At 31.2% G+C, this 57,671-nt stretch carries 49 protein-coding genes and 1 pseudogene (2 of these 50 cut by a window edge); 30 read left to right on the top strand and 20 right to left on the bottom strand.

What is annotated here, in order from left to right; all coding sequences use genetic code 11:
- The 3 genes from KCTC32516_RS07660 to KCTC32516_RS07670 all read right to left on the bottom strand — a co-directional run.
- A protein-coding gene (locus tag KCTC32516_RS07660; RefSeq protein WP_301399833.1) for an acetyl-CoA C-acyltransferase crosses the window boundary here: on the bottom strand, positions 1–1,104 show its 5' portion. It extends 87 nt beyond the left edge of the window; 1,104 of the gene's 1,191 nt are visible here — the first part of the coding sequence; it begins with the start codon at positions 1,102–1,104; its stop codon lies beyond the left edge, outside the window.
- 76 nt (positions 1,105–1,180) lie between these two features.
- A complete protein-coding gene (locus KCTC32516_RS07665) occupies positions 1,181–3,586 on the bottom strand; it encodes a 3-hydroxyacyl-CoA dehydrogenase/enoyl-CoA hydratase family protein (RefSeq protein ID WP_301399834.1) in 2,406 nt (801 codons plus the stop codon).
- A 17-nt stretch (positions 3,587–3,603) separates the two neighbouring features.
- A complete protein-coding gene (locus KCTC32516_RS07670; RefSeq protein ID WP_301399835.1) occupies positions 3,604–4,062 on the bottom strand; it encodes a MarR family winged helix-turn-helix transcriptional regulator in 459 nt (152 codons plus the stop codon).
- Between the two features lie 198 nt (positions 4,063–4,260).
- Here KCTC32516_RS07670 and KCTC32516_RS07675 point away from each other — a divergent pair, with 198 nt between their 5' ends.
- Genes KCTC32516_RS07675 through KCTC32516_RS07690 form a run of 4 tightly spaced genes read left to right on the top strand, consistent with a single transcriptional unit; the run spans position 4,261 to position 8,531 of the window.
- A complete protein-coding gene (locus tag KCTC32516_RS07675; protein WP_301399836.1) occupies positions 4,261–5,190 on the top strand; it encodes an ABC transporter ATP-binding protein in 930 nt (309 codons plus the stop codon).
- 3 nt (positions 5,191–5,193) lie between these two features.
- Positions 5,194–6,519: an ABC transporter permease gene (locus KCTC32516_RS07680; protein ID WP_301399837.1), complete on the top strand. Its 1,326-nt coding sequence runs from the start codon at positions 5,194–5,196 to the stop codon at positions 6,517–6,519.
- 16 nt (positions 6,520–6,535) lie between these two features.
- Positions 6,536–7,360 carry a mechanosensitive ion channel family protein gene (locus KCTC32516_RS07685; RefSeq protein WP_301399838.1) on the top strand — a complete coding sequence of 275 codons (825 nt, stop codon included), beginning with the start codon at positions 6,536–6,538 and terminating at the stop codon, positions 7,358–7,360.
- Positions 7,361–7,367: 7 nt separating this feature from the next.
- Entirely contained in the window at positions 7,368–8,531 is a 1,164-nt protein-coding gene (locus KCTC32516_RS07690; RefSeq protein WP_301399839.1) for a sigma-54-dependent transcriptional regulator, read from the top strand.
- A gap of 72 nt (positions 8,532–8,603) precedes the next feature.
- On the opposite strand, the gene katG is transcribed toward KCTC32516_RS07690, so the two are convergent.
- Complete coding sequence (gene katG / locus KCTC32516_RS07695; RefSeq protein ID WP_301399840.1) at positions 8,604–10,775, bottom strand: catalase/peroxidase HPI; 2,172 nt, start codon at positions 10,773–10,775, stop codon at positions 8,604–8,606.
- 302 nt (positions 10,776–11,077) lie between these two features.
- On the opposite strand from katG, the gene KCTC32516_RS07700 reads away from it, so the two are divergent.
- The 3 genes from KCTC32516_RS07700 to KCTC32516_RS07710 all read left to right on the top strand — a co-directional run bounded on the left by KCTC32516_RS07700 (position 11,078) and on the right by KCTC32516_RS07710 (position 12,450).
- Positions 11,078–11,719: a peroxiredoxin gene (locus KCTC32516_RS07700; protein ID WP_301399841.1), complete on the top strand. Its 642-nt coding sequence runs from the start codon at positions 11,078–11,080 to the stop codon at positions 11,717–11,719.
- A 70-nt stretch (positions 11,720–11,789) separates the two neighbouring features.
- Entirely contained in the window at positions 11,790–12,098 is a 309-nt protein-coding gene (locus tag KCTC32516_RS07705) for a thioredoxin family protein (protein WP_301399842.1), read from the top strand.
- A 94-nt stretch (positions 12,099–12,192) separates the two neighbouring features.
- Positions 12,193–12,450, top strand: a complete 258-nt coding sequence (locus KCTC32516_RS07710; RefSeq protein WP_301399843.1) for a DUF6952 family protein — start codon at positions 12,193–12,195, stop codon at positions 12,448–12,450.
- Positions 12,451–12,478: 28 nt separating this feature from the next.
- On the opposite strand, the gene KCTC32516_RS07715 is transcribed toward KCTC32516_RS07710, so the two are convergent.
- From KCTC32516_RS07715 to KCTC32516_RS07725, 3 genes are all read right to left on the bottom strand, one after another.
- Positions 12,479–12,889, bottom strand: coding sequence for a response regulator (locus KCTC32516_RS07715; RefSeq protein WP_301399844.1), 411 nt, complete (start codon positions 12,887–12,889; stop codon positions 12,479–12,481).
- A complete protein-coding gene (locus KCTC32516_RS07720; RefSeq protein WP_301399845.1) occupies positions 12,886–14,571 on the bottom strand; it encodes a sensor histidine kinase in 1,686 nt (561 codons plus the stop codon). Before KCTC32516_RS07720 ends, KCTC32516_RS07715 begins: the two co-directional genes overlap by 4 nt.
- Before the next feature lie 282 nt (positions 14,572–14,853).
- On the bottom strand, positions 14,854–15,186 hold the full coding sequence (locus tag KCTC32516_RS07725) for an Hpt domain-containing protein (protein ID WP_301399846.1): 333 nt from the start codon (positions 15,184–15,186) through the stop codon (positions 14,854–14,856).
- 143 nt (positions 15,187–15,329) lie between these two features.
- On the opposite strand from KCTC32516_RS07725, the gene KCTC32516_RS07730 reads away from it, so the two are divergent.
- Genes KCTC32516_RS07730 through KCTC32516_RS07750 form a run of 5 tightly spaced genes read left to right on the top strand, consistent with a single transcriptional unit; the run spans position 15,330 to position 21,973 of the window.
- The gene (locus KCTC32516_RS07730) at positions 15,330–15,698 is read left to right on the top strand and encodes a response regulator (RefSeq protein WP_301399847.1); all 369 of its coding nucleotides are present in this window, start codon (positions 15,330–15,332) and stop codon (positions 15,696–15,698) included.
- Between the two features lie 24 nt (positions 15,699–15,722).
- A complete protein-coding gene (locus KCTC32516_RS07735; protein WP_301399848.1) occupies positions 15,723–16,826 on the top strand; it encodes a hypothetical protein in 1,104 nt (367 codons plus the stop codon).
- A 2-nt stretch (positions 16,827–16,828) separates the two neighbouring features.
- Entirely contained in the window at positions 16,829–18,262 is a 1,434-nt protein-coding gene (locus KCTC32516_RS07740) for a glycosyltransferase family 2 protein (protein WP_301399849.1), read from the top strand.
- A 13-nt stretch (positions 18,263–18,275) separates the two neighbouring features.
- The gene (locus KCTC32516_RS07745; RefSeq protein ID WP_301399850.1) at positions 18,276–20,705 is read left to right on the top strand and encodes a sulfatase-like hydrolase/transferase; all 2,430 of its coding nucleotides are present in this window, start codon (positions 18,276–18,278) and stop codon (positions 20,703–20,705) included.
- Positions 20,702–21,973: a YaiO family outer membrane beta-barrel protein gene (locus KCTC32516_RS07750; RefSeq protein ID WP_301399851.1), complete on the top strand. Its 1,272-nt coding sequence runs from the start codon at positions 20,702–20,704 to the stop codon at positions 21,971–21,973. Before KCTC32516_RS07745 ends, KCTC32516_RS07750 begins: the two co-directional genes overlap by 4 nt.
- A gap of 46 nt (positions 21,974–22,019) precedes the next feature.
- On the opposite strand, the gene KCTC32516_RS07755 is transcribed toward KCTC32516_RS07750, so the two are convergent.
- Both KCTC32516_RS07755 and KCTC32516_RS07760 read right to left on the bottom strand, forming a co-directional pair.
- Positions 22,020–22,178, bottom strand: coding sequence for a hypothetical protein (locus KCTC32516_RS07755; RefSeq protein ID WP_301399852.1), 159 nt, complete (start codon positions 22,176–22,178; stop codon positions 22,020–22,022).
- A gap of 59 nt (positions 22,179–22,237) precedes the next feature.
- Positions 22,238–23,107 carry a cation diffusion facilitator family transporter gene (locus KCTC32516_RS07760; RefSeq protein ID WP_301399853.1) on the bottom strand — a complete coding sequence of 290 codons (870 nt, stop codon included), beginning with the start codon at positions 23,105–23,107 and terminating at the stop codon, positions 22,238–22,240.
- A 244-nt stretch (positions 23,108–23,351) separates the two neighbouring features.
- Here KCTC32516_RS07760 and KCTC32516_RS07765 point away from each other — a divergent pair, with 244 nt between their 5' ends.
- From KCTC32516_RS07765 to KCTC32516_RS07775, 3 genes are all read left to right on the top strand, one after another.
- Positions 23,352–24,179, top strand: coding sequence for a 3'-5' exonuclease (locus KCTC32516_RS07765; protein WP_301399854.1), 828 nt, complete (start codon positions 23,352–23,354; stop codon positions 24,177–24,179).
- A gap of 239 nt (positions 24,180–24,418) precedes the next feature.
- The gene (locus KCTC32516_RS07770; protein ID WP_301399855.1) at positions 24,419–24,904 is read left to right on the top strand and encodes an ABC transporter ATPase; all 486 of its coding nucleotides are present in this window, start codon (positions 24,419–24,421) and stop codon (positions 24,902–24,904) included.
- A 3-nt stretch (positions 24,905–24,907) separates the two neighbouring features.
- Positions 24,908–27,823 carry a serine hydrolase domain-containing protein gene (locus KCTC32516_RS07775; RefSeq protein WP_301399856.1) on the top strand — a complete coding sequence of 972 codons (2,916 nt, stop codon included), beginning with the start codon at positions 24,908–24,910 and terminating at the stop codon, positions 27,821–27,823.
- Here the strand turns inward: KCTC32516_RS07775 and KCTC32516_RS07780 are convergent.
- Together KCTC32516_RS07780 and KCTC32516_RS07785 are read right to left on the bottom strand one after the other, a co-directional pair.
- Positions 27,810–28,850: a lysophospholipid acyltransferase family protein gene (locus KCTC32516_RS07780; RefSeq protein WP_301399857.1), complete on the bottom strand. Its 1,041-nt coding sequence runs from the start codon at positions 28,848–28,850 to the stop codon at positions 27,810–27,812. The genes KCTC32516_RS07775 and KCTC32516_RS07780 overlap by 14 nt on opposite strands.
- Before the next feature lie 12 nt (positions 28,851–28,862).
- Complete coding sequence (locus KCTC32516_RS07785) at positions 28,863–29,549, bottom strand: Crp/Fnr family transcriptional regulator (RefSeq protein ID WP_301399858.1); 687 nt, start codon at positions 29,547–29,549, stop codon at positions 28,863–28,865.
- Positions 29,550–29,655: 106 nt separating this feature from the next.
- On the opposite strand from KCTC32516_RS07785, the gene KCTC32516_RS07790 reads away from it, so the two are divergent.
- The 10 genes from KCTC32516_RS07790 to KCTC32516_RS07835 all read left to right on the top strand — a co-directional run bounded on the left by KCTC32516_RS07790 (position 29,656) and on the right by KCTC32516_RS07835 (position 40,344).
- Complete coding sequence (locus tag KCTC32516_RS07790) at positions 29,656–32,034, top strand: heavy metal translocating P-type ATPase (RefSeq protein ID WP_301399859.1); 2,379 nt, start codon at positions 29,656–29,658, stop codon at positions 32,032–32,034.
- A gap of 3 nt (positions 32,035–32,037) precedes the next feature.
- Complete coding sequence (gene deoD / locus KCTC32516_RS07795; RefSeq protein ID WP_301399860.1) at positions 32,038–32,736, top strand: purine-nucleoside phosphorylase; 699 nt, start codon at positions 32,038–32,040, stop codon at positions 32,734–32,736.
- Between the two features lie 77 nt (positions 32,737–32,813).
- Positions 32,814–34,175, top strand: a complete 1,362-nt coding sequence (hemN, locus tag KCTC32516_RS07800) for an oxygen-independent coproporphyrinogen III oxidase (RefSeq protein ID WP_301399861.1) — start codon at positions 32,814–32,816, stop codon at positions 34,173–34,175.
- 86 nt (positions 34,176–34,261) lie between these two features.
- Positions 34,262–34,441 carry a cbb3-type cytochrome oxidase assembly protein CcoS gene (gene ccoS, locus KCTC32516_RS07805; protein ID WP_301399862.1) on the top strand — a complete coding sequence of 60 codons (180 nt, stop codon included), beginning with the start codon at positions 34,262–34,264 and terminating at the stop codon, positions 34,439–34,441.
- A gap of 20 nt (positions 34,442–34,461) precedes the next feature.
- Complete coding sequence (gene ccoN / locus KCTC32516_RS07810; protein WP_301399863.1) at positions 34,462–36,663, top strand: cytochrome-c oxidase, cbb3-type subunit I; 2,202 nt, start codon at positions 34,462–34,464, stop codon at positions 36,661–36,663.
- Between the two features lie 6 nt (positions 36,664–36,669).
- The gene (locus KCTC32516_RS07815; protein ID WP_301399864.1) at positions 36,670–36,837 is read left to right on the top strand and encodes a CcoQ/FixQ family Cbb3-type cytochrome c oxidase assembly chaperone; all 168 of its coding nucleotides are present in this window, start codon (positions 36,670–36,672) and stop codon (positions 36,835–36,837) included.
- A gap of 12 nt (positions 36,838–36,849) precedes the next feature.
- Complete coding sequence (locus KCTC32516_RS07820) at positions 36,850–37,716, top strand: cbb3-type cytochrome c oxidase N-terminal domain-containing protein (protein WP_301399865.1); 867 nt, start codon at positions 36,850–36,852, stop codon at positions 37,714–37,716.
- A gap of 31 nt (positions 37,717–37,747) precedes the next feature.
- Positions 37,748–39,169 (top strand): cytochrome c oxidase accessory protein CcoG, encoded by a 1,422-nt coding sequence (gene ccoG, locus KCTC32516_RS07825; protein ID WP_301399866.1) that lies wholly within the window; start codon positions 37,748–37,750, stop codon positions 39,167–39,169.
- 17 nt (positions 39,170–39,186) lie between these two features.
- Positions 39,187–39,642, top strand: coding sequence for a FixH family protein (locus tag KCTC32516_RS07830; RefSeq protein ID WP_366911120.1), 456 nt, complete (start codon positions 39,187–39,189; stop codon positions 39,640–39,642).
- A complete protein-coding gene (locus KCTC32516_RS07835; protein ID WP_301399867.1) occupies positions 39,643–40,344 on the top strand; it encodes a sulfite exporter TauE/SafE family protein in 702 nt (233 codons plus the stop codon). It begins immediately after the preceding gene.
- Between the two features lie 208 nt (positions 40,345–40,552).
- On the opposite strand, the gene KCTC32516_RS07840 is transcribed toward KCTC32516_RS07835, so the two are convergent.
- The 9 genes and pseudogenes from KCTC32516_RS07840 to KCTC32516_RS07880 form a co-directional block, all read right to left on the bottom strand.
- Positions 40,553–41,467 carry a bile acid:sodium symporter family protein gene (locus KCTC32516_RS07840; RefSeq protein WP_301399868.1) on the bottom strand — a complete coding sequence of 305 codons (915 nt, stop codon included), beginning with the start codon at positions 41,465–41,467 and terminating at the stop codon, positions 40,553–40,555.
- Between the two features lie 80 nt (positions 41,468–41,547).
- Positions 41,548–42,189: a DUF4159 domain-containing protein gene (locus KCTC32516_RS07845; RefSeq protein ID WP_301399869.1), complete on the bottom strand. Its 642-nt coding sequence runs from the start codon at positions 42,187–42,189 to the stop codon at positions 41,548–41,550.
- Between the two features lie 142 nt (positions 42,190–42,331).
- Positions 42,332–45,241 (bottom strand): alpha/beta hydrolase, encoded by a 2,910-nt coding sequence (locus KCTC32516_RS07850; RefSeq protein WP_301399870.1) that lies wholly within the window; start codon positions 45,239–45,241, stop codon positions 42,332–42,334.
- An 83-nt stretch (positions 45,242–45,324) separates the two neighbouring features.
- Positions 45,325–45,951 carry a Riean_0653 family protein gene (locus tag KCTC32516_RS07855; protein ID WP_301399871.1) on the bottom strand — a complete coding sequence of 209 codons (627 nt, stop codon included), beginning with the start codon at positions 45,949–45,951 and terminating at the stop codon, positions 45,325–45,327.
- Positions 45,952–46,331: 380 nt separating this feature from the next.
- A pseudogene (locus tag KCTC32516_RS12175) lies at positions 46,332–46,927 on the bottom strand (Riean_0653 family protein).
- A 279-nt stretch (positions 46,928–47,206) separates the two neighbouring features.
- Positions 47,207–48,352 carry a helix-turn-helix domain-containing protein gene (locus KCTC32516_RS07865; protein ID WP_301399873.1) on the bottom strand — a complete coding sequence of 382 codons (1,146 nt, stop codon included), beginning with the start codon at positions 48,350–48,352 and terminating at the stop codon, positions 47,207–47,209.
- A 38-nt stretch (positions 48,353–48,390) separates the two neighbouring features.
- A complete protein-coding gene (locus KCTC32516_RS07870; protein WP_301399874.1) occupies positions 48,391–49,107 on the bottom strand; it encodes a 16S rRNA (uracil(1498)-N(3))-methyltransferase in 717 nt (238 codons plus the stop codon).
- A 190-nt stretch (positions 49,108–49,297) separates the two neighbouring features.
- Entirely contained in the window at positions 49,298–50,422 is a 1,125-nt protein-coding gene (locus tag KCTC32516_RS07875; protein WP_301399875.1) for a GTP cyclohydrolase, read from the bottom strand.
- Between the two features lie 27 nt (positions 50,423–50,449).
- A complete protein-coding gene (locus KCTC32516_RS07880; protein WP_301399876.1) occupies positions 50,450–51,568 on the bottom strand; it encodes a transporter in 1,119 nt (372 codons plus the stop codon).
- Between the two features lie 253 nt (positions 51,569–51,821).
- On the opposite strand from KCTC32516_RS07880, the gene KCTC32516_RS07885 reads away from it, so the two are divergent.
- The 5 genes in view from KCTC32516_RS07885 to wecB are tightly spaced (at most 9 nt apart) and all read left to right on the top strand, a layout consistent with a single transcriptional unit that may run on beyond the window.
- Entirely contained in the window at positions 51,822–52,019 is a 198-nt protein-coding gene (locus tag KCTC32516_RS07885; RefSeq protein ID WP_301399877.1) for a DUF4834 domain-containing protein, read from the top strand.
- A 1-nt stretch (position 52,020) separates the two neighbouring features.
- Positions 52,021–54,426 carry a YfhO family protein gene (locus tag KCTC32516_RS07890; protein ID WP_301399878.1) on the top strand — a complete coding sequence of 802 codons (2,406 nt, stop codon included), beginning with the start codon at positions 52,021–52,023 and terminating at the stop codon, positions 54,424–54,426.
- Positions 54,427–54,435: 9 nt separating this feature from the next.
- On the top strand, positions 54,436–55,659 hold the full coding sequence (locus KCTC32516_RS07895; protein ID WP_301399879.1) for a glycosyltransferase: 1,224 nt from the start codon (positions 54,436–54,438) through the stop codon (positions 55,657–55,659).
- The gene (locus KCTC32516_RS07900) at positions 55,656–56,930 is read left to right on the top strand and encodes a glycosyltransferase family 4 protein (RefSeq protein WP_301399880.1); all 1,275 of its coding nucleotides are present in this window, start codon (positions 55,656–55,658) and stop codon (positions 56,928–56,930) included. Before KCTC32516_RS07895 ends, KCTC32516_RS07900 begins: the two co-directional genes overlap by 4 nt.
- 5 nt (positions 56,931–56,935) lie before the next feature.
- Positions 56,936–57,671: the 5' portion of a non-hydrolyzing UDP-N-acetylglucosamine 2-epimerase gene (gene wecB, locus KCTC32516_RS07905; protein WP_301399881.1), read on the top strand. The gene runs 350 nt beyond the window's last position; only the first 736 of its 1,086 coding nucleotides appear in the window; its start codon is at positions 56,936–56,938; its stop codon lies off the right edge, out of view.

Below are 57,671 nucleotides of genomic sequence, written 5' to 3' on the forward strand. Positions count from 1 at the left end.
TTTGCGCATTTCATCAAATAATTGCACAGATAATTTTCCTCCTGTACACCCTAAAGGATGCCCTAAAGCAATCGCTCCACCATTTACATTTACGATCTCTTGATTTAGCCCTAATTCTCTCATTACAGCTAAAGATTGAGAGGCAAAAGCTTCATTCAATTCGATTAATTCAATGTCACTTTGTTTTAAACCTGCTTGTTTTAATGCTTTCGGAATTGCAGCAACTGGGCCCATTCCCATGATTCTTGGCTCAACGCCGGCAGCAGCATAATTTACCATACGCGCAATCGGTTCAATGTTTAATTCTTTCACCATTTTTTCACTCATAATTAACACAAACGCGGCGCCATCACTCATTTGAGAAGAATTACCAGCAGTTACACTTCCGCCTTGAGCAAATACAGCTCTTAGCTTTGCTAACGCTTCTTTGCTTGTTCCTGCTCTTGGTCCTTCATCTTTTGTAACGGTATATGATCTTGTTGCTTTTTTACCATTCTCATCAACATAAGTTTGTGCTACATTGATAGGGACAATTTGATCTTGAAAACGATTTTCTGCTTGTGCTTTTAACGCTTTTAAATGAGAATTGTAAGCAAATTCATCTTGATCTTCTCTAGAAACTTTAAATTGATTTGCTACTGCTTCTGCAGTATTTCCCATTCCCCAATAATATTCTTCATAACCAGATTTTACTAATTCGTAATTCAATTCTGGTTTAAACCCGGTCATCGGTACTGCGCTCATGCTTTCTGCTCCACCAGCAATGATACAATCTGCCATTCCGGCTTGAATCTTAGCTGTTGCCATTGCAATAGTTTCTACACCAGAAGAACAAAAACGATTTACGGTAACTCCAGGAACATCAACTATGTTTAATCCCATTAAAGAAATTAAACGAGCCATATTTAACCCTTGAGAACCTTCTGGCATTGCATTACCAACAATCACATCGTCAATACGTTTCTTGTCAAAGTTTGGTAATTCATCCATCATGTATTTGATGGTTTCTGCAGCCAATTCATCTGTTCTTTTAAAACGGAATACACCTTTTGGAGCTTTTCCAACTGCTGTTCTGTATGCTTTTACTATATATGCTGTTTTCATAATTTTCGATTTTTAGATAATTAGATTTTTCGATTTTTGGAAGTCTAATAATCTAGAATTCCAATAGTCTAATTATCTAATTACGTAATGGTTTTCCTGTTTTTAACATGTGTTGTATACGTTCTAATGTTTTCTTTTCTGTACAAAGACTTAAGAAAGCTTCACGTTCTAGATCTAATAAATATTGTTCTGTTACTCTTGTTGGTTCAGATAAATCTCCACCAGCCATTACATAGGCTAATTTATTGGCAATTTTCTGATCGTGTTCTGAAATGTATTTACTTGCTTCCATAGAATCTGTTCCTACTAAGAACATTCCCAATGCTTGTTTACCAAGAACCAATACATCTTTTCGTTTCATTGGTTGAGTATATCCGGCTTCTGCTAATAAAATTGCGTGTTTTTTAGCTTCGGCAATTTGACGCTCTTTATTTACAACAACAACGTCTTTTCCTTTTTGTAAAATTCCTAAATCGAAAGCTTCATAAGCAGAAGTTGCAACTTTTGCCATTCCGATTGTTAAGAAATATTCTTGCAATACATTTAATTGTACATCACCTTTGTGGAATAAATCTTGGGCTCTTAAAGCCATTTCTTTTGATCCACCACCACCAGGAATTACACCAACTCCAAATTCTACCAATCCAATATAGGTTTCTGCAGCTGCAACTACTTTATCTGCGTGCATTGAAATTTCACACCCACCACCTAAAGCCATTCCGTGAGGAGCAGAGATGGTTGGAATTGAAGAATAACGCATGCGCATCATGGTATCTTGAAAATATTTGATAGCCATGTTTAGCTCATCATATTCTTGCTCAACAGCCATCATAAAAATCATTCCAATATTTGCTCCGACAGAGAAATTTGGTGCTTGATTTCCGACAACTAATCCTTGAAAATCTTTTTCTGCTAAATCAATCGCTTTGTTGATTCCTGCTAACACATCACCACCAATGGTGTTCATTTTAGATTGGAATTCACAGTTTAAAATTCCATTTCCTAAATCTTCAATCACAACGCCAGAATTTTTAAACACTTCGTTCGATTTTCTGATATTATCTAAAATGATAAATGAATCTTGCCCAGGTTTTTTAGTTTGTGCTTTTTCAGGGATACCATAATAAAAAGTAGCACCTTCTTTTACAGTATAAAATGAAGTTGAACCATTTGCGAACATTTCTGTAACCCAAGCAGCAGGAGTTTTACCTTCTGCTTTCATAATTTCAATTCCTTTTTCTACACCAATTGCATCCCAAATTTCGAATGGTCCATTTTCCCATCCAAATCCGGCTTTCATTGCATCATCAATTCTGTAAACTTCGTCAGAAATTTCTGGAATACGGTTAGAAACATATTCAAACATTGCCGAGAAATTTTTTCTATAAAATTCCCCAGCTTTGTCTTTACCACTAACCAATACTTTAAATCTATCAATCGGTTTATCGATTGTTTTTGTCAACTCTAAAGTTGCAAACTTTGCTCTTTTACTTGCTCTGTATTCTAAGGTATCTAAATCTAACGTTAAGATTTCTTTATTCCCATTTGCATCCACAGATTTTTTGTAAAAACCTTGACCTGTTTTACTTCCTAACCATTTATTTTCCATCATAGTGTTGATGAAACCAGGCAGTTTAAACAAATTATGCGCTTCATCATCAGGACAGTTTTCATAAATTCCGTTTGCCACATGAACCAAGGTGTCTAATCCAACAACATCAACGGTTCTGAAGGTTGCAGATTTTGGTCTACCAATTACAGGACCCGTTAATTTGTCAACTTCTTCAACAGTTAACCCCAATTCTTTTACTTGATGAAATAAAGACTGAATTCCGAAAATTCCAATTCTATTTCCAATAAAAGCGGGCGTATCTTTTGCTAAAACCGAAGTTTTTCCTAAGAACTTAGAACCGTAATCTAGTAAGAAATCAGTTACTTCTGGTTTACAATTTGGACCAGGAACAACTTCAAACAATTTTAAATATCTAGGTGGATTAAAAAAGTGTGTTACCGCAAAATGTTGCTGAAAATCATCACTTCTTCCTTTGTTCATAAAATGAATTGGAATTCCAGATGTATTTGAAGAGATAATGGTTCCAGGGGTTCTAAATTCTTCAATTTTTTCAAAAACTTGTTGTTTGATATCTAAACGTTCAACAACAACTTCCATTACCCAATCTACATCTTTTATCAAATGTAAATCGTCATCTATATTTCCTGTGGTAATTCTATCAGCAAATGCTTGAGAATAAATCGGAGAAGGTTTCGATTTTAACGAAGTTGTTAATGCATCATTTACCAAGCGATTTCGAACAACTTTGTCTTCTAAAGTAAGTCCTTTTGCTTTTTCTTTATCATTGAGTTCTCTAGGAACAATGTCTAATAAAAGCACTTCAACACCAATATTGGCAAAATGACAAGCAATTCCGCTTCCCATTATTCCAGAGCCAATAACTGCTACTTTTTTAATTCTTCTAGTCATTTGTTTGTAGTTTATTTTTATACAGCTTTTTTATTGATTTCTTTATAAATCTGTTTGTCTGCAATTAATTTATTAATAGTAGAAGTTACTTTAAAAAAGGTGTCAATTTCTTTTTCTGTAAGTTGTTCTCTAACAACTTCATTAAATTGGATGACAGAATCTTTAGATATTTTTCGCATCTCTTTTCCATATTCTGTTAATTTAATAAGTACACTTCTTCCGTCATCAGGATTTCTTTCTCTAGAAACAGCACCTTTGTCTTCCATTGTCTTTAAAATTCTTGACAAACTTGTTGGTTCCATTCCCATTAAAGGGCCTAAAGCGGTTGATGGCGTTCCGTTTTCGTAATCAATAGTTAACAACACAAAAGCGGTTGCCATTGTGCTATCGTGCTTTGCAGCTTGCTCGTTATACAGTTTTGCAACTGCTTGCCAAGTTGCTCTTAATTGATGATCTATTGAAAACGTTTTATCCATGTTTACAAATGTATAAAAAAAATGTTATGCATGCATAGTAAATAATAAAAAGATTATGCGTGCATAGTAAATTTTTATTGTAATACTTCATTTTATCAACAAACAATTAAAAACTAATGCGATGGAGTAAGAGAATATTACTTAATTTTGTTCCTTATCAAAAATTACTAGTATTCGTTTAACAATCAAACCAAATCAATGAGTAACTTATTAGAAATAAATAATGTAACGAAGAAATACGGAGAGTTTACGGCTTTAAATAACATTTCTTTAAGCATTCCAAAAGGAAGTGTTTTTGGGTTGTTAGGTCCAAATGGAGCTGGAAAAACATCATTAATTAGAATTATCAATCAAATTACATTGCCAGATAGCGGAACTATTTTGTTAGATGGGCAACCTTTGCAGCCAAGTCATATTGAACAAATTGGTTATTTACCAGAAGAACGCGGTTTGTACAAAAGCATGAAAGTTGGTGAGCAAGCGTTGTATTTAGCACAATTAAAAGGTTTGTCTAAAACGGAAGCTAAAAAACGATTGAAATATTGGTTTGATAAATTTGATATTGCTGCTTGGTGGGATAAAAAAATTGAAGAACTATCAAAAGGAATGGCGCAAAAAGTACAATTTATTGTAACAGTTTTGCATCAACCAAAATTATTAATTTTTGATGAACCTTTTTCTGGATTTGACCCGATTAACGCACAATTAATTGCCAAAGAAATTTTACAATTGCGTGATGAAGGAGCAACCATTATTTTTTCTACACACAGAATGGAATCGGTTGAAGAAATGTGTGATGAAATTGCTTTGATTGATAAATCGAACAAAATTGTTGACGGAAAACTAGACGATATCAAACGTCAATACAGAAGCAATACTTTTCAGATTGGATTAAAAACGGCTAATCCTTCAGAAATTGAAACAATTTTAAAACAACAATTTGAAGTTACTCCAACAGATTTTAGAATGTTAAGTGAAGGGTTTACAGCAAATGTTAAAATTCCTAAAAACGAATCTCCAAATCAATTAGTATCTTTATTAACAAAGTATGGAGAAGTGCAACATTTTCTAGAATTGGTGCCAAGTGCAAACGATATTTTTATTCAAGCAGTAAACAAAAATAGCTAAGTTATGAAGAAGTTAAAATTAATTATTAGAAGAGAATTCTTAGCAAAAGTGAGAAACAAATCATTTATAATGATGACTTTTTTAAGTCCGTTATTAATGGTCGGAATCGGATTTTTAGTATTTTATTTAAGTAAAAAGAACGACGAAAAAGTAAAGGAGATTGTTTATGTAGATGAATATAAATTATTTGCTAAAGAAGATTTTAAAGATTCTAAAACAGTACACTATTTAGATTATACAGCGTTAGGAATTGACGAAGCGAAAGCGAAAGTTGAAGCAGGAAATTACTACGGCGTTTTATACCTTCCTAAAAAAGACAGTTTAGAAACCTTGGCAAATGCTATCGAGTTTTATTCAAAAGATTCGCCAAGCATGTCGATGATTGGAGATTTAGAAAACAAAGTAGAAGCCAAGTTAAGACATCTTAAATTAGATCAATTAGGAATCGATTCAGAAAAAATAAAAGCATCACGAATAGCAACAGATATTAAAATGTATAATTTTTCTGGAGAAGAATCATCCAAATTAATTAATGGGTTAAAAATTGCCGTTGGTGTAATTGCAGGCTATCTATTAATGATGTTTGTAATGATTTATGGAACGTCTGTAATGCGAAGTGTGATCGAAGAAAAAACAAGTAGAATTATAGAAATAATTGTGTCGTCTGTAAAGCCTTTTCAGTTAATGTTGGGTAAAATTATCGGAAATGCTTCAGCAGGATTGCTACAATTCTTTATTTGGGGAATTATTTTGTTGATAATAAGTTTTGTTTCATCATCTGTTTTTGGAGTTGGTATGACAGAAGTGCAAGCTTCAAAATTATCACCAGAACAACTAGCAGCAATGAAAGACGTTGCAGGAAACGGAGAAATGCAATTAGCAATTCAAGAGTTTTTTAGATTGCCATTAGTAACCATTTTTATATTGTTTATTTTTTACTTTTTGGGCGGGTTCTTTTTATACAGTTCTTTATTTGCAGCTGTTGGTGCAGCGGTTGATAACGAAACGGATACACAGCAATTTATGTTGCCAATAATGTTGCCGTTAATGTTAGGCGTTTATATTGGTTTTGCAACCGTAATTAATGATCCTCATGGACCTATTTCTACCATCTTTTCTATGATTCCATTTACATCGCCAATTGTAATGTTAATGCGAGTTCCGTTTGGGGTTCCTTGGTACGAAATTGCAATTTCAATGACACTATTAGTGCTTACTTTTGCATTTATGGTTTGGATGGCAGCTAAGATTTATAGAGTTGGAATTTTAATGTATGGTAAAAAAGCAACCTATAAAGATTTGTATAAATGGATAAAATATAAAGGATAAAATGTATCTTTAAAACATGGAAAAAATAAAAGAGTTTTTAAATTATTCGTTTTCTTTTGGTGAAAAAATACAGATAAACGTTTTGGCGATTATTATATTAATTCTGGCTTTAATATTTACAGGATTTCTGTTAAAAGTATTGCGAAAATTTATCACGAGAAAACTGCCAGATAACGATAAAGTAAAATTTATATCCGTCTTTAATTACTTAAAATGGTTGATCTATATTATTATTTTTTTAATAACAATGCATACCTCTGGAGTTAATGTAACTGCAATATTTGCAGCATCAGCAGCCTTGTTAATTGGAGTTGGTTTGGCTTTGCAAACCTTGTTTCAAGACATCATTTCGGGTATTTTTATTTTAATAGATCAATCAGTACACGCTGGCGATATTATTGAGTTAGAAGGAAAAGTTGGTCGTGTTACAGAAATTAATTTGCGAACGACAAGAGCTGTAACTGTTGATAATAAAGTGATGGTGATTCCAAATCATATGTATTTAACAAATACCTTATATAATTGGACGGCAAATGGAGAAGAAACGAGAGAAGGAGTAGAAATTGGTGTTGCTTACGGAAGTGATGTTGCACTCGTAAAAAAGATATTATTGCAAGTGGCATCAGAACACAAATCAGTATTAAGTTATCCAGAGCCAACAGTGCTTTTTACCAATTTTGCAGACAGCTCTCTCAATTTTCGTGTTGCGTTTACCATCAATAATAGCTTCGAAGTGCGTCATGTACAAAGTGAAATTCGTTTTGAAATTGATAGATTGTTTAGAGAAAACAAGGTTGCAATTCCTTTTCCACAAAGAGATATTCACATTATAAATAAATAAAAAAAGTATGCCGAAAATTTTAATCATTGAAGATGAAGCAGCAATTAGAAGAGTATTAAAAAAGATTATTTCAGAAGAAAATGATACTTATAATGTAGAAGAAGCAGAAGATGGTTTGCAAGGGATTGAAATGATTATGAATACGGATTATGATTTGGTTTTTTGTGATATAAAAATGCCTAAAATGGATGGTGTTGAGGTGTTAGAAAAGGCAAAAAAAATTAAACCAGAAATTCCTATTGTTATGATTTCTGGTCACGGAGATTTAGAAACTGCCGTAAATACAATGCGTTTAGGAGCTTTTGATTATATTTCTAAACCACCAGATTTAAATCGTTTGTTAAACACCGTTCGTAATGCATTAGACAGAAAAGAATTGGTAGTAGAAAACAAACGCTTAAAGAAAAAAGTGAGCAAGAATTACGAAATGGTTGGAGAAAGCGATGCCATTTCTCATATTAAAGAGATTATAGAAAAAGTTGCACCAACAGATGCACGAGTTTTAATTACTGGGCCAAACGGAACAGGAAAAGAATTGGTTGCACATTGGTTGCACGAAAAATCGGATCGTTCTAAAGCAACAATGGTAGAAGTTAATTGTGCTGCAATTCCTTCTGAATTGATAGAAAGTGAATTGTTTGGTCACGTAAAAGGAAGTTTTACAGGAGCAAATAAAGACCGAGCAGGAAAGTTTGAAACCGCAAATAGCGGAACTATTTTCTTAGATGAAATTGGCGATATGAGTTTGTCTGCACAAGCAAAAGTATTGCGAGCTTTGCAAGAAAATAAAATCTCCAGAGTAGGCTCTGATAAAGATATTAAAGTAAATGTACGTGTTGTTGCAGCAACCAATAAAGATTTAAAAAAGGAGATTTCTGAAGGTCGATTTAGAGAAGATTTATATCACAGATTGGCAGTAATTTTAATTCAGGTTCCAGCATTAAACGATCGTAGAGAAGACATTCCGTTATTGGTAGATTTCTTTTCTCAGAAAATTGCAGAAGAACAAGGCGGTGCAAAAAAGGCATTTTCTAAAGAAGCAATTCAATTACTGCAAGAATATGATTGGACAGGGAATATTCGTGAATTAAGAAACGTAGTAGAACGTTTAATCATCCTTGGAGAAAAAGAAGTCACAAAAAGTGATGTAAATTTATTTGCTAGTAAATAATCATTAATTGAGTTAAAAATAAAAAAAGGGAATCAAAATATTTTGATTCCCTTTTTTTATTTTTATAAAAGATTATAAATCATAGCGATCAAGATTCATCACTTTGGTCCAAACAGCAATAAAGTCTTTAACAAATTTTTCTTTGTTATCATCTTGTGCATAAACTTCAGCATACCCTCTAAGAATTGAGTTTGAACCAAAAATTAAATCTACTCTTGTAGCAGTCCATTTAGGCTCTCCTGTTTTACGATTACAAATTTCGTAAATACCGTTACTTGTTGGTTTCCAATTATATGACATGTCAGTTAAATTCACAAAGAAATCATTGGTTAAAGCCCCTTCATTTTCAGTTAAGACACCATGTTTAGTGTCTCCATAATTAGTTCCCAGTACTCTCATTCCACCAATTAAAACAGTCATTTCAGGTGCTGTTAATCCCATTAATTGAGTGCGATCTAACATGATTTCTTCTGGACTTACTACAAAATCTTTTTTCAACCAATTTCTATAACCATCAGCCAACGGCTCTAAATAATCGAATGATTCTGCATCTGTAATTTCATCAGTTGCATCTCCACGCCCTGGTAAAAAAGGCACACTTATATTCATGCCTGCATTTTTAATAGCTTTTTCAATACCAACATTCCCCGCTAAAACGATGGTGTCAGCAACACTAATTCCAAATTCAGCAGCAATTGATTCTAAAACAGTCAACACTTTTGACAACTTTTCTGGTTCATTTCCTTGCCAATCTTTTTGTGGAGCTAAACGAATACGCCCACCATTAGCTCCTCCTCTGAAATCGGAACCTCTATATGTTCTTGCGCTATCCCAAGCAGTTGAAACCATTTCTGATATAGAAAGACCTGAATTAGCTATTTTAGTTTTAACAGCATTTACATCATAATTCTTTTTTCCTTTCGGAATTGGATCTTGCCAAATTAAATCTTCTTTTGGGGAGTCAGGTCCAAAATAACGTTCTTTTGGTCCTAAATCACGATGTGTTAACTTAAACCAAGCACGTGCAAAAGCATCTGAAAAACCATCAAAATCATTCTTAAATTTTAAAGAAATCTCTCTGTAAATTGGATCAACTTTCATTGCCATATCTGCATCTGTCATCATTGGGTTATGACGAGTAGTCATGTCTTCAACATCAACAGGCATATCTTCTTTTTTTATAGTTACAGGTTCCCATTGTGTAGCTCCTGCAGGGCTCTTACGTAATTCCCATTCGTGGTTAAATAGCATTTCAAAAAAGCCATTGTCCCATTTTGTTGGGTGTGTTGTCCACGCTCCTTCAAGTCCGCTTGACACAGTATCACGCCCTACACCAGTTCCCGTTGGGTTAGACCAGCCTAAACCTTGTTCTTCTGGAGAAGCAGCTTCTGGTACTGGACCTAAAATACTAGCATCTCCATTACCATGAGTTTTTCCTACTGTATGTCCTCCTGCAGTTAAAGCAACTGTTTCTTCATCATTCATTGCCATGCGTTTAAAAGTTTCACGCACTTGAGAAGCTGTTTTTAATGGGTCAGACTTTCCATTAACACCTTCTGGATTCACGTAAATTAAACCCATTTGTACTGCTGCTAAAGGATTTTCCATTGTTGAAGGGTCATCAACATTTTCATAACGCTCATCACTTGGCATTAACCATTCTTTTTCTGCTCCCCAATAGGTGTCTTTTTCGGGTCCCCAAATATCTTCTCTACCAAAAGCAAAACCAAAGGTTTTTAAACCCATACTTTCATAAGCAATAGTTCCTGCTAAGATTATTAAATCTGCCCAACTTACTTTGTTTCCATATTTTTTCTTGATTGGCCATAGCAAGCGTCTTGCTTTATCTAAACTAACGTTATCTGGCCATGAATTAAGTGGTGCAAAACGTTGATTTCCAGTTCCGGCACCTCCACGACCATCAGAAATTCTATAAGAGCCTGCTGCATGCCATGCCATACGAATCATTAGCCCTCCATAATGTCCCCAATCTGCTGGCCACCAATCTTGACTATCTGTCATTAAATTATGCAGGTCTTTTTTAAGCGCTTCAACATTTAGTTTTTTTAATTCTTCTTTATAGTTAAAATCTTCCCCTAATGGGTTTGTTTTTGTGTCGTGTTGATGTAAGATGTCTAAATTTAATGCATTAGGCCACCAATCTATAACAGATTCCTTTGCAGTAGTATTTCCTCCATGCATAAAAGGACACTTGTTTATGTCTCCACTATGATTATTTTCCATGCTTTTATTATTTTAAAGTTGATATACTTCAAATTTACAAAAATGTTTTTGATAATTTTTATCTATATTTTTTATATAGTAATAGGTATGTTCTATAGTTCATTTATCTAAAATATATATTTTTATGTTTAATAAACTAAGTGGTGGTTGATGAAAAAGCAACTGTTAGTGAAGTAAAACAGGGTATCAATAAATCTTATTGTATGATAAAGAATAAAATTTGACAAGGTTTTTTCAAACTGTATTGTAAGTGTATATTTGCCAATTAAAAAATAAAGATTAATTAAAATAAAAATTACAATATGGCAACAGTAGTTGGTAAAAAATTTCCAGATTTAAGTGTAGATGCAATGAACGAAATGGGAGATACATTTAAAGTTAATGTATTAGAAGAAGCAGTTAACAACAAAAAGAAAGTTGTATTGTTTTGGTATCCAAAAGATTTCACATTTGTTTGTCCAACAGAATTACACGCTTTTCAAGCAGCAATTGGTGAGTTCGAAAAGAGAAATACCATTGTAATTGGAGCTTCTTGTGATACTCCAGAAGTACATTTTGCTTGGCTAAGTACAGCAAAAGATAATGGTGGAATTGAAGGAGTTACGTATCCGATTTTAGCAGACAGCAATCGTAATTTATCGTCGATTTTAGGGATCTTAGACATCACTAACGAAATTTTTGATGAAGCGACACAAACAATTCAAGTTGAAGGAGATAACGTAACGTACAGAGCTACTTATTTAATTGACGAAGAAGGAACTGTTTTTCATGAAGGAATTAATCACATGCCAGTTGGTAGAAATGTAAATGAATATTTGCGATTAATTGATGCGTATGCACACGTTCAATCTCACGGAGAAGTTTGTCCAGCAAACTGGGAAGAAGGAAAAGATGCAATGCAAGCAAATGCAAAAGGAACAGCAGTATATTTAGCTTCTCACTAAAAATCAATTACGAATTATGAATTACGAGTTTTAAAATTCGTAATTCATAATTTTAAAATTCATAATTAACATGGTACAAGAATTAGATCAAGATAATTTAGAACAAATAGTTGCAGACAATAAAACAGTTGTTGTTCAGTATGCGGCTACTTGGTGTGGAAACTGTAGAATTATGAAACCAAAATTTAAGAAGTTGGCTTCAGAAAATGAAAATATGGTTTTTGTAATTGCTGATGCAGAAAAGTTTCCTGAAAGCAGAAAGTTAGCAGATGTAAGTAATTTACCAACATTTGCCACTTTTGTTGATGGTAAATTTATCAATCAAACGCAAACAAACAAGTTTGATGTTTTAAAAGAATTAGTAAACGAAGTTGTGTAAAAACACATTAAAAGATTCAAGGATTAAAAGATTAAAAAAGAAGACCAAAAATTAGCTTTTAATGATTTAATCTTTTAATTTTTAAACAGAAAAAATGAAATTACCTGTAATAAAACATTTAACTAATTTTATCGAAGAGAACGATCAAGATTATGTTATCGAAACGATAGAAACCCTAGAAACATTAACAGAAGTTCCGTCTTTAAAAGATGAAGAACTAGATGTAATTGGAGAGTTGATTTCTAATATGTACGGAGCTATAGAAGTAGATAAAATGATAAAAGAAGGCATACCAAAAAAAGAGGCATTAAATGTTTTTATGAAACGTGTTTTAGGCTCTATTGATACTTAATTAAGCTAAATTTATTATAAAATAAATTTTAATTTTCTAAAAAATTTTCTTTTATAATCGTTTTAATAGCTTCAGCAGTTAATGGTTTTGATATAAATTTATTTATTTGGTCAATGGCTTTTGCTTTTTCTTTATCAAGGGGGTCAGATGATGTTGTAAGCATCACCACTATTTTTTTACCTTTTTGTTTTGTATCTATTTTTTTATATTTCTCTATAAACTCCCACCCATTCATTCCAGGCATATTGATGTCTAAAAAAATAATATCAGGTTGTGGATAATTATCATTTATTTTAGAGGTTAAGTAATCCAATGCTTCTTGACCACTTTGCATACAAATAATATTTTCAGCACATTGTACTTTTTCTATAACAAATTTGTGAATAAAATTGGTAGCTTGATCATCATCAATTAGTAAAATGGTATGTAATTTTTTCATATTTTTTCGTTTGATATTGTAAAATAAAAGGTGCTGCCTTCGTTCGGTTTCGATTTTACCCATATCTCTCCACCGTGGAGATGTACAACCTTTCGGCAATGTGCAAGTCCAATTCCGACTCCTTCATATTCTTCTCTAACATGAAGTCGCTGAAAAATAGTAAATATTTTTTTTTTAAATTCTTTGGCGATACCAATTCCGTTATCTTTAACAGAAAATTCCCAACCGTGCTTTTTATTTGTGGCTTTTATTTGAATAATTGGGGGAGTTCCTTTTTTGGAGAATTTAATAGCATTGCTAATTAGATTTTGAAAAAGCAATCGAAATTCGGTTGGATACGCTTCAACGATAGGAAGGTTTTTAAATTTTAGAGTAGTATTTGTTTTTGTGATTAAAGTAGTTAAATCGGTTGAAATATCTTCTAACAACAAATTGCAATTAACTTCTGTAAACTTTTCTTTATGTCCAATTCTCGAATAGTCTAACAAATTTTTAATCAAAGAACTCATTCTGTCTGTCGCTTGTTTGATAAAGGTAAAAATTTGTTTGGCTTGGTCGTCTAGTTTGTCGTTGTACTCTGAATAGAGAATATTAGAAAAACTGGTAATGGTTCTTAAAGGTTCTTGTAAATCGTGTGAAGCAATATAGCTAAATTGTTCTAGCTCTTTATTTTTGTCTTCTAATTTTTTTACATATTTAGAAGATAATAGCTCTTCGGCCTCCTTTTTTTTGGTGATGTCTAATTTAATAGCCATATATTTATAAACTTCTCCAAATTTGTTCATAAAAGGAACAATAGCTGTATCGGTCCAATAAAAAGAACCATCTTTAGCTTTGTTTTTAACCTCCCCAAACCAAGGAGATCCAGAAGATACAACTGCTAATATATTTTTATGAAAAGAGATAGGGTGGTGGTTTGATCGTACAATTTTGTCTGTATTTCCGATAATTTCCTCTCTAGAAAATTGTGAAATAGTGCAAAAACTATCATTCACATATTTAATAATAGCATTTTTATCAGTGATAGCTATAATAGCAATTTTTTCTAGAGCGTCTTTAAATTGAGATAATTCTTGGTTTTTAGCGACTAAACTATTTTCTAAAATTTTTCGCTGAATATCTGATTTGTTTAAGCCTACTGAGATAATATACGTGTAGAAGAAGCTCAAAAAAATCAGAACCATTGTATATAGTATAATTCCAAATTTAGCATCAAGTTGCTCATTACTTATAAAATGAAGTAATAAAAAACTCAAAATAAATGGGATAAAAACAATAAAAGGAGTTAGTTTTCTTAACGACTCACTTCCATAATAATTACCTAAAAGCATTTTAGTAAATCCAATATCGGGAAATTTGTAACCAAGTAAAAAAGTAATCAGAGTAAACGAAATAGAAGTTTGAATAGACATCGTTTTAAAAAAAAAGGACTTGCTCTCTGTTGGAATTTGTAGGACAAAAGTTACAATAGAAATAAATGCAATTATTGTTGTAGAAAGGACAGCATATTGAGCAAATTTTCGATAATTTGAGTTTTTAGCCATTAAACCAGTTAAACCAATACCGAAAAAGGTAAACCCCGAAGCGGTTGCTAAAGACATTCTTCCGGGGTGAGAAGCCGTTATGGTGTCTGTAATAAAAATATTATCAACCAAACTAAGATCAAAAATATACTCCAACATAGTTAATAAACCAATGGCCAAAATAATTACAGTAAATAAGCGAAAAAAGAATTGGTTATTTTTATCTGTTTTTTTACAAAAATATAGACTAAGAGCAGATAAAAAAAATAAAAAGGCAGTGTTAAATTTTGTTGTTGCTCCGTTCTTTGAGTTGAAATTAAATAATATATTGGCATGAAAAACCCATTCAATCATAATTAAACAGCTAAAAAGCAGAATTATACTAATGATAGATAGTTTAAGTATATTGTATTTTTTTGAATCCATAAATGAGATGACGAGTTACAGGCTAGACATTATTTTTTTATATTCTGCAGCACTCTCATCAAAATTATTTAATACTTTTTCGGTAAGTATTGTAATTGTATCGTAATCTTCTTGCTGTGTACTTAACTGTTCAATTTTGCTGAGTTCTTTTTTAGATTCTAAACCCATTATACTAAAACTTGACTTTAAGAAATGAGAAGTTTCTCTAATAGCATTAAAATCTTTTTTGATAACATTCTTTTTAAGAAGGGCAATCTTTTTAGGGCTTTGATCTAGAAAAAGTTGAATCATTTGTCTTAACATCTCCGAATCTCCTGAAAGGCTTTCATTTAAGTAACTTAAATCCACTACCTTACTGGTAAAGAGGTTTTTTTTTAATTTGTTTTTATTATGAGAGATCAAATTTTACTATATTTGGTTATCATGCAGTTGTATATTTGCATAAAAGTAATTAAAAAAAATTAACATAGAGATCTTTCTAAAATAAAAAAATGAATGAAGTCAAAAAAATAGTTATTGCCGAAGATAATTCTGTGTTTTTATTACTGATAAAATTCCGGTTAGAAAAAGAAGGTTATAAGCTGTATCTTGCTGAAGACGGAAAGAAAGCTATTGAGCTAATAGAAGCTCATAAACCTGATTTAATTTTAACGGATATTATGATGGCTTATGTTACTGGATTAGAAGTAATCAGTCATGTTAGAAATGTGTTAAAATTTAAAACCCCAATTATTGTTTTTTCTGCATCTGGACAAGAAGAAATAGTTATCAAAGCTTTTGATTTAGGTGCTAATGATTTTATGGCAAAACCATTAAGTCCAAATGAATTAATAATTCGGGTAAAAAGAGCATTGATGTGATTTTTTACTCGTGCTTAGTTACCTATGAATAGTATACAAGATTTTATAAATTTTTTTAAAGAGCTTCCGCCAATTATCAAATTAATGTGGACATTGGCTGTTTTTTCCTTTTTAATATTAGTAGAGCTTACCATACATTTAAAATTGTTGAGAAAACGTCTTCGGAAACACGAAACATCATTACTTAAATATCAAAAAGAGTATGAAGAGTTGTTAGTTAATTACTTATATGCTTCGGAAGATAAAGAACAATTTAGTGATGTTCAAAAAAAAATAAATAGTAGTATACAGTTAGGTCTTTCTAGTAATTACAAAAGAAAAATTTTCATCAAAGTAATGATTAAACTGATGAATGAAATTTCTGGAGAAATGATTGACGAACTCAAGGGATTGTATCGAGAATTGGGTTTGATAAAATACGCCAAATTAAAATTGCGCCATAAAAAATGGCATGTAATAGCTATTGGGATAAGGGATTTAAGGCGTTTTAAAATTGAGGAAGTTGCCGACGAAGTAGGTGAGCTTATTAATCACTCTAAAGAAGAAGTTCGTAGAGAAGCTCATTTGTATTTTTTAAATGTTTTTAATTTTAAAGGTTTAGAATTTTTGAGTAAATTAAAGGCATCATTGTCAGAATGGGATCAAATAGGCTTTTTTAGTGTTTTGCAGAAATTTGATGAACAAGAAATTCCTGACCTTACAAGGTGGTTATTATCAGAAAACGATTATGTGGTTTTGTTTACGTTAAATCTCGTAAAAATTTATAACAGAATGGAAACCAAAGAAACACTGCTAGAATTGTTGAATCACGAAAACTGCGAAATTCGATGTAAAGTAATAGAATTATTAGACTATTTTTATGTGGTAGAAGCAAAACCAATTTTATTAAAAATTTATCTCGAATTAACAGAAAAAGAAAAATTTAGAGTGTTTGAGTTTTTAGAAAACATGGGTGAGGTTGAAGATGAATATTTTATTTTTAACCATATAGAAACAGCTAGTTTTAATGCTAAAGTAATTGGTTTACGGATTCTAAAAAAAATGAATACGTCAAAATTTATATCCCTAAAAGAGCGTACAGACGATGAGGAAATTCATACAATTATTAATTTTATAGAGAATAACTAAAGGTGGATATAAATCACATAATCTATATTGTTTCAGAAGTATTTCAGTACCTGTTTTTACTGTATGCTTTTTTGGTGATTTCTTCATACATTTTATTGGCAATTTTTTCTACCAAAGAAATGATTATGTACCTTAAAAAAAACAGCTTTGTAAACTATTCAGATATCTTATCTTCAAAAATAGCTCCTTCTATCTCTATCATCGCGCCAGCTTATAACGAAAGTTTAAATATTGTAGCAAATGTACGATCACTACTTTCTGCCCATTATGTCAATTATGATGTTATTATTGTTAACGATGGTAGTAAAGATGATAGTTTAGAGAAATTAATAGAAACCTATCAACTAGTAGAAGTAGATTATTTGATAAACGAGCGGATTAAAACTCAGAAGCTTAGAGCAGGTGTTTTTAAATCGACCAACCCAGCTTTTGAAAAATTAATTGTTGTTGATAAAGAAAATGGAGGAAAAGCAGATGCGTTAAACTTGGGACTTAATATTAGTAATAATGACTATGTTGCTTGTATTGATGTAGATTGTTTATTGCTAGAAGATTCTTTGCAAAAAATGATTAAACCTTTTTTAGAATATACTGATCGAAAAGTAATTGCATCTGGTGGAGTTATCCGAATTGCCAATTCTTGTGTTATTGAAAACGGAAAGTTAATGGAGGTAAATTTTCCTAATAAAATGATAGAACGAATGCAGATTCTAGAATATTTTAGAGCCTTTTTACTAGGGAGAATGGCTTGGAGTCGTTTAAACGGATTGTTGGTGATTTCTGGAGCTTTTGGGATGTTTGATAAAGAAATTGCAATAAAAGTTGGTGGTTATGATGTCAATACTGTTGGTGAGGATATGGAAATTGTGGTTCGAATGAGAAGGCATATGGAAGAAAATAAAGAAAAGTACAAAGTTGCATACATTCCAGATCCTTTGTGTTGGACAGAAGCACCAGATAATTATAAAATATTTATTTCTCAACGCAATCGCTGGACTCGTGGTACTATTGAAACTCTTAAAGAACATAAAGTAATTGGATTCAATAGAAAATACGGTGTATTAGGCATGCTAAGTTTTCCATATTGGTTCTTCTTTGAACGAATGGCTCCTATTATTGAGGTGTTAGGAATTATTTATTTTATCTTGTTGTTAATTTTTAGAGACATTCGATGGGATTTTGCGTTAAGTTTTTTCTTGGCAGCTTATTTATCGTCTATTATTTTTACAGTATTTGCTATTTTTTCTGAAGAATTAACATATCATCAATACAAGAAGAAGGGTACTGGAAAAAAACTTATTATTACAGCATTTTTAGAACCACTATTGTTACATCCATTTTCATTGTATGCAGCAATAAAAGGAAATTTTGATTACTATTTTAATAAAAATATAAAATGGGGGGCAATGACTAGAAAAGGACTGAGTAAAAAATAATAAAAAGAGGATTATGAAAAAAATATTAATAAATAAAAATACAGTACGTTTTTTACGTTTAAGCTTTGCTCTTATTGTAAGTTTTTACTTGATTAGTTTATTCGAGATTATTTCAAACTTAAAAGACGGAGAAACTACTGTTGATCTATTAAAACTTTTTGGATATCCTTTTTTTAATGATTTTATTATAGGATCTTTATTAAGCATCCTTTTTTTTCCGATTTTTTTAGTATTAAATATTGGTAAAAAAAAATACGGAGTACTTGGTTTTAAAATAATCGGTGTTCTTTTGGTTCTCAGTCAGTATTCTTTGGTAAAATATAGCTTAACAACCAAGCTAAATTTAGGAGCCGATTTATTGGGATATTCATTCAACGATATGTACATTACAGTATCTTCTTCTGAAGAGTTTTCATTGTTCTATTTTGTGCCCTTTATTCTTTTTCCTGTTCTTTTTTTAGCGATCAATACAGGTTTGATAAAAATAAAAGCATACGTTTTTCTCAATAAACTTACACTACTTTTATTACTGTTAAGTATTGTAATTAAAATTTTTGTTCCTGAAATTAGCCAGGCTACCTATCAAAATAAAATTTACTTTTTAGGAGCTGATATCATTCAGTTTGAAATAGGAAAACAACAAAATAAATCATTTAACGAAATTGATGCAGACGCTTATCCTTTTTTAAAATCATTTTCTAAAACCAATGATGTGTTGAGTCCGTTTTTTACAACATCAAAGAAGCGTCCTAATATAGTTATAATAATGGTTGAAGGTTTGGGGGGGGAGTTTGTAGGAGGGAATTCGTATAGTGGATTTACACCGTTTATAGACTCACTGATACCAAAATCTTTGTATTGGGAAAACTTTGTAAGCAATGCAGGCAGAACTTTTGGAGTGTTACCATCGCTAACAGCATCTTTACCATTTGGCGATACAGGTTTTTTAGCTTTGTCAAAAACACCAGCGCATCTTTCGTTATTTAGTATATTGGGAGAAAACGGATATACGACCTCATTTTATACAGGAGACCAAGCCAGTTTTGACAATCGAATAAATTTTTTAGAATATAATAATGTTGGTTTTATTACCGATGAAAATCAGTTTGGTACAGACTATGTAAAGACAGCTGGCAATTCGGGTGGTTTTTCTTGGGGATACCCAGATGCTGAAATTTACAGAAAAATGCTTAGTACTTTGGCAGATAAAAAACAACCAAGATTGGATGTTATAATGACGCTGAGTAATCATGAACCTTTTAATTTTCCTGATAAAAATTTATATATTAAAAAAGTTGATAGCCTGTTAAATTCTACTCAAAAATTTGACATACCAAAAGCTGATATCACTGCAAATAAAAATATTTACGCAACACTACTTTATACAGATCACTCGCTTAAAAAGTTTATGCAAGTCTATGCTAAAAGAGCAGATTATAACAATACGATTTTTGTTATTACTGGAGATCATCGTTTGATTCCCATTGAACAAAAAGATAAACTATGTAGGTTTCATGTTCCGTTACTCATTTACAGCCCGTTGTTAAAAAGAACTGCCCGTTTTAAATCGGTTTCTTCACATTGGGATGTAACGCCTAGTTTAGTGTCTTTTTTAAGTCGTCAGTTCAATTTCAAACCAATTACTCAAACAGCTTGGATGGGAACAGGTTTAGATACGGTTAAAGATTTTAGGAATATACATCAAATTGCTTTGATGCGTTATAAAGGCGGATTAAAAGATTTTATCTATAAAGACTATATGTTATCGAGCGGAGATTTGTATAAAATTAAATCTAATTTTGGAATTTATCAAATTAAAAATGACTCCTTATTAAATGTTGTTTCAGGTGCTTTTCAAAAGTTTAAGCAATTAAATGCTTATGTAACAAGTCAAAACAAAATTTATCCTCAGGTTTCTAATGAATCTAAAATTATTAGTAAAGTTAAGTTTTCAACAGAAGAATTAAAATTGATTAAAAACCTAACCAAAGGGTTGAATTCAGATCAAATATTTTTAGTTGCAAAAAACAAAGCTTTTAATAGTGATCGTAAAACGGCTCGCTTACTGTGTAATTATCTTTTAAATTCTTTTCCAAATCATGTGGATGCTATGGTTTTAAAAGGAAGAACACTAGCGTGGGATGGCAACTATAAAGAAGCAGAGGTAGAATTTCTAGAAGCTATAAATAAATTTCCGTTTTACGATGACCCTTATTCTGCATTATTAGATTTATATTGGTGGTCCGATCAAGATTACAAAGGCATTACAATTGCAAAAAAAGCGTTGATTAATAAGGTTAGAAATCCTGATATTTCTTTTAAATTGGCAAAAGCCTACCAGCGACTGGAAGATAGAAAAAAAGCTATTAAAGTGGTAGATAGTTTGTTAAAAATATACCCTAAAAAGCAAGAGTATTTAACCCTTAAAAAAACATTACAATGATAAAATTGAATCTTTTTGGTAAATTTTTGTTACTAGGGTTTTTCCTAGTGACATTTCAATGTTTTGCTCAGGAAAAAGTATTTACAGGCGATCCTGATACCGCTTTTGAAAAAGCGCGAAATATGGCATTTAACAACCAGCGTAAAGAAGCGCAAGAATTATTAAAACTCATCATAGCAAAGTATCCTAGTTATCTAGATTTACGATCTTTTTTAGCAAATACGTATTCTTGGGATGGTAATTATAAAGCAGCAAGAGAAGGTTTTGCTTTTGTTTTGAAAAAAGATTCAAAAAGAAAGGCAGATTGGATTGCGGCAATTAAAAACGAGTTTTATGCAGAAGTGCCATATTCTGCAAATGTTTTAATAAAAAAAGCAATGGTTTACTATCCAAAAGATCCAGAAATATTATATCAAAAAGCACGTTCTGAAGAAAAATTAAATAAACCAGAAGATGCTTTATATACCTTAAATGAAATTCTTAAAATTGATCCAACAAACGAAGATGCTTTAGCGTATAAAGTAAGTTTAAACGATTCATTTAGATTGAATTCTATTGGGGTAAGTTATTCAACATTAATTTATAATAAAAACGAAAGAGAAACATCGCATTATGGTACTTTAAAATATTCTAGACAAACTAAATACGGTAGTATAACAGGAAAAATAAATTACTCAAAACGATTTGGAACTAATAGTTACCAATACGAAGTAGATATGTATCCAAGAATTACAGAAGGCTTGTATGCTTATGTTAGTGGAGGTTTTTCTAATTCAGATTTGTTTCCAAGTGTACGATATGGTTTTGAATTATTCAAATCATTACCTAAAAGTTTTGAAGCATCGCTTGGGTTTAGAGGGTTAAAATTTTCTACAACAACAATTATTTACACTGGTTCTGTTGGATGGTATACAGGAAATTCTTATTGGTCTTTTAGAACCTATGTTACTCCTGGCGATCCAGGAGCAAGCAAATCAGGGACGTTATCGTATCGAAAATATTTTAGTGATGCTGATAATTATTTTAGTTTGGCAATTGGGTTTGGATTTTCTCCAGAAGTAGATCGATTTCCCGTAAATGTAAATGATATTGTTGTTTTTGATTTAAAATCACAAAAATTTAATGCAGGTTATACATTTACATCGGCAAATAAAAAAAATATTTGGGGAACTTCATTTAATCTTCTCAGAGAAGAAAAGAGTTTTTCTAGAGGTGATTATTATTTAATTTATTCCTTAGGAGTTTCTTATAGTTTTAGATTTAGATAGTTATTGTTTAAATCTACAATAGAATAAATAAAAACCCCGAGTAATTTTACTCGGGATTTTTATTTTCATTTGCCTTTCTAATAATCGCTTTTAACTTTTCTTGATTAGCAATTTTATCTTGCTTTACCTTATTAATTTTTCGATTCATTAATTTGGTATGCTTGGCTTTGTTTACTGTGTTTTTTGCTTTTCCTTTTTTGGGCATTTTTATTTTTGCAAGTTTTTAGATACGTCTTAAGTTTACTTTTGCGGATACTTCATAATTTATTCATTCGGTTCAATATGAATAAGCACTTGTTCTAAATTTGATATTTCTTTCCGCAAATAGTCTTTTAGTGCATGTGCAATATCATGTCCTACTTTTACAGAAATTTTACTATTAACAATTACGTGTAAATCAACATGAAATTTCATTCCAGCTTTTCTAACAAAACACTTTTCTGTTCCTAAAACTCCTTCTACTTCAATAGATTTTTTTCTAATTTCAAGTATTAGATTGTCATAAAGTTGTTCGTCCATAACTTCGCCTAAAGCTGGTCTTAAAATTAAGTAGCTGTTATATAAAATAAAAGCAGAAGCAAATAAAGCAGCCCAATCATCTGCTGTTTCATAGCCTTTTCCATAGATGATTGCTATTGAAACTCCAATAAAAGCCATTACCGAGGTTATTGCATCGCTTCTGTGATGCCAAGCGTCTGCTTTAAGTGAGGAGCTATTGGTTTGTTTGCTTTTTTTGATAACAATTTGAAATGATATTTCTTTCCAAATAATTATTAACCCTAAGACAATCAAAGTCCAAGATTTTGGAACTTTATGAGGAGTCTGAATGTTTTGAATACTTTCATATGCTATTAATGTAGCAGAAACAACAAGAAAGGCAACGACTCCAAATGTAATTAGAGGTTCAATCTTTCCATGTCCATATGGATGATTTTTATCCGCAGGTCGTTCGGCATATTTAAAACCTATTAAAACTAAAAATGAAGCAAAAATATCTGTTGTTGATTCAATTGCATCTGCAATTAAAGCATAAGAATTACCAAAAAAACCAGCAAGTCCTTTTATCAATGCTAAAGCAACATTTCCAATAATACTAAAATACGTCGTTTGTATTGCTGTTTTTTCGTTGTTCATTTCTCTTTTCAAGTTGCAAGCAACTTTTTATATCTGCCGTTTTAATATTAAAACAAGTTCAGTATACGGCGAAGTTATCAATAAACAAGTTTACAAACAAGTTAAATTATTTTCCTGTTTGTAAAAAGACAGGAGTTTTAGAATATATGTTTTGGCAATATTTTATGCTGAAAAAGCCAAATAACAAAAGAGTTTTCTATATCTTTAACGTACTTTTTATTATGAAAAAATAGCGACAAAAAACATGAAATTAAAACTAGAAAAACCAATCGTATTTTTCGATTTAGAAACCACAGGAATTAATATAGGAACGGATAAAATTGTAGAAATATCCATTTTAAAAGTGTTTCCGAACGGAAATAAAGAGAGTAAAACGTGGTTGGTAAATCCAGAAGTTGAGATTCCAAAAGAAGCATCAGATATTCATGGGATTACAAACGAACAAGTAGTTACAGAACCAACGTTTAAAGAATTAGCACCACAAGTAAGCGAGTTAATTGCAGATTGTGATTTGGCCGGGTTTAATTCCAATCGTTTTGACATTCCGTTGTTGGCAGAAGAATTAATGCGCGTTGGCATCGATTTTAATATGAACAATAGAAAAGCAATTGATGTACAAGTAATTTTTCATAAAAAAGAGCAAAGAACCTTAAGCGCCGGGTATCAATTTTACTGCGGAAAAGAATTAGAAGGAGCGCATGGAGCGGAAGCAGACACAAACGCAACCTACGAAATTTTATTAGCACAATTAGAAAAATACGATGATATCGGAACCTCTGTAGCAGATTTAAGTGCGTTTTCATCACACGGAAAAAGAGCAGATTTTGCTGGGTTTATTTTGTTTAATGATGATGATCAAGAAATGTTTTCTTTCGGAAAGTACAAAGGAAGAACGGTGGAAGAAGTTTTTAAAGAAAACCCAGGGTATAATAATTGGATGCAAAATGCAGATTTTCCGTTGTTTACAAAGAAAGTATTAGCGGAAATTAAAGAACGCATGTCTGTTTCTAAAAACACGATGACTGACGAAGAAAAACTAACTGCTTTACAGCAAAAATTTAATTTGAAATAGGTGTTAGATCTAGCCAAATTGAGCGCTGATAATGATGAAAAAGTTTTCCTTTTTGTAGTTACACAAGTTTTTGATGTACCAGTGATGGTTTTAAAAAGTGCAATCACAAAAAACCAAAGGAGAGAACATATTTGTATGTTAAGGAAATTTGGGATGAATCAGCATTAAATAAAATTCGTAGATTTAGAAAATTTGTACCAGCAATTTCTTTAACTTTATCAAATTAAAAAAACACAATAATGTTTACAGAATATAGCAATTTACCAAATAATTCTAGAGTTTGGATGTACCAATCCGATCGAGTTTTTACAGCCCAAGAAATCGATTTTATTTCTACAAAAGCCAAAGATTTTATAGAACAATGGACGCGACATGGCGATAATTTAAAAGGCTCGTTTACCATCAAATACAATCAGTTTTTAGTGTTGGCGGTTGATGAAGGTTTTAACAATGTTTCTGGTTGTTCTATAGATGCTTCTGTTCGTTTTGTAAAAGAGTTAGAAAACGAGTTGCAAATCGATTTAATGAACAAAATGAATGTTTCTTTTAAAGATGGCGACACTATTAATATTGTAAAATTATCCGATTTTCAACAGTTTGCAAAAGAGCAAAAAATAACCAAAGAAACCATCGTTTTTAACAATATGGTGCAAACCAAAGAAGAAGTAGAAAATAATTGGGAAGTTCCGGCAAGCAAGAGCTGGCATAATCGTTTTATGATATAATTTATGAAAAATAGTTTAATGCTACTTTTTGTGTTTTGTTTTCTTGGATTGCAAGCACAATCTAAAGATCCACTACAAACGAAAGACAAAGAAGCTCAAGAAAAATGGGTTGATAACATTTTAAATAACATGACCAATGAAGAAAAAATTGGCCAATTATTTATGGTGCAAGCGTATTCTACAAACGATACTCTGAATGAGAAATTAGTGGAAGAATTGATCCAAAAATATCATGCTGGAAACTTAATTTTTATGCAAGGAACTCCAGAGAAACAAGCGGAATTAACCAATAAATACCAAACATTGTCTAAATATCCATTATTGATAGCAATTGATGCAGAATGGGGATTAGACATGCGTTTGCAAAACTCGTTTCGCTATCCATGGAATATGGCTTTGGGAGCGATCCAAGACAATTCTTTAATAGAACAATTTGGAGAACAATTAGGAAAACATTGTAAACGATTAGGAATTCACATTAATTTTGCGCCCGTTGTTGATATCAATATCAATCCAAAAAACCCAATTATAGGAAACCGTTCTTTCGGAGAAAATAAATACAATGTAACAGATAAAGCAATTGCTTTTACGCGCGGAATGCAACGTTTTGGAGTGTTGGCAAACGCAAAACATTTTCCAGGTCATGGAGATACAGCTTCAGATTCTCATCACACTTTACCTGTTATAAATTTTGATGCAACGCGTTTAGATACCTTAGAATTGTATCCGTATTATAAATTGTTTGATGAAAATTTAGCAAGCGTTATGACGGCGCATTTGAGCATTCCTAAATTAGAACCGAACAAAAAATTACCATCTTCTTTATCTCATAAAATAACAACAGGATTGTTAAAAGAAAAAATGGGTTTTAAAGGATTAATTATAACTGATGGATTGAATATGAAAGCTGCTGCAGATTTTGCAACGTCAAAAGAAATTAATTTAGCGGCAATTTTAGCAGGAAATGATGTGTTGTTAATTCCGCACGAAGTTCCAGAAACAATGGACTATTTTCTAAAAGCAATTCAAGATAAAAAGTTAACCATTGAAAGATTAAACGAATCTGTTCGCAAAATTTTAAAAGCAAAATATTGGGCTGGATTGCAAAATTACAAACCAATAGATTTAAACAATTTAAATGAAGATTTAAATACCAAAACGGATGAATTGCTGCGTAGAAAATTGATCGAAAATTCGGTTACTGTTATAAAAAATGAAGATGATATAATTCCGATTCAAGATTTAGAGAAACAGCAAATTGCGTACGTAAAATTAGGTGATGATGACCATACGCCATTTGTTACCATGTTAAATAAGTATGCGAAAGTAGCTGTTGTTTCTGCTGATAATACTGCCGATTTACTATCAAAATTAAAACCATATAATTTAGTAATTATTGGATATCATATTTCAAACGATCATCCTTGGAAAAATTTTAAATTTAAAAAAGAAGACATTGCTAAAATTCAACAAATAGCAAAAGCCAAAAAAGTAATTTTAGATGTTTTTGCAAGTCCGTACAGTTTGTTAGATTTTACGTCTTTTAAAAATATAGAAGGTTTGGTGGTGTCGTATCAGAACAGTAATGTTGCGCAAGAAATTTCTGCACAACAATTATTTGGCGCGATTAAAACTAATGGGAAATTACCAGTTTCTATACATAAAAAATTTAAAGAAGGCTTTGGTTTATACACCACAACATTAAGTAGATTAAAATACGGATTGCCAGAAGAAGTAAAAATGTCTTCTATAAAATTGGCAGAAATTGATGTACTAGCAAACGAAGTAATTAAAAAAAAAATGACTCCGGGAATGCAAATCCTAGTCGCAAGAGACGGAAGAGTAATTTATCAGAAAAGCTTTGGGTATCACACCAATGATTCGCTTTTAAAAGTTCAAAATTTTGACATTTATGATGTTGCTTCTTTAACAAAAATTCTTGCAACTTTACCAATGGTAATAAAAGCTGTAGGCGAAGGAGAATTTAGAATTGCTACAAAATTAAGATACTTATTGCCAGAAACAAAAGGTACAAATAAAGGTACTTTAACTTTAAAGGAAATCTTATCTCATAACGCTAGATTAAAAGCGTGGATTCCGTTTTATAAATTAACTCAAGATAGCATTACTCATTTAAAGTTGCCAGGTTTTTACAGTGATAAGAAATCAAAAAAATACTCTATAGAAGTTGCTAAAAATTTGTTTTTAATATCTTCTTATAAAGATTCTATTTATAAAAAGATAGAAGAGGCAGATCAAAGAGAAAAGGAAGGATATAAATACAGCGATTTGGGTTTTTATATGTTAAAAAGAACTCTTGAAGAACGATATAAAAAGCCTTTAAATATATTAGCTGATGAAAATTTTTATGCTCCTTTAGGCGCGAGTAGAACCAGTTATTTACCGTTGAAAAAGTTTCCATTAAATGAAATTATTCCAACAGAAAAAGACGCGTATTTTAGAGATCAATTATTACAAGGATATGTGCACGATATGGGTGCGGCAATGTTAGGCGGAGTTGGCGGTCATGCGGGTTTATTTGCAAACGCAAATGATGTAGCAAAAATAATGCAAATGTATTTACAAAACGGATATTACGGCGGTAAAAGATATTTAAAAAGTGCTACCGTAAAAATGTTTAATAAACGCTATTACGAAGATAAAAAAATACGAAGAGGTTTGGGTTTTGACAAGCCACAATTAGACCCAGATATTGAAGCAACTTGTGGTTGTGTTTCTGATGAAAGTTTTGGGCACAGTGGTTTTACTGGAACCTATACTTGGGCAGATCCAAAAAGTAGAATTGTCTATGTTTTTTTATCGAATAGAGTGTACCCAACAATGGAAAATAATGGTTTGATTACAGAAAATATAAGAACAAAAATTCAGCAAATTATACAAGACGCTATTTTACCGTAGTTGTAGCAAATTTACTGTATAATAATTGTACTAATAAAGTTGCAATACCATAAATTATGGCAACCTCTAAGGTGTAGAATTTATAAAGTATTACAGCTTGAATACTGTAAAAAATAGGAAAAATAATTGTCCCTAAAGTAAATCTGAAGGTATCTACAAACTCCGTTTCATCAACCTTTTTTGATGAAATTCGCCAAATTATCCAAGGAATAATACTGTTTAAAACAATTAAAAAATAAAGCGGTTTCACAAAGTTAAGACGCTCTTTCTGACTTCTTATTTTTCTTGTTTTAATACTGTTGTTAATCGTGTTAACTTCAGTAAAATCAACATTTTTAGAATTTAATTCGTTTAAAATAGTTTCATAATTTTCATCCGCAGGAATATGAACAGACAATTCTTTTAGTTGGTTCGAAACCTTTTCTTTAATAGTGCGTATAGAGTTGTTTATATCATTGGTGTCGTAAAAGTTATTTGCTATAATTGGTTTGCCATAATGGATGGCAACTTTACAGGGAAATTGACTTGCATTTTGATAGGTAATTCCGACCGGAATAACCATAATTTTTAACGTTGGATATTTTTCAATAGCGCCAAAAATAATGCGTGTAAAACCTTTGCTTAAGTATCGTACAGTTCTTCTTTTATCATGACTTCCTTCAGGGAATATCATTAAAGCTCTTTGCTTGTTTAAAATATCATAACAATCATTAAAAACGGCTGTGTTTTTAGAAAGTTCTTTTACGCCATCTCTAATTCTATAAATTGGCATTAAATTTAAAGTAGCTAAAAACTTTTTTATCAACGGTTTTTTAAAAGCTGCAGCTCTAACTAAATAATAGGTGTTTCTTGGTACGTTTGTAGTAACTAATAACGGGTCTAACAATCCGTTTGGATGATTGACCGCAAAAAGGACTGCGCCTTTTTTAGGAATATTTTCTTTGCCTACAACCTTTATTTTTTTGGTGTAAAAAAACAAACCTGTTTTAATATATGTTTTTACAAAGTTATACCAAAGTTGTTTCAAAAAAAGTAAAATTTAAAATCCTTGCGCTATTTTTTTAAGTTTAGGAACATTTAATAAAGAGATGTTTTTTCCTTTTAAAGAAATAATTTCTTCTCTTTTAAATTCTGATAATAAACGGATTGCAGATTCTGTTGCAGTACCAATGATGTTGGCAATATCTTCTCTTGATAAGTGAATGTCTAAATTACTGTCTCTATTATGACCGAATTTTTTATCTAAACTTAGCAACATTTCAGCCAAACGTTGTTTTACTGTTTTTTGCGCCATATCTACAATTAAGTTGTGGGCGTTTTTTAAAGACATTGCCATGTCTTTTAAAACACTCATAGAAAATTCAGGATTTTGTTTTAAATCATCAATAATTTCATCTCTTGGGATAAAACAAACTTCCATATCATGAATTGCAGTAGCTTTTAAGTTAGCAACGTCATCATTAATTAAACTTCGTTCTCCTAAAAAGTCGCCTTTATTTACTAAATGGATAATTTGTTCTCTTCCGTTAGCACTCATTTTAGAAACTTTACAAATGCCAGCACTAATACAAAAAACACCATTTATATGGTCGCCTTCATCAAAAAGGGTTTCTCCTTTTTTTATGATTCTTGTTGTTTTACACGCAGAAATTTTTGAAAGTTCTTTTGCCGTTAATGTTTTTAAAGAGTTTAACTGCCTGACTATACATTGCTCACATTTGCTCATTTTGTCCGTCGATTTATCCTTTCAAATATAAGTAAAAACTGACAATTATCATATTATAAGGCAATGTTATATTAGATATTTGCACAAGGCATTTAGAGTAAATAATATGAATAATTTAGTGTGCTATCATTGTGGTAATACGTGTAATAATAAATCAAATACGATAAAAGAGAAATTTTTTTGTTGTAATGGATGTAAAACTGTTTTCGAAATATTTTCTGAAAATGATTTAACGTGTTATTATGATTTTGATACAAATCCGGGAGCAATTCCAGAAGAAATTCAAGGAAAATACGATTTTTTAGACAATCCAAAGATTGTAGAAAAATTAATCGAATTTAATGATAGCAATAAACAAGTTGTTTCTTTATACATTCCGCATATACATTGTAGTTCGTGTATTTGGGTGTTGGAAAATCTTCATAAACTCCAAAAAAATATTAGTACTTCTCAGGTTAATTTCCCGAAGAAAACCATCAGAATTTCATTCAACTCAGAAAAGACAAACTTAAAAGAAATTGTTTTGTTGTTGAGTTCTATTGGGTACGAACCATACATCAGTTTAGAAGATTACGAAGTTGGCAAAAAGAAAATAGACAGAACGTTGTTATATCAATTAGCCATTGCAGGTTTTGCGTTTGGAAATGTAATGTTTTTATCGTTTCCAGAATATTTTGATGTCAACGAATTTTGGTTAGATCAATACAAATATGTGTTTAGATGGTTAATGCTTTTCTTTTCTTTGCCAGTAGTTTTTTACGCAGCAAAAGAGTATTTTATTTCTGCTTACAAAGGCTTAAAGTCTAATATTTTAAATATTGATGTTCCTATTGCATTGGGCATTTCTGTGTTATTTGTAAGAAGTGCAACCGAAGTAATTTTTGATTTAGGGGCAGGTTTTTTTGATAGTTTAACAGGCTTGGTTTTTTTCTTGTTGATTGGTAAGTTTTTTCAACAAAAAACATACAGTTTTTTATCTTTTGAGCGCGATTTTAAATCGTATTTTCCAATTGCAGTAACTAAAATAAATTCGGATACATCCGAAGAAAACACACAGATTTACGATGTTGAAAAAGGAGATCGGTTATTAATTAGAAACAACGAGTTAATTCCTGTTGATGGAATTTTAATCAACGGAAACGCAACTATAGATTACAGCTTTGTTACTGGAGAATCTGTTGCTGTTGAAAAAGAATCTGGAGCTAAAATTTTTGCTGGCGGAAAACAGCTCAATGGAATTATAGAAATGGAAGTTCTTAAATCTGTTTCACAAAGTTATTTAACACAATTGTGGAGCAACGCTATTTTTGATGAAGAAAACACCTCAAAATTTAAAAACTTAACAGATACCATTAGCAAACGATTTACCGTTTTTGTACTATCAATTGCAGCAATTGCTACATTATTTTGGTTGTTTACAGATGCAAGTAAAGCACTAAATGTGTTTACTGCCGTTTTAATTATTGCATGTCCGTGTGCAATTGCATTGGCAGCGCCCTTTACTTTAGGAAACTTATTGAGAATTCTTGGAAAGAAAAAGTGCTATCTAAAAAATGCTGCAGTTATTGAGAAAATGGCAAAAATAAATACCATCATTTTTGACAAAACAGGTACTTTAACATCAACTAAAAAGAACGAAATACAGTACGAAGGAAAAGCATTTTCTGAAGCAGAAAAGGAAGTATTGCAAAATGCAGTTCGAGTTTCTAACCATCCATTAAGTAGAATGCTGTACGATAGTTTTGATGTTGTAAATCAAATTGAATTAGATGCATTTGAAGAACTTGTTGGAAAAGGAATTGAAGCGAAAGCAAACGGAATTTCAATTAAAACAGGTTCGAAATCTTTTGTAGAAAATAGTTTAGAAAATGCTCAGTTTGAAACAGCAATTCATATCAGTATAAATGATGTTTATTTCGGGAAATATGTGTTTAAAAATTCGTACCGAAAATACATGAAGCGATTGTTTAGTAAATTAAAAAGCAAGTATAACCTATCCATTCTTTCAGGTGATAACGAAGGAGAAAAAGACTATTTAGAAAAAAAACTGCCAAGTAAAGTTCAGTTTTTATTCAATCAAAAACCAGAAGATAAGTTAGAATATATAAAATCACTACAAGAAAAAGGAAACAACGTTTTAATGATTGGCGATGGCTTAAATGATGCAGGAGCCTTAGCGCAAAGTGATGTGGGAATTTCATTATCAGAAAATATCAACGTTTTTTCGCCTGCCTGTGATGCTATTTTAGATGCCAATGAATTTAAAAATATTGCCACTTATTTAGAACTGTCAAAAAAAGCAATCAAAATTATAAAATACAGTTTTGTACTGTCTTTGTGTTATAATATCATCGGTTTGTATTTTGCTGTAACAGGACAATTAGAACCTGTAATTGCGGCAATTTTAATGCCGTTGAGTTCAATTACAATCGTTGTTTTTACAACAATTATGACAACTATTTTAGGAAGAAAATTAAAAAAATAAATGATGAGTGTACATATTGATGCAAAACCAGGAGATGTAGCAGCATCTATTCTGTTGCCTGGAGATCCGTTAAGAGCAAAATGGATTGCAGACAAATTTTTAGAAAATGTAGTCTGTTATAATGAAGTTCGTGGAATGTTGGGTTTTACGGGTACTTATAAAGGAAAAAGAGTTTCAGTTCAAGGAACAGGAATGGGAATTCCGTCTGCATTAATTTACGCAAATGAATTGATTACACAATTTGGAGTAAAGAATTTAATTCGCGTTGGCTCTGCTGGTTCTTATCAAAAAGAAGTCAAAATTAGAGACATTGTTTTTGCAATGGCTGGTTCTACAACATCAGGAATTAATGCACAGCGTTTTCGCGGAGCAAGTTATGCGCCAACTGCAAGTTTTGAATTGTTCAATAAAGCGGTACTTGTAGCCAAAGAAAAAAATATTCCAATCAAAGCAGGAAACGTATTAAGTTCTGATGAATTTTATACAGATAATTTTGAGGATTACAAACATTGGGCAGAATTTGGAGTTTTGTGTGTGGAGATGGAAACCGCAGGTTTGTACACAACGGCAGCAAAACACCATGTAAATGCATTGTCAATTTTAACAATTTCTGATAGTCTAGTTACCAAAGAAAGAACTTCGGTAGAAGAAAGAGAGCAAACGTTTAAAGAAATGGTTTTAATAGCCTTAGATACAATTTAAATTAGATTGATATATATTCTGTCAATTCGAGCGGAGTCGAGAATAAGAAAATATATTTAGAGAAAAGACTAAATAATATGAGTTCATTAATACAAAAATACAACATCCCAGGACCAAGATACACCAGTTATCCAACGGTTCCATATTGGGATAAAAAAGGAATTTCTAAAGAAAATTGGATTGCAAGTTTTCAAAAATCTTTTACAGAAAGCAATCAATCAGAAGGAATTAGCATCTACATCCATTTACCATTTTGTGAAAGTTTATGTACATTTTGTGCATGTCATAAACACATTACAAAACGTCACGAAGTAGAAGAAGATTATATAGATACCGTTTTAAAGGAGTGGGAATTGTATGTTAATTTGGTGGATGAAAAACCACTCATAAAAGAGATTCATTTAGGTGGCGGAACTCCAACATTTTTTTCGAGTTTTCAACTTAAAAAATTAATTGACGGATTGTTTGTGTATGCTGATAGACATGCTGATTACGAATTTAGTTTAGAAGGACATCCAAACAATACCACCAAAGAGCAATTACAAACTTTATATGATTTAGGTTTTACTAGAATTAGTTTTGGTGTACAAGATTACGATCCAATTGTGCAAAAAGCAATTCATAGAATTCAGCCTTTCGAAAATGTAGAAAATGCAACAAGATGGTCTCGAGAAATTGGTTTTACATCTGTAAGTCACGATTTAATTTTTGGCTTGCCTTTTCAAACCAAAGAAAATATTATAGAAACCATAGAAAAAACAAAACTATTGCAGCCAGATAGAATTTCGTTTTATAGTTATGCACACGTTCCCTGGGTAAAAGGAGTTGGTCAACGCGGATTTAACGAGAAAGATTTGCCAAAAGATGATGAAAAGAGAGAGTTGTATGAAGTAGGAAAAGAACTCTTTGCAGAATTGGGTTATGTAGAAATTGGAATGGATCACTTTGCTTTAAAAACAGACTCGCTTTATAAAGCAACCCAAGAAAAAACCTTACACAGAAATTTTATGGGATATACAGCCAATAAAACATTATTAATGGTTGGGTTGGGAATGTCTGCAATTTCAGACTCTTGGTATGCCTTTGCACAAAATGTAAAAACAGTAAAAGAGTATCAAAAATTGGTAAATGAAGGTGAAATCCCAATTTTTAAAGGGCATTTCTTATCCGAAGAAGATTTAATTATTAGAAAACATATTTTAAATATGATGTGTCATTTTAACTCTACTTGGGATAAAAACGATTTAGAAATAATAGAATTGGAAAAACATTTTTCATTTTTAAAAGAAATGGTCGCAGATGGCTTGGTTATTTTAGATAAAAATTCTTTGACAATTCCAGAAAAAGCCAGACCATATGTTAGAAATATCTGTATGGCATTTGATGTGCGCTTACAAAAAAGCAAGCCAGAAACTCAATTGTTTTCTATGACCATTTAAAATTTATAGAAAAGATTAAAAGATGACAAATGTCATATTATAGATAAACAAGCAACTGTATTTTTGAACTTCAAGTCAGGCAAGATATGAGCGTTATATATTTATTACTTACACTAAGTATTTTAGTGGCAATCATTTTTTTTATAGCATTTATTTATTCCGTAAAAAGAGGACAATATGATGATTCATATACGCCATCCGTACGAATGCTTTTTGATGATGAATTAGTAAAAACACCAAGCAAAGAATCAAAAGAAACTAACTAGACTTTAAATACAATTAGATTATGGAAATGCAACAGTTTTATTACGATAACAAGATCGTAAAGAAATTTATCTACGCTACTTTACTATGGGGAATAGTAGGCTTTAGTGTTGGGTTAATGCTAGCTTTTATGTTTTTATTCCCAAATTATACCGACGGTATTTCGTGGTTAAGCTTTGGACGTTTAAGACCTTTGCACACAAATGCAGTGATTTTTGCTTTTGTTGGAAATGCAATTTTTGCAGGAGTTTATTACTCGCTACAAAGATTATTAAAAGCAAGAATGGCAAGTAATTTTTTAAGTAATTTCAACTTTTGGGGTTGGCAATTAATTATTGTTGCAGCTGCAATTACGCTGCCGATGGGTTATACATCGTCTAAAGAATATGCCGAATTAGAATGGCCAATAGATATTGCAATTGCTTTAGTTTGGGTTGCTTTTGGGGCTAATATGATTTGGACAATCTTACAGAGAAGACAAAGACATTTATATGTTGCAATTTGGTTTTACTTAGCAACGTTTGTAACGGTTGCTGTATTACATATTTTTAATAGTTTGGCATTGCCGGTAAGTTTCTTGAAAAGTTATTCTGTGTATGCAGGAGTTCAAGATGCATTGGTGCAATGGTGGTACGGACATAATGCAGTGGCGTTTTTCTTAACAACACCTTTTTTAGGATTGATGTATTACTTTGTTCCTAAAGCAGCAAATAGACCCGTATATTCTTATCGATTATCAATTGTCCATTTTTGGTCGTTGATCTTTATTTACATTTGGGCAGGACCACATCATTTATTATATACTTCTTTGCCAGAATGGGCGCAAAACTTAGGAGTTGCATTTTCTGTAATGTTGTTAGCACCATCTTGGGGTGGAATGATAAACGGATTATTAACGCTTCGTGGAGCCTGGGATAAAGTAAGAACAGACCCTGTTTTAAAATTCTTTGTTGTTGCAATTACTGGTTACGGTATGGCAACTTTTGAAGGACCATTATTATCCTTAAAAAGTGTAAATGCTATTGCGCATTTTAGTGATTGGATTATCGCTCACGTGCACGTTGGAGCATTAGCGTGGAACGGTTTCTTTGCTTTTGGTATGATTTATTGGTTGGTTCCTAGAATGTTTAAAACAACTTTGTTTTCTAAAGGATTGGCAAACTTTCATTTTTGGATCGGAACCTTAGGAATCATTTTATATGCACTGCCAATGTATGTTGCAGGATTTGTACAAGCATCAATGTGGAAACAATTCAATCCAGACGGAACATTAACATATGGAAACTTCTTAGAAACTGTTACCGAAATTATACCAATGTACTGGATGCGTGCGATTGGTGGTAGTTTATATATTGTAGGAGCATTTGTCATGTTATACAATATGATAAGAACCATACGAGCTGGAGAAGAAGTAACTGATGATTTAGCTGAAGCACCAGCACTAGAAAAAGTATCAAAATACAGAACAAAAGGAGAAGGATGGCATACTTGGTTAGAACGTAAGCCTATCAAATTAACAATTTATGCAACCATTGCAATTTTAATTGGTGGTGCAGTTCAGATCATTCCAACTTTGTTAGTAAAATCTAACATTCCAACAATTAGTAGCGTAAAACCATACTCACCACTAGAATTAGAAGGAAGAGATATTTATATTAGAGAAGGTTGTGTTGGGTGTCATTCACAAATGGTTCGTCCGTTTAGAAGTGAAGTTGAACGTTATGGAGAATACTCTAAAGCAGGAGAATTTGTTTACGATCATCCATTTTTATGGGGTTCAAAACGTACTGGTCCAGACCTACACAGAATTGGAGGAAAATATTCTGATAGTTGGCACTTAAATCACATGTACGATCCTCAGAGTACTTCGCCAGGTTCTATTATGCCAGGTTATAAATGGCTGATAAGAAATCAGCTTGATAAATCAGATACAGAAAGTAAGATGAAAGTAATGGTTACTCTTGGCGTTCCTTATACAGAAGAAGACATTGCAAATGCGCAGCAACATATGTTAGAGCAAGGAACAAAAATCGAACAAAACTTATATGCAGATCCAGATTTTGTGAAAAATTACGAAGCAGATAAGAAATATGCTGAAGACAATGGAGAGTCTTTTATTGAAATGAAAAACAGAGAAATTGTTGCCGTTATTGCGTATTTACAAAGACTTGGTACAGATATTAAGGTAAAAGATGTAGAAGCTTTATTAATAGATAAAAAATAAGAAATCATGTTAAAATTTGTAAAAAATCATATGGAAAGTATTACCGGAATAGAAATTTATCCAATGATTTCTCTGTTAGTTTTTTTCACATTTTTTGTAGTACTTTTTTGGTGGGTATTTACTTCTAAAAAAGAATACATTAATACAGTAAGTCAAATTCCATTAGATAATTAAAAATAAATAGTGATGAAAAAATATATTATAGCAATCGTATCTGTACTCTTCATTTTTGCAATGCCATTTCTTTTTACTGAAATAACTGCTAGTTATGAAAACCCTTACAAATTTATAGATAACCCTTTGCCATGGTTGGTTTTAGTAACTTTTATTGTGCTATTACTTATGTTGGTTTGGTTAATAACTTTAGCACTTAAAAAAGTTCAATTATTAGAAAATGAGAAAAATGGAGTAGTACCAGAAACATCAACATTTAATTTGAATGTTTGGGTAAAAAAATTTCTTCAAAAATGGACAAATGCAAAAAGAATTGATCAAGAAGAAGAAATTATTTTAGATCATAATTATGATGGAATTAAAGAATTAGACAATTCTTTACCACCATGGTGGGTGTACATGTTTTATGCCTCCATTATTTTTGCGGTTGTGTATTTAGTTCGTTTTGAGGTTTTCGATGGAGATAACCAAATAACTGAATATAATAACGCAGTTGCAGAAGCCAAAGCATCATTAGAGACATACAAAGAAACCGCAACAGATATAATAGATGCTTCTACAGTTACATTATTAACTGACTCAAAAGATTTAAATAGAGGGAAAGCTATTTTTAATTTAAACTGTGTTGCTTGTCACATAGCCGATGGAGGAGGTTCTATTGGTCCAAACTTAACGGATGAGTATTGGATTTTAGGCGGTGGAATCAAAAATGTTTTTACAACAATTTCTAATGGAGGTAGAGACGGAAAAGGAATGGTTGCATGGAGTAAAATTCTAAAGCCAATTGATGTTGCAAAAGTTGCCAGTTACATCATTTCTTTACAAGGAACAAAACCAGCAAACCCAAAGAAACCAGAAGGAGAAATCTGGAAAGAATAACGAATACGTTCATTCTAAAGATCATATAAAAATGGAAATACCCGAAAACGAACAGTTTAGAGATCGTATTGGTACCGTCAATAAAGAAGGGAAACGTTCTTGGATTTTTCCAAAAAAACCTAGCGGAAGGTTTTATAAATATAGAACTTATGTAAGTTACTTTTTATTAGCTTTTTTCCTTTCAGCACCATTTATTAAAATCAACGGAAATCAGTTTTTATTGTTCAATGTTTTTGATCGTAAATTCAATGTTTTTGGATTTCCTTTTTGGCCACAAGATTTTTACCTGATGGTAATCTCTATGATTATTGGAGTTGTATTTATCATTTTATTTACCGTTGTTTTTGGTCGGATTTTCTGTGGATGGATTTGCCCGCAAACTATTTTTTTAGAAATGGTTTTTAGAAGAATTGAATATTGGATTGATGGTGATAGAGGAAAACAAATAAGACTGAGTAAACAACCATGGAATGCAGAAAAAATTAAAAAAAGAGCTTTAAAATGGTGCCTCTTTTTTATCATCTCTTTTTTAATTGCCAATGTGTTTCTAGCGTATTTAATTGGTGGAGATACTGTTTTAGAATATATAACAGGTTCTCCGTTTGATAATTTAAACACGCTAACTTCCTTATTAATTTTTACGGGAGTTTTCTATTTTATATTCGCTTGGTTTAGAGAGCAAGTGTGTATTATCGCTTGTCCGTACGGAAGATTACAAGGTGTTTTATTAGACAATAAAACCATTAATGTTGCGTACGATTTTGTAAGAGGAGAAAAAACAGCAGGAAGAGCTAAGTTTAAGAAAAACGAAGACAGAGAAACTTCTGGAAAAGGAGATTGTATCGATTGTTTTCAATGCGTTCATGTGTGTCCAACAGGAATTGATATTAGAAATGGTACACAATTAGAATGTGTTAATTGCACCGCTTGTATCGACGAATGTGATGACATGATGGAAGCAGTTGGACTTCCAAAAGGGTTAATTCGTTACGCAAGTGAAGACAATATTGAGAAAAAAACGCCTTTTAAATTCACGGCAAGAATAAAAGGGTATTCTGCTGTATTATTTATTTTAGTTGGCTTGTTGGTTGGAATGTTATTTTTAAGAAATGATGTAGAAGCAACCGTGTTAAGATTACCGGGGCAATTATATCAACATAAAGAAGGAAATATCATTAGTAATGTATATACTTTTAAAGTAATCAACAAAACAACTAAAGATATTAATGATGTCAGTTTTAAATTGATATCACAAAAAGGAACAATAGAATTGGTTACGCACAAAGATTTTGTGGTGCCAAAACAAGGTTTAGCGCAAGGAACATTGTTTGTGGAAATTCATAGTTCCTTAATGAAAAAAGAGAAAATAGAACTTAAAATTGGAGTGTATAGCGGAGATACATTAATTGAAACTACTAAAACCAATTTCTTAGGACCAAGAAGTTATCGTTAATAAAAGAATATAAAATAATGAAGATTAAATTAAATTGGGGATTTGGAGTTGTGCTTGCTTTTATAGGCTTTATTGGTTTTATTCTATACTTTGTAATAGCAATGAGTTCTGATAAAAAATACAGTTACGATTTAGTAACAAAAGATTATTACAAGCAAGAATTAAAATTTCAAAAAAATATTGACGCCATAAAAAATGCCAAAAATTTAAAAGAAAATATAAAAATAGAACAGATAAAAGAAGGGATAAAAATTATCTTTCCAAAAGAATTTAATCCAAAATTAATCACAGGAAAAGTGTTTCTATACAGACCATCTAATAAACAATTGGATTTTGAAATGCCTATTGCACTTTCAGATTCATCTTATTTGCTCATGCCTGACAAACGTTTGTTGGGTGGTCGTTGGAACATTCTAGTTGATTGGACGTACAAGCAACAGAGTTACTTTTTTAAAAAAGAAATTTTCTACTAAATGTTGTTTTCGGCAATTATTTTTGGACTTTTAGGTAGTTTTCATTGTATTGGAATGTGTGGTCCAATTGCTTTTATGTTACCAGTTGATAGAACAAATAACACCAAAAGAATCTTGCAAATTTCTGTATATCATTTTGGGAGATTATTTACCTACGGAATTTTAGGGTTGCTTTTTGGTTTCTTAGGAAAAGGATTTTACCTTTTCGGATTTCAACAATATGTATCTATAGTAATTGGTGTTTTAATGATTTTAATGGTGGTATTGCCTAAAAAAACAATCAATACCTTTAGTATCACAAAACCGATTTATAAATTATTATCTGGAGTTAAAAATAGATTAGGAAAAGAATTGAAAAAGAAAAAAACAGATACTTTTTTTACGATTGGTTTCTTAAACGGATTTTTACCTTGCGGATTGGTGTACATGGCAATTTTTGCTTCCATAGCAACTGGTAATGTTGTTGAAGGAAGTTTGTATATGGTTTTATTTGGATTGGGAACAATTCCGTTAATGACCGCTTTTGTGTATTTAGGAAACTTTACAACAGGCTTGGTTAGAAAAAGAATTCAACAGTTTATTCCTGTTGCAGTTGTCGTAATTGCGGTATTATTTATTTTACGCGGAATGGGATTAGGAATTCCGTATGTTTCTCCAATTCATGTTCACGAAATGGTTGCAGGAAGTCAAATGTGTCATTAATTTAGTTAGAAAGTTAGAAAGTTAGAAAGTTAGAAAGTTAGAAAGTTGCAAAGGGGCAAAGGCTCAAAGATGCAGAGTTGCAAAGGCTAAAAGAAGTGAAATTTTGATATTGTAAAGAGTGCAAAATTTTTATTTTTGATAACTGATAACTGATAACTGATAACTGATAACTGATAACTGATAACTGATAACTGATAACTGATAACTGTTACTTCTTCCTTCCCCAATACGTTGCTAAAATCATTCCAGAAAACACATCCCAGATTCCCCAAAAAGCAGCTAATAAAGCCATTCCGCCCAAACCTTCAAAGAATCCAAAGATTAATAACAATCCTAACCCACCATTTTGAATTCCGGTTTCCATAGAAATTGTTTTCCGATCCTTTTTGTTTAGTCCAAAACTTTTAGCGGTATAATACCCAATGATAAAAGCAAAAATATTATGAAAAATTACTAAGAATAAAACCAAGTGTATATAATTCATAAAGATGTCTAAATTTTGTGAAAAGGCGATAAAAATAAGTGCTACAAAAACCAACATAGAAAGAGGTTTTAATACTTTCTCTATTTTTTTAGCCATTTCAGAATGATAATGTTTGATCAACATTCCGCACACCAAAGGAACACCAAGAATTAAGGAAACCAATTTAAAAATATCATACGGATTTAATTCTACTGTTTTTAAAATAGTAGCAGTTGGTTCGTATAAACTTCCCCAAAATTCTAAGTTAAACGGAGTCATAAAAATACAAATCAGCGTTGCAAAAGCAGTTAAACTTACTGATAAAGCGGCGTTTCCTCCAGCCATTTTACTGTAAAAGTTAGAAACATTTCCACCGGGACAAGCGGCAATCATCATCATTCCTAATGCAAAACTTGGATGTGGTTTTATAATTAAAATTGCTAAAAATGTTGCTGCAGGTAATAAAATAAATTGTGATAAAACGCCCACAAAAAGTATTTTAGGACTTTTAAATAGACGCTTAAAATCATCCATTGTAATTCCTAATGCAACACCAAACATAATGATACCAATTGCAATATTCAACACCCATAATCCGCTAGAATCAAAATGGATTTTAATGTCGTCTATGTTGGTAGTTTGATTAGTGTTTAAAAGCATATTCTATATTTAATGTCACCTTGAGCGGAGTCGAAAGGTAAAAAAGATAAATCTCGACTCCGCTCGATTTGACAATTTGATTATTGTTTAAAGGCATATTCTATAATATTTGAACCCATTTTTAACGCTTTTTCTCGCACTTCTTTTGGGTCGTTGTGTACACTAGCATTTTCCCAACCATCGCTTAAATCAGATTCGTAATCGTAAAAACAAATCAATCTTCCTTCATAAAACAACCCAAATCCTTGTGGAGGTTTTCCATTGTGTTCGTGAATTTTTGGTAATCCGTTTTTAAAAGTAAATGTTTGATTGTATATAGGATGGTTTTTAGGAATTTCTTGAAATTGTAAAGCCGGAAAAACTTTTTTCATTTCTCTGCGGATATATGTATCTAATCCGTAATTATCAGAAATATGTAAAAATCCGCCAGAAATTAAATAATCGTGTAGGTTTTTGGCTTCATCTTCAGAGAAAAAAACGTTTCCATGACCGGTCATAAAAACGATTGGATACTTAAAAACATCTTGATTCCCAACCGTAACGAAAGTTGGGTTTTTCTTAATTTTTGTGTTGCTATTTGTGTTCGAAAACTCAATTAAATTGGGTAATGCAGTTGGATTTGCATACCAATCTCCGCCGCCATTGTATTTTAAAACTGCAATTTCTTGTGCATTTGTAAAAATTGAAAAACTAAAGAAAATGAAAATAAAAAAATGCTTCATTAAGTAATTAGAAATTGAATTTGAAGCAAGATAAGGAATTGAAATAAAAAGGTACATAAAAAAACACCATATTAGCAATAATATGGTGTTAGTGTAAGCGCACTCTCTCTTTCATTCTGAAATTTCAAACTTCAGTAATATTTTATTCACCTTCTCCAAAATGATAACCTCCACCAGTTTGTTGAGTAACATTGAATATTCTTGATAGCCAAGGTCCATAACCACAAGTATTATTCTGCCTTGCCTTTATAGTCATATAACCTAGAGTTAATGGCTGTATCATTATCTGTCCACTTGTACTTGGTCTTGTTAATGAGTATTGAACATTCCAATTCCAATTAGAACCTCCTGGATATTGTGGAATCCACATTCTTGTCCAATTTTGTAAATATAAACTCCCAAATTCATTACTAGTTGGGTGAACTTCTATAGTTCCGTTAGTATAGCCATAAGGAACACCTACTTCTACATTTTTTGTAATCGAAGTCCCATTTAACTCAGCTTTTACCCATCCTGTTCCTGAAGAATTAGCATAGGTAGCTTCAGCAGTAATACTAGAACCATTATTTGAAACAATATTTATATTAGGAGAAGCTGTCCATGTAATATTTCCAACACAAGATGAGCCTAAAGTAGTAGTAAATGTTGTTGTTAGATTATTACAAACATTAGTAGTGCCTATAATCGTTGCATTGGTAGGTAAATATAGTGATGAATTTTGACTAATTCCTTGTAATTCATTGAATAACCAATCTTTACTTTTTTGAGTGAAAGAAACATGTGCAGTATTGTTTTCTTCTCCATAATAACTATCAAAAGGTGTTTGATTACTACAAACTAAATCTTTGTTAATAGGCTGTTGCCAATTAGAAAAACCATTAGTGTCTAAAGCAGAATGAGTTGGAATAAATGAATGAGGAATAACCAAACCTTCTTCTGTATTTGGTACATACATTTTTCTTCTTATAGGTGTTCTTAGGTTAAATAAAAACGCACCAGGTATTAACCAATTTTTAATACCAGTTCCATATGTTAATTCTCCAACGATTTCTTCTTTTAGATCATTTCCAACATTAAAAAGACCTCCAGGTGTTGTATCTAAGCTGCCTTGCCAATTTGTATTTGTTTTGCTAAAACTTTGACTACCACTTCCAAATGCAGAAATATCATAAACCATTCCTTGTTGATTGTATGCATGTTGATAGTTGTTTTTAATACTAAATAGGTTTATAGACCAATTAAAGAATAAAAAAGATAAATCTACATAGCCTCGCATATCTAAATAGCGTTCGCCTACAGAAGCTTCTCTTTTTCCTGTCAACGACCCATTTACCATAGCAATATTTCTAGATTTAGTTGGATAACCGTTAGAGTTTGGTAAACCATTTGCCTTTAATGCTGTTTGATAATTTGTGAAATAAGGAGATTTTGTACTGCTAAATGCATAATCATAATGGTCAATTAGCATTTGTTTTGCGGCTGGTGAACGTAATTTATCATTATATTGTTTTTTTGCGCTTTCACTCTTTTTAACATAACCTAAATAATGAATACTTCCTTGTGCAGCTAAAGGTATGTTGGCTCCTTGGTGTGGACTATCCATACTTAACCATAACCTTGTATTATGATCCCAAACAGAACTGTTTGTTTCTTGTTCTTTTTTTTCCATATAAGCCAATGCAAAACGGGTTATTTGTCCGCCCATACTTGGGCCAACTACTACTAGTTTTTCTGTACTGTTGTTTTGGACTAATTTTGTGTTTACTTCTTGTATAAAAGAAACCAAACTCATGGCATTACGCTCTATATAATCTGCACCATAATCATGTATTACTTCTTTGTAATCATGAGCTGCTCGCTCTGTTGGTAAATTAATGATAATGACATCGTAGTTTTCTTTTTGTAGTTGTTTAACTAAATTATCATTTAATTCTGGACCAAATTTCATTAATTTATAAATTGATTCATAATCTGAAGCATTAAAATCACCGTTAGCATCAGCATTTAGTTTTTGGCAAATGGCATCACAATCTTCCAGCTCAATACGTCTTGTATCTCCAGGGTCAAAACCATCAATTACAATAAATGGTTTTTTTATACGAGAAACACCACAGTTACCCGATTGATTATTATCACCAAAAAATATTTTGTATTCTAATTGTCCATATTTTTGTGAAGCTTCATCCCAAGCTTTATATGGAATTGTAGACGTGTATGGTGTTACATTGGTTTTTATACAGTTTTGAGCTACTATTTTGGGTAATAACGTTTGTGGATTGTTAAGTGTTATTTCTGCATAGGTAATAAGGGTACTATTATCTTGGTACGTAATGGTAAATGTAAATTGTTTGTTGCCAAATGTGGTATAATTTACAGTTGCAATAGTATTGGTGTTAACACTATTGTTTACCAGTGTATAATTGGTATTGGTATCAAAATTAGCAACCAATGTTTTTATGGGCTTATTTCTATTAAAAAACAAGGAACTCTCTAACTTAAATTGTACAGTTCCGTTATTAGTTGTTGTAATTATTTCTTGTTGTGGACTAATTAAAGTAATGTGTTTTGTAAATACAGAAGGTTTACCAGCAATGGGTTGAAAAACACCATTTACTAGATGCAATCCACCATTGCTTTCATTTTCTTCATCATAAAATAAAAAATTAAAAGAGGTATTAATTACTCCAACATCTATAAGTGGGGTTGTAGAACCACCTTTTGCAGCAAAGAATTGTTGTTTGTTTGATTTTAATTGTTCTGATGACAGAAACAGTGTTTTATTACTAGCATAATATAATTCTGTTAATGCTTGTGTATAAGAACTAGCATTGGCAATGTTATGATCTGGAGTGTTGAAATTATATAGACTACTAAAGGGAGTTACTTTGCTGTATAAAATACCGGTTGTAATTTGTGATGAAATATTTTGAAGCGCTTGTGCCCAAAATGTTTGCTCTTGTTGTTCAATTTGTTGTGGTGTTGGAGGTGCAGTTTGTGCTTGTATTTTTAATGGAAGTATCATTAAAATGATACAAAGAGTAATTTTTTTCATAGTTTTGATTGTTAAATATTAATAAATTAGCGTTTGTTGTGTTTAACGTTTTTAAGAGGTTGTTGGCGCAGCCTCTTTTTAAATTATCTAAATCTTGTTGTATTTATAGTTTTTTTATTAAAGTCAAATCTTCCTTCAGTAATTTCAATATAATTATTAGAAATGTCTCTATTTTTTAACCTACAATAAAATGTACCTGAAATAACTTCATCATCATATCGTGTAATAATAATTTTACCTGTACCTTCAATTGACCCATAAAATCCTTGATGATGTATTGCTTGTATATATACAATATCTGGATGAGTAGGAGCAAACCCACCAATAATAGTTTTAACTTCATACTCCCCAATTTTCAAACTTTTTAGATTAGGTATTTTAATAGCAACTCCACCAGTTGAGGTATATTTATCTGATGCTTCAATCCAGTCTGTGTCACCTCCGTATAAATATTCAACTCCAGTCGGTATTCCGCCAAGCTGGCTTTTTCTACTATCTCTAGGAATCATCACTACTCCATTAATTTTACAGCCAAAGGTATTTGCGCCTGTTTGTGTAATTGGGGGTAGTTCTGGATTCCAAGTATCTCCATCAGATATTTTTGAGCAACCACATGCTGTTATAATAAACAGTGTAATTACTGTTACTATTTGCATTGGTTTTTTTAAAATTGCTTTTTTGTGTTCGTAATTTTTCTTTGAAAAGTTCATTTTAATATTGTTTTGAGGGTTATTGTTAGTTGAAATTACGTAGAATTAAAGTTCTAAGAGTCCAGTATTCTTTGATTTGTAGATTTTCGGACTCATTTGTTTTTAGGCTACTGATTGTTAGTTGTTTAAGGAATAATGTTTTTTGTTGTTTTTGAAATTCTGGACTCATTTTATTTCTCAAATGTTATTCCGACGATAGGAGGAATCTCTTTTAAAAATTTATAGACATCTATTTTTTAGATTCTTCACTCCGCTACGCTGTGTTCTGAATGACAAAGTAAAAAGAAAGTAATTTTTTTCATAGTTTTAGATTGTTAAATATTAATAAATTGGTTTTTTGTTGTATTTAATGTTTTAAGCAGTAGTTGCAGCTACTGCTTTTATTTATTTACAGTATTTAAGTTAATGTCAAACCTTCCATTAGTTATTTCGATAATATCATTTTCATCATCTTTATTTTTTAACTTTACACTAAAAGTTCCTGAATAGATTCCATTAGTAATATCTAAACGAGAAAAAACTAGACTACCCGAACTATTAAATGATCTATATTGACGATTTTCTAAATCAATAAGACTGTATATGTGAGCATTGGATAAATTAGAGGTTTCACTTCCATCACTTGTTCCAATAATATGATTTTCTTGATTGTTTTTTAGAGTAGGAATATATATATATATATATAAGTCTGAGGAGAGTTTTTGGCGTTTGTAGCTCTAATAAGCCATTTGTCATCTCCATTGTTCTTAATGAAATTTTCACCTACTTTTACTTCTAAACTTTTCCTACTCCCACCAGGTGTAGAAGAATACGACGTTTTAGGGACAAATGCTCTACCATCTACAATTGCACCAAAAGTATTGGCTCCAGTTTGTGTAATTGGAGGTAGTTGATCTTGGTCATCACTTTTTGTGCAGTTTATTAAGGTAAATGTTATAAGGAGTAGTGCGATTGTTTTTAAAATTTGTGGTTTCATAATGATGTTGTTTTGAGGGTTATTATTTTTTAAAATTAACTAGAATAAAATTTTTAAGAGTCCAGAATTCTTTGATTTGGGGAATACCGGACACATTTATTTTTAGTTTGCTGATTTTTAACGCTTTTGTGTTTTTTTGATGTTTTTGAAATTCTGGACTCATTTTATTTCTCAAATGTCATTCCGACGATAGGAGGAATCTCACTAATGTAGTTGTAGTTTTGTTTGAGATTTCTTAACCGTGAAAAACTCATTTAGCAATGACAATGTAAGTTTAATTTACTTTTCCAAAGACTTCTGATATTCTGTAGGTGTTAAGCCAGTATGTTTTTTAAACGTGTAGTAAAAAGTAGATTTAGAATTGAAACCAGATTCTAAACCAATTGCAGTAATTGTATAGTTTATATAATCTGCATCTATTAACAATTGTTTTGCCAATTCAATTCTAAACTCATTAATATAATCATTAAAATTTTTAGTAGAAAAATGGTTGATAATAGTTGATAATTTTGATGCATTAATATCAACTTCATTTGCTAAAGAATCAATATTTAATTTAGGCTCTGTATATAGTTTTTTATCATTGATAAGTGTATTGATTTTATCAAACAATAATTTTTCATCTTCTCCTTTTTCATCATTGTTTTTAGAATTAACTTCTTTAATTAATGATTTAAAATTTAATTGCTTACGCAAATTCTCTCTTTCTTTAAGAAGTCGTAATTGAAGTATTGCTTGATATCCGATCCAATAAATTAAAACGGTGGTTAAAACCCGTAAAGGGTAATACGAGTAAATAAATTCTTTAAAATTTAACGCTACAGTAATTGCTAAAGCAACAATCCAAAATACATAAGTTAATAAGCCTAATTTAAAAAACGTGTAAATCCATTTTAAGTTATCAAACGATAAAACCTTGGTAAATAACTTGCTTTTTTTTGATAGAATTTGAAAAGAATACACAAAAATAATTAGAGAAACAATCAAGCTAAAAATTTCTTCTAAAGAAGTGTATTTTTCAAATAAAAAAGCAACGTCTGTTGTGTTTTTATCACTAAAAAAAGAAACAAAACCAATGCGTATGGTAATTATTAAAGCGAAAATTGGTAGAACAATTTTTAAAATATTTTTACTGTGCTTTTCAATTTTTAAATAATTAATTAAAAACATGTAAAAAAATGGCGCAATTAAAAAATGCCAAGGAATATGTATATAATCTAAAAAGAAGTATTCTATAAAAAAATCTTTAGCTAAAATCCAAGACTGAATGTTGTTTAGAGAAATTGTTAACACCAATAAGTTGATGAACACCATGCTTTTTTCTCTTCCGTTTTTAGAAAAAAGAATAATAAAACAAAATAGAAAACCGTGCAACGCACTAATTAATAAGAATAAATTAAAAATTGATTCATGGGAGAAACTCATCGTTAGCAATTTATGAATGATAAATATACTAAAATTTTTTACGAACTCAATTCATTAATCAAAGCCACAGTTTGTGCTGCAACAATACCAGCAGTTTCTGTACGCAATCTGCTTTCTCCTAAAGTAACTGGAATGAACTTATTTGTTAGTGCTTTTTCAATTTCAGTTGGAGAAAAATCACCTTCTGGACCAATTAAAATCAGAATATTTGTTTTTGGTTTTATCGTTTTCGCAAAAGATTTTTTATCCAATTCTTCACAATGAGCAATAAACAAATCACTTTCAAATTCTTGATTTATAAAATCGGTAAACTTAATCGGTTCATTTAATTTTGGAAGTACAAACTTTAACGATTGTTTCATGGCAGATTGCACAATTTTTTCTAAACGATCTGTTTTTAAAACGGTTCTTTCTGAGTTTGAGCAAATAATCGGAGTAATTTCATCTATGCCAATTTCTGTTGCTTTTTCTAAAAACCATTCCAATCTATCGTTGTTTTTTGTGGGTGAAATGGCAATATGTAACTTATAGTTCCAAGGTTTTTGTTTTGCTTCTGAATTCAGAATTTCCACCAAACATCTTTTGTCATTTGCTAAAATGATTTTCACGGTAAACAATTCGTTTTTTCCGTTGGTAATGTGTAAAATATCTCCGTCTTTTTTTCGCAATACTTTTACAATATGTCTGCTCTCCGTTTTATCGAACGTAAACTGAGCATCTGTAGAAGAGATATCTTTATTATAAAATAATTGCATTTTTAAGTTTTTAAGGTTCAAAGGTTCAAAGGTTCAAAGGTTCAAAGGTTTGATTTTTTGTTGTTTTGTGTGATTAAAATTTTTAACTTTTCCTAATTCCTAATTCCTAATTCCTAATTCCTAATTCCTAATTCCTAATTCCTAATTCCTAATTCCTAATTCCTAATTCCTAATTCCTAATTCCTAATTCCTAATTCCTAATTCCTAATTTATAAGTTCTACGTCTTTTGTGTGTAACTGGATTAAAATTTCTCCAAATTTTATGGATTGCCTCATTGTCTTCTAACTCTGGAGTTCTAATCATTTCTTTCACGCCTTTTGCAATACACACTTTGGTATATTCATCAAAAATAATAGCGGTTACACCTTTGTTTTTGTAGCTGTCTTCAACTCCGATTAAATATGAAGTGACTGTTTTCGGATTTTTACGAGCCTTTAATAAATGGAAAATTCCGAACGGAAATAATTTTCCGTTTGCTTTTTGAAGCGCTTTAGAAAATGATGGCATAATAATAGCAAAAGCGACTAATTTTTTATTTTCATCCACCACAAATTTTATAAATTCTGGATTGATAAATCCGATGTAACGTTTTTTAAAATGCTCAATTTGTGTGTTAGAAATCGGAACAAAAGAAGATAATTTTGAATAGGTTTTACTAAATAAATCAAACATCTCATCCACATAAGGCATAATGTCTTTTGTGTTTGTGAAATTTAAAGCGGTAAGTTTATATCGGTGTTTTACAACAGCAGAAATTCGTTGGTAATATGCTGCATCAATATTGCTAATTAGAAATTTATTTTCTAAATATTCTTTCTCTTTTGTGTATCCTAATTTTTCTAAATGCTCTTTGTAATAAGGCTGAGAATACCAGGTAATCATAGTTCCGATATGATCAAAACCTTCAATCAAAACACCCACTTTATCTAAGTTAGAAAAGCCAACTGGCCCTTCAATATATGCTAGGTTATTTTGAAAACCAATTTCTTTCACTTTCTCCAATAAAATTTCACTAACTTCTAGATCATCAATTACATCAAACCATCCAAAACGCATTTTTTGAATGCCTTGTTTTTCAGTTTCATATTTGTTGATGATGGCTGCGACACGTCCAACAATTTTTTCGTTTTTAACTGCGATAAAAAAACGAGCTTCTGCATGTTCAAACGCCGGATTCTCATTTTTGTCTAGCGTGTCTAATTCGTCTTTTATTATTGGTGGAACCCAATATGGATTTCCTTTATAAAGCGAAAAAGGAAATGCAACAAATTGCTTTAATTCCTTTCTTGTAAAAAGTTCTTTAATGGTAATCATAGGTTAAATATACAAAAGGCTCAATTATTAATTGCCATTTTTAGTATTGTCTTTCTTTTTTTTCTTACGTTTTAAAAAACTAAAAAAGCCTCCTTTTTTCTTTTTAGCTTTTTGTATTGTAGACTCAATTCTTCTACGAACTGGTTTTTTGCGATTGTAATTATTATTGATTTTTTTTGCTTTCTTTTTAAATTTAAAGAAATCAAGGAGTCTTCCAAAGAATTTTTTCCTTCTTGTTGATACAGGTTTTTCGGCTACAATTATATTTCCTTTCTCGTCCAACAAATCAAATTTTGGAATATGTCTGTCTAAACGAAACGAAAATCCAAGTCCTGCATAAAACTCGGTTGTTTTTCCATTAAAATTTAACCGAGTTGAAGCATCAACCTGAAAATGTCTGCCCGATAAATATGCAATTCCTGTTCCGAAATTAGTGTTGGTTTGATATGTATTATAACGTCCTTGATGTTCTAAAAAAGTGCTCCAATCATCATTAAAAGCGTAAGTTCCTGTAATAATATAGGAGAATTCGGAATACAAGCTTCCAATATAATCATAATAAATGTTGGTAATAATATTTAATTTTTCGGATAGATTATTTTGTAGTAATATGCCAAATTTAGGCGTTAAACCTTCGAGTTTATAAATGTCGTTTACCAAATTTGTGTTGATTCCAACATAGATGGCTACAGAGGGAATCGCTCTTTTCCAATCAAAAGCATGTCTGCGTTTCCAACTTCTAACTTCTTTAGATTTGTCTTCGTATTTTTGATGAAAAACTAAATATTTTGCTCCGAAAGACAATTCGCTAATTCCTGTTGTATTGTAAGAAGATGTAAATACATTTTTAAAAGCTACTTTGTCTTTTTGAAGTGTAAAATTTGTGTTGAACTCTAGTTTTTCATCAAAAAAACTGGTTCTAAAAACCATGTTATAGCCAAATGAATTTGGAATGGTAAAAGTTCTTACAATTTTAGAAGAATTATAAAAAAGCCCCGTTTCAAGTTGATAAATACCCGTTCCAACACTATACGGACTTTCAGAAAAACCAGGTCTGTTGGAGTTGATTACATTTGTGTATTGAGCATTTAAAAGATAACTGCTACATATAAAAAAGAAAAAAAGAATCTTTTTAATCATATTCATTTTTGGGGTAATTCGTCAACGATGCGCTATCTTTTTGCAGATAAACACAAACATACAGCAAAAAAATCACACGTCATATTTAAGAAATTGCTTTTTTAAACATTCGCAATGTTTTTTGTATCATCTTAACGTTTAAATTGCTGTCAAATTGTTACTTTTGGAGTAATTTTTACAATCATATAAAACAATTACAATACAAATGGGTTTATTAAGAACAATACTGTTTATTTTACTCTTTTATTATGGGTTTAAGATGATATCTAGATATGTGCTTCCTTTTTTCTTAAAAAGATTTATAAATAACGTTCAAGACAGAGCAAATCAACAATATCAAAAGCAACAGCAGCCAAATGTAAAAGTTGGAGAAACGATCATTGATAAAAAGCCAAATACAAATAATCAAAGCAATAATTCTGTTGGAGAATATGTTGATTATGAAGAAGTAGAGTAGGATGAAAATAAAAAAAACCTTTCCATATTTAATCGCAATTTTAATTTTTGTAATTGCATCAGTTTTATACTTTAATCCTGTTTTAAAAGGACAAAAAATAAAACAAAGCGACATTACTCAGTTTAAAGGAATGTCTAAAGAAATTGCAGATTACAGAGTAGAAAAAGGGGAAGAACCGTATTGGACGGGTTCGGCTTTTAGCGGAATGCCAGCGTATCAATTAAGTGCGTATTATCCGAATGATTATATTAAAATGTTAGACAGTACGTTGCGTTTTTTACCAAGACCAGCAGATTATGTTTTCTTATATTTCTTAGGTTTTTTCTTGCTTTTATCAGCCTTAAAAGTAGAATGGAAATTAGCCATTTTAGGCGCTTTGTCTTTTGGTTTTTCTACCTATTTAATTATCATTTTTGGCGCGGGGCATAATGCAAAAGCGCATGCAATTGCTTATATGCCAATGGTAATGGCTGGTGTTTTATGGGTTTTTCGAAAAAAATATTTACTCGGATTTGTTATTGCTGCTTTAGCAATGGCATTAGAAATCAACTCCAATCATCCACAAATGACGTATTATTTAGGATTTACGTTATTAATTTTGGGAATTGTAAAACTAATTGATGCTATTCAAGAAAAAGCATACAAACCTTTTATAAAACAATCAGTAGTTATTGTTTTTGCAATGGTTTTAGGGCTTGGTGTAAATTCTACGCGTTTATTAGCGATGAAAGAATATGCCAGTTTTAGTACTCGAGGTAAAACGGAATTAACAATTGAACCAAATGGTGCGCCAAAACAAGTTACAGAAGGTTTATCAAAAGAATACATTACAGAATATAGTTACGGTTTAGCAGAAACAATGAACTTATTTATTCCGCGTTTTATGGGCGGCGGAACCTATGAAGAGTTAGGGAAAAACTCTAGTTTTTACGAAACTTTAAAATCGCATCCACAAATTGGTCCAGTACAAGCATCGCAAGCCTCAAAACAAGTGTTAACCTATTGGGGAGATCAAACAATTATAGAAGCACCAGCGTATATTGGAGCAGTAATTGTTTTTTTATTTTTGTTAGGAATTTTTTTAGTTAAAGGAACGCTTAAAAAATGGCTGGTTGCAGCAACAATCTTTTCAATTGTGTTAAGTTGGGGTAAAAATTTTGAAATTATTACCAATTTATTTATCGATTATGTGCCTTTATACAATAAGTTTAGAGCAGTTTCATCCATCCAAGTAATTGCAGAAATTTGCATTCCGTTATTAGGAATTTTAGCCTTAAAAGAATTCTTTTCTAAAGAAATTTCTTCAGATGAAAAGAAGAATGCATTAAAAAAAGCATTTTATATTTTAAGCGGAATTGTAGTTTTCTTTCTGATTTTTGGATCCAATTTATTTTCTTTTGAAGGATTTAGAGATACTAATTATCAGCAAATTCCTGGTTTGGTTGAAGCGTTAATTTCTGACAGAAAAGCAATGTTATTTGACGATAGTTTACGCTCATTAATATTGATTTCAATTTCGTTTGCAATTTTATGGTTTTTCCTTAAAAACAAATTGAATCAAACCAAATCAATTGTTGCATTTGCCGTCATCATTTTATTTGATTTAGTTTCTGTAGATATCAATTATGTCAATAAAGATTCGTTTGAAAAAGCAAGAAATATCGAAAAACCATTTCAATTAACGGCTATTGACAAACAAATTTTAAAAGATAAAAGTTATTACAGAGTTGCCAATTTTCCAAGTCCGTTACAAGACGGAAGAACCTCGTATTTTTTCAATTCTATTGGTGGTTATCATGCTGCAAAGATGGGGCGTTATCAAGAGTTGTTTGATTATCAAATTGCAAAAAACAACATGGAAGTTTTAAACATGTTAAATGCCAAATATTTTATCATTCCAGATCAAAAAGGAAACAAATCTGTACATGAAAATCCAGATGCAAATGGGAGCGTTTGGTTTGTGTCAAATCTAAAATTAGTGAATTCTGCGGATGAAGAGATAAAGGCATTAGACAGTTTAAAAACGAAAACAGAAGCCGTAATTGATGCAAGTAAATTTAAAGTTGAAAATAATTTTAAAAGAGATTCTCTAGCAACAATTAAACTAACAAAATATGATGTTACAACATTAACGTATGAGTCTAGTGCTGCGAAAAATCAGTTTGCGGTCTTTTCTGAAATCTATTATAAAGATGGTTGGAATGCGTATGTTGATGGAAAATTAATGCCGTATTATAGAGTTGATTATGTATTGCGCGGAATGGAAATTCCTGCAGGGAAACACACCATAAAATTCAAATTTGAACCGACAATCATAAAAAAAGGAAATACGATAACATTAACATCTTACTTCTTGTTGTTGATCATTCCGATTGGATGGTTTTTTTACGAAAAGAAGAAAAAATAGAGGAACTTTATGAATATTGGAATGCTATTGAACGGAAATTATCCGGCAGATATTAGAGTTCGTAAAGAAGCTGAAACCTTAGTGGAAAATAATCATTCTGTTTTTGTCTTGTGTAAAAAAAATGCTGATGAAAAAGAATACGAAGTTGTTAATGGCGTTCAAATTATTCGAAAAATTGAATATAAAAATTTAGCGCACGAAGGCATCATTGATGTCATTGCTTCTGTTGGTTTTGTACACCCTTTTTTTAAAGACGAATTACCTTATTTTATCAAAGAAAATAAAATTGAGGTATTGCATGTGCACGATTTACCCTTGGCAAAAACTGCTTTTTTAATGGCGAAAAAAAAACATTTAAAAACAGTCTTAGATTTACACGAGAATTATCCTGCCGCTTTAATGACATGGTTTTCTTGGCGTAAAAATCCAATTATTAGATTAAAAAATAGTTTGTTTTTTAGTTATAAAAGATGGCGAAAATACGAATCTAGAATCATTAAAAAATTTGATATTTTAATTGCTGTTGTTGATGAAATGAAACAACGATTAATTGAGCAACACAACATTTCTGAAAGCAAAATTGTGATTGTTCCTAATTCAGAAAAAAAAGAATTTATCAAAAATTTTGACGATTCAGCTTCGAATTATTTCAGCAATTTAGAAGATAAATTCATCATTTCTTATGTTGGCGGATTTGGTCCGCACAGAGGTTTACACACTGCTATTTTAGGAATGAAAGCAATTTCTATGAAAATTCCAAATGCTTTTTTAGTGTTGGTCGGACCAGCAAATAAGGATGTTAGAAACCATTTACAAAACATCATCAATCAAAATAAGTTACAAGATTTTGTTGAAATAAGAGGGAGAGAACCTTTTAAAAACGTGGTGAATATTATGAAAAATTCTTCTGTAAATATCATTCCGCATATTTCTAACGAACATACAGAAAGTGCTGTTCCTCATAAGTTTTATCAAATTTTGTTATCAGGAAAACCATTATTGGTTTCTGATTGTGCTCCAATGAAAAGATTGATACATCAATTTGAAATTGGGACGTGTTTTGAATCTGAAAATCCGCAGAGTTTTGCAAATGCAATTGAAGAAATTCATGCTGATTACGATGTTGCCATGCAAAAAGCAAAGAAAGGAAATGACGAATCTTTAAATGGTGAACTTAATTGGGAATTTACTTCAAAAAACTTAGTACATTTATACAATAACTTAGGTAATTGAAAGTACTAATTATAACATATTATTGGCCGCCTTCTGGCGGTTCTGGAGTGCAACGTTGGTTGAAATTTGTAAAATACTTACAAGATTTTGGAGTTGAACCTGTTGTTTATACGGTTGAAAACCCAAAATATCCAATTTTAGATGCTTCTTTAGAAAAGGAGATTCCGAAAAATATCACCATTTTAAAAGAACCAATTTGGGAGCCAAACAATATTTTATCATTTTTTAAAAAGGAAAATACACAACAATCTGCAGGATTTTTAAATCCAAATCCGACTTTTTTTGGAAAAATATTACAATATATTAGAGCCAATTATTTTATTCCTGATGCGCGTAAATTTTGGATACAACCTTCGGTAAAGTATTTAAAAAAATATCTATCAGAACATAAAATTGATGCAGTAATAACTTCGGGCCCGCCGCACAGTTTGCATTTAATCGGATTGGAATTAAAAAAAGCATTGAACATCAAATGGATTTCAGATTTTAGAGATCCGTGGACAGAGATTGATTATTTTGAACAATTGCCATTGACCAAAAAATCAATTCGACTGCATCAACAATTAGAGCAAGAAGTTGTAGAAAAATCAGATGCTGTTTTAGTTGTCGGACAAACAATGAAAGAGAATTTTTCTAAATTCTCTAAGAATATTCACGTCATAACAAACGGATTTGACAACGACATAGATTCTACCTCAATAACTTTAGATAAAAAATTCACCATTACACATGTTGGTTTGATGAATGCAGATAGAAACCCAATTTCGTTATGGAAAGCAATTTCTGATATTTGTAATGAGAATGCTGATTTTACAGCTGATTATGAAATCCAATTTGTAGGAAAGATAGCCTCCGAAGTTCGCCATAGTTTAGAAGAATATCAAATAAAAAAGGTGTTAGATGTTGGTTATGTTTCGCATCAAGAAGTAACCAAATATCAACAAAAAGCGCAAGTTTTATTGTTGGCAGTAAACAATGTAAAAAGCGCAAAAGGCGTTATTACAGGAAAAATATTTGAGTATTTACAAGCAAAACGTCCTATATTAGCTATTGGGCCAACAAATGGCGATTTGGCAGAGATTTTAAAGGAAACAAATGCAGGAACAATTGTAAATTTTAACGATGTAGAAAATCTAAAAAAAGAAATTTTACAATTGTATAGTTCTTTTAAAAACGGAAATTTAGAATCAAAATCTAACAATATAGAGCACTATCATCGCAGAAATTTAACTGAGAAATTAGCACACATCATTAAAGAAACCGTTTCGTAATTTTTATGAAAAAAATAGTAACCATTTTAGGAGCAAGACCACAATTTGTAAAAGCTGCAGTTTTAAGTAGAATTATAAAACAGCATCAACAAATAGAAGAAATTATTATTCATACTGGTCAACATTTTGACGCGAATATGAGTGCTGTTTTTTTTGATGAAATGGAAATTCCAAAACCAAAATATAATTTAGCAATAAATAGTTTAAGTCATGGCGCAATGACTGGACAAATGTTAGAGAAAATTGAAGCTGTTTTATTAGATGAAAAACCAGATGCTGTTGTTGTGTATGGAGATACAAACTCAACCATTGCAGGTTCTTTAGCGGCTAAAAAACTGCATATAAAAGTAATTCATATAGAAGCTGGTTTACGTTCTTTTAATATGAAGATGCCAGAAGAAATCAACCGAATTTTAACAGACAGGATTTCTGATTTGTTGTGTTGTCCAACAGAAACTGCCATCAAAAATTTACACAATGAAGGTTTTGATAATTTGCCAATCAAAATTGTGAAAAATGGCGATATTATGAAAGATGCAGTGGAGTATTACAGCAAAACATCCGCAGAAAAATCTTCTATAATTGCTGATTTAGAGTTAAATAAAAACGAATTTGTGTTGGCAACAATTCATCGACAAGAAAACACAGATGATGTAGAGAAATTAAAATCGATTTTTGCTGCGTTAGAAGAAATCAATAAAGAATGTCCTGTTGTTTTACCTTTGCATCCTAGAACAAAAA

Source organism: Polaribacter huanghezhanensis (assembly GCF_030444335.1).
GTDB lineage: Bacteria > Bacteroidota > Bacteroidia > Flavobacteriales > Flavobacteriaceae > Polaribacter > Polaribacter huanghezhanensis.

Excerpts from the sequence above, each read along its gene's own strand:
- KCTC32516_RS07855 (WP_301399871.1), bottom strand. The coding sequence starts at position 45,951 with ATGAACTTTTCAAAGAAAAATTACGAACACAAAAAAGCAATTTTAAAA.
- KCTC32516_RS07845 (WP_301399869.1), bottom strand. The coding sequence starts at position 42,189 with ATGAAGCATTTTTTTATTTTCATTTTCTTTAGTTTTTCAATTTTTACA.
- KCTC32516_RS07875 (WP_301399875.1), bottom strand. The coding sequence starts at position 50,422 with ATGATTACCATTAAAGAACTTTTTACAAGAAAGGAATTAAAGCAATTT.
- KCTC32516_RS07895 (WP_301399879.1), top strand. The coding sequence starts at position 54,436 with ATGAATATTGGAATGCTATTGAACGGAAATTATCCGGCAGATATTAGA.
- KCTC32516_RS07820 (WP_301399865.1), top strand. The coding sequence starts at position 36,850 with ATGAAAAAATATATTATAGCAATCGTATCTGTACTCTTCATTTTTGCA.
- KCTC32516_RS07880 (WP_301399876.1), bottom strand. The coding sequence starts at position 51,568 with ATGAATATGATTAAAAAGATTCTTTTTTTCTTTTTTATATGTAGCAGT.
- hemN (WP_301399861.1), top strand. The coding sequence starts at position 32,814 with ATGAGTTCATTAATACAAAAATACAACATCCCAGGACCAAGATACACC.
- KCTC32516_RS07745 (WP_301399850.1), top strand. The coding sequence starts at position 18,276 with ATGAAAAAAATATTAATAAATAAAAATACAGTACGTTTTTTACGTTTA.
- KCTC32516_RS07885 (WP_301399877.1), top strand. The coding sequence starts at position 51,822 with ATGATATCTAGATATGTGCTTCCTTTTTTCTTAAAAAGATTTATAAAT.
- KCTC32516_RS07765 (WP_301399854.1), top strand. The coding sequence starts at position 23,352 with ATGAAATTAAAACTAGAAAAACCAATCGTATTTTTCGATTTAGAAACC.
- KCTC32516_RS07850 (WP_301399870.1), bottom strand. The coding sequence starts at position 45,241 with ATGAAAAAAATTACTCTTTGTATCATTTTAATGATACTTCCATTAAAA.
- KCTC32516_RS07870 (WP_301399874.1), bottom strand. The coding sequence starts at position 49,107 with ATGCAATTATTTTATAATAAAGATATCTCTTCTACAGATGCTCAGTTT.
- KCTC32516_RS07750 (WP_301399851.1), top strand. The coding sequence starts at position 20,702 with ATGATAAAATTGAATCTTTTTGGTAAATTTTTGTTACTAGGGTTTTTC.
- KCTC32516_RS07835 (WP_301399867.1), top strand. The coding sequence starts at position 39,643 with ATGTTGTTTTCGGCAATTATTTTTGGACTTTTAGGTAGTTTTCATTGT.
- KCTC32516_RS07685 (WP_301399838.1), top strand. The coding sequence starts at position 6,536 with ATGGAAAAAATAAAAGAGTTTTTAAATTATTCGTTTTCTTTTGGTGAA.
- KCTC32516_RS07705 (WP_301399842.1), top strand. The coding sequence starts at position 11,790 with ATGGTACAAGAATTAGATCAAGATAATTTAGAACAAATAGTTGCAGAC.
- KCTC32516_RS07770 (WP_301399855.1), top strand. The coding sequence starts at position 24,419 with ATGTTTACAGAATATAGCAATTTACCAAATAATTCTAGAGTTTGGATG.
- KCTC32516_RS07710 (WP_301399843.1), top strand. The coding sequence starts at position 12,193 with ATGAAATTACCTGTAATAAAACATTTAACTAATTTTATCGAAGAGAAC.
- KCTC32516_RS07665 (WP_301399834.1), bottom strand. The coding sequence starts at position 3,586 with ATGACTAGAAGAATTAAAAAAGTAGCAGTTATTGGCTCTGGAATAATG.
- ccoG (WP_301399866.1), top strand. The coding sequence starts at position 37,748 with ATGGAAATACCCGAAAACGAACAGTTTAGAGATCGTATTGGTACCGTC.
- ccoS (WP_301399862.1), top strand. The coding sequence starts at position 34,262 with ATGAGCGTTATATATTTATTACTTACACTAAGTATTTTAGTGGCAATC.
- KCTC32516_RS07890 (WP_301399878.1), top strand. The coding sequence starts at position 52,021 with ATGAAAATAAAAAAAACCTTTCCATATTTAATCGCAATTTTAATTTTT.
- KCTC32516_RS07775 (WP_301399856.1), top strand. The coding sequence starts at position 24,908 with ATGAAAAATAGTTTAATGCTACTTTTTGTGTTTTGTTTTCTTGGATTG.
- KCTC32516_RS07735 (WP_301399848.1), top strand. The coding sequence starts at position 15,723 with ATGAATAGTATACAAGATTTTATAAATTTTTTTAAAGAGCTTCCGCCA.
- KCTC32516_RS07785 (WP_301399858.1), bottom strand. The coding sequence starts at position 29,549 with ATGAGCAAATGTGAGCAATGTATAGTCAGGCAGTTAAACTCTTTAAAA.
- deoD (WP_301399860.1), top strand. The coding sequence starts at position 32,038 with ATGAGTGTACATATTGATGCAAAACCAGGAGATGTAGCAGCATCTATT.
- KCTC32516_RS07815 (WP_301399864.1), top strand. The coding sequence starts at position 36,670 with ATGTTAAAATTTGTAAAAAATCATATGGAAAGTATTACCGGAATAGAA.
- KCTC32516_RS07720 (WP_301399845.1), bottom strand. The coding sequence starts at position 14,571 with ATGTTGGAGTATATTTTTGATCTTAGTTTGGTTGATAATATTTTTATT.
- katG (WP_301399840.1), bottom strand. The coding sequence starts at position 10,775 with ATGGAAAATAATCATAGTGGAGACATAAACAAGTGTCCTTTTATGCAT.
- ccoN (WP_301399863.1), top strand. The coding sequence starts at position 34,462 with ATGGAAATGCAACAGTTTTATTACGATAACAAGATCGTAAAGAAATTT.
- KCTC32516_RS07760 (WP_301399853.1), bottom strand. The coding sequence starts at position 23,107 with ATGAACAACGAAAAAACAGCAATACAAACGACGTATTTTAGTATTATT.
- KCTC32516_RS07840 (WP_301399868.1), bottom strand. The coding sequence starts at position 41,467 with ATGCTTTTAAACACTAATCAAACTACCAACATAGACGACATTAAAATC.
- KCTC32516_RS07790 (WP_301399859.1), top strand. The coding sequence starts at position 29,656 with ATGAATAATTTAGTGTGCTATCATTGTGGTAATACGTGTAATAATAAA.
- KCTC32516_RS07670 (WP_301399835.1), bottom strand. The coding sequence starts at position 4,062 with ATGGATAAAACGTTTTCAATAGATCATCAATTAAGAGCAACTTGGCAA.
- KCTC32516_RS07830 (WP_366911120.1), top strand. The coding sequence starts at position 39,187 with ATGAAGATTAAATTAAATTGGGGATTTGGAGTTGTGCTTGCTTTTATA.
- KCTC32516_RS07865 (WP_301399873.1), bottom strand. The coding sequence starts at position 48,352 with ATGAGTTTCTCCCATGAATCAATTTTTAATTTATTCTTATTAATTAGT.
- KCTC32516_RS07680 (WP_301399837.1), top strand. The coding sequence starts at position 5,194 with ATGAAGAAGTTAAAATTAATTATTAGAAGAGAATTCTTAGCAAAAGTG.
- KCTC32516_RS07690 (WP_301399839.1), top strand. The coding sequence starts at position 7,368 with ATGCCGAAAATTTTAATCATTGAAGATGAAGCAGCAATTAGAAGAGTA.
- KCTC32516_RS07675 (WP_301399836.1), top strand. The coding sequence starts at position 4,261 with ATGAGTAACTTATTAGAAATAAATAATGTAACGAAGAAATACGGAGAG.
- KCTC32516_RS07700 (WP_301399841.1), top strand. The coding sequence starts at position 11,078 with ATGGCAACAGTAGTTGGTAAAAAATTTCCAGATTTAAGTGTAGATGCA.
- KCTC32516_RS07730 (WP_301399847.1), top strand. The coding sequence starts at position 15,330 with ATGAATGAAGTCAAAAAAATAGTTATTGCCGAAGATAATTCTGTGTTT.
- KCTC32516_RS07755 (WP_301399852.1), bottom strand. The coding sequence starts at position 22,178 with ATGCCCAAAAAAGGAAAAGCAAAAAACACAGTAAACAAAGCCAAGCAT.
- KCTC32516_RS07715 (WP_301399844.1), bottom strand. The coding sequence starts at position 12,889 with ATGAAAAAATTACATACCATTTTACTAATTGATGATGATCAAGCTACC.